The sequence below is a fragment of the Dactylosporangium sp. CS-033363 genome, from assembly GCF_050942475.1.
GTDB lineage: Bacteria > Actinomycetota > Actinomycetes > Mycobacteriales > Micromonosporaceae > Dactylosporangium.
Window position 1 is genome coordinate 6038424 of record NZ_CP192032.1, and the last position, 54666, is coordinate 6093089.

The window sequence follows — 54666 nt, forward strand, 5'->3', positions numbered from 1 at the left end:
CGTGCAGAACACGTTCCACCACGCCTGGAACGTGCTGGCGAACCGGAACGCCGACGGGTCGTACGTGCTGCTGGCCGGCCGGCTGCCGCTCGTCCACGCCGCGGTGCTGTCCGCGTGTGACCACCTCGACGGCCTCACCGACGGCGTCATCGACGATCCGCGCGTGTGCCGCTTCGACCCGGACAGCATCGTCTGCGCGACCGGGCAGGACCCGTCGGCCTGCCTGTCGCCGGCCGAGGCCGCAGTGGTGCGCAAGCTGCACGACGGCGCGACCGACGCGCAGGGCAACCGCCTCGAACCTGCCATCGCGCACGAGTGGGGCTCGGAACTGGACTGGACGCTGTTCGTCCCGGCCGCCCAGGGCCAGCACGTGGCGAGCGAGAACTTCGCGCTGTCCTACCTGCGCTACCTCGCCGACCCGAACCACCCGAACCCGGGCTACCAGCTGACCGACCTGCAGCTGACGGTGGCGTCGTTCTGGAGGACGGTGCTGCCGTCCTCGACGTACATGGCCGCGCTCGACCCCGACCTGTCGCGCTTCCAGCGTGGCGGCGGCAAGCTCATCCTCTGGCACGGCTGGAACGACCAGCACATCTCCCCGCAGAACACGCTCGTGTACTGGGACGCCGTGCGCGCCGAGATGGGCGGGCGCGACGTGGACCGCTTCGCCCGCCTGTACCTGTTCCCCGGCATGGCGCACTGCGGCGGCGGCGAGGGCCCGAACACGTTCGACGTCATGACGCCGCTCATGTCGTGGGTCGAGCACGGCACGGCCCCCTCGGCGATCGTCGCGTCGAACGCGGCGCGGACCCGGCCCGTCTACCCGTACCCGGCCGTGGCCCGCTACGACGGCACCGGCAGCACCGACGACGCCGCGAACTTCGTGCCCTTCACCCCCCGCAACCAGGTGCGCAACGACGCCGCCTGGGTCGGGCAGCGGCTGTTCTCCGGCGGCTACCAGACCTGGCCCCGCGCGGTGGACGGACGGCTCGTGCTCTGAGCCGGCACGTCGAAGTAGGTGGCGGTCTCGTCGTCGGCCGGGTAGTACGACTCGATCGCCACCTCCTCGAGGGTGATGTCCGTCGGCGTGCCGAACGTCGTGATGGTGGAGAACAGGCGCAGCTCCCGGCCGTCGACGCGCAGCACCATCGGCAGCACCACGTCGGCCGCGGGACCCGCCACGCCCTCGGGGGCGGCGGCGAGCAGCTCCTCGAAGAGCGCGGCGAGGTCCGGATCGGGCGCGGTGGCGAGCTGGCGGCCGACCCGCGCGCGGAACATGGCCCGCACGTCGGCCAGGTTGACGACCATCCCGGCGAAGCCGCGCGGGTCCAGGCCGAGGCGCAGCAGGTTCACCGGCGGGCGCAGCAGGTCGGGGTCGACGCGGTCGAGGAACCGGCCGAAGGCACGGTTGGCCAGCACGAGGTTCCAGCTGCGGTCGAAGGCCAGGGCCGGGAACGGCTCGTGGGCGCCGAGGACCCGGCCGATCGCCTGCTTGAGCACGTCGTCGTCGAGGGGGCGCTCGCCGTAGCGGGGCGCGTGGCCGGCCGCGAGCAGCAGGCGGTTGCGGTCGCGCAGCGGCACCCCGAGCTGTTCGGCCAGGCGCAGCACCATCTCGGCGCTCGGCCGCGACTTGCCGGTCTCGACGAGGCTCACGTGCCGGGCCGACACGTCCGCGGCGATGGCCAGGTCCAGCGGGCTGATCCCGCGGCGGTGCCGCCACTGCCGCAGCAACTCGCCCACTGTGAACACGCGACCGAGCGTACCGACGAGGTCCATGAAGTCGCATTTCATCGACAACCGCGCGGCGTCCCGGCAACACTGCCCCACATGACGAACGAGCACACCGCGACCGTGCAGCGAGCCATGTCCGGCTTCCTGGAGACCGGCGACGTCGACACCCTCGGCACGTTCCTGCACCCGGACTTCGTCCACCGCCGGCCGGGCGGGCACGACGCGTCGAAGGCCGAATGGCTGGACTCCGTGCGCGCGGCCCAGACCCGGCTCACCGCGATGGAGGTCGAGATCCGCCACCTCCTGCCGGCGGGCGACCACGTCGTCGTCCACACCGTGCGCCGCCTGCCCGGCGGCCCGGCGATCGCGGTCATCGAACTGTGGCGCTTCGCGGACGGCCTGATCGTCGAGGGCAACGAGATCATCGAGCCGCTGGCCCAGGTCGAGGCCAACCTCAGGTGGTGGGAACCCGCGCGCTGACCAGCCAGGCCCGGGCCCCGAGCCAGACCCCGCGCCCGGTTTCGTGGGCCGCGAGTGCTTCCCGCAGCCGTTGCATCGCCCGCTCGTCGCCGAGGAACGGGGCGGTGCAGGCGAACCGGCGCACCCAGTCGAGCGCGGCGTCGGCATCGGCGCCGTAGTACACGGGTTCGGCGACCTCCTCGACGGCGATGTCGCCGAACCCCGTTGTCCGCAGCAGTTCCTCGACCGCCGCCGGGTCGCCGAGCGAGAACGGGTCCGGCCCGCCGTCCGCCGTTGCGCCGAGCGCGGCGCGGATGACGCGGTCCCACTCGTTGCGCCCGGCGGCCTGCCAGACCACCATCACCAGCCGCCCGCCCGGGCGCAGCGCCCGCCGGAGGTTGGCGAACGCGGCGCCCGGGTCGGCGAAGAACATCGTGCCGAACCGGCTGATCACCAGGTCGAACCCGCCGCCGGGAAACGCGTGGGTCTGCGCGTCGGCGCGCAGGAACGCGGCGCTGCCGGTGGTCTCGGCCCGCTGGATGGCCGCCGCGGACACGTCGACGCCGAGCGCGCTGCCGTCCGGGCCGGCGAGCCGAGCGGCCTCGCGGGTGGTCCGGCCGCCGCCGCAGCCGACGTCGAGGACGCGGTCGCCGGGCCGCACGCCCCAGGCCGCCCGCAGCAGCGCGTCGTACCGGCCGAGCTCGGCGTCGTAGTCCATCGGTGCACGGTACTGGGTCAGGGGCGCTCGGGGCGGTACCGGACACTGACCGCCGCGCGCGGGGCGCCGTCGCGGGCCGGGTGCAGCCGGATCGGGGCGATGCCGGGGGCGTCGAGCAGCCGGCGGCCGTGGCCGAGCAGCACCGGCACGATGTGCAGGTCGATCTCGTCGATCAGGCCGCGTTCGAGCAGCTGCGCGCCGATGGTCGGGGACAGCACCTCGACGTTCTTGCCGTCGGCGGCCTTGAGCGCGATCCGCACCGCCTCGGCCACGTCGCAGCTGAGGAACGTGACGTCCGCGGCCGGGGTGGCGTCCTCGGGGTGGTGGGTGAGCACGAAGATGGGCCCCTGCCAGGCGCCGCCGTACGGCCGGGCCTCGCCCACCATCGCGTCCCAGCCCGCGCGCCCGCCCAGCACGGCGCCCGTGGTCCGCACGTACTCGCCGACCAGGCCGGGCCGGGTCGCGATGCCGGTGTCCAGCCAGTCCATCTCGTGGTTGGGCCCGGCCACGTACCCGTCCAGCGACATGGAGAAGTGCCAGAGGACCTTGCCCGCCGCCGTCTGCGGCTCGATGTCGTGGTTCATGCCCATGTGACGAGCGGGCGCCCGCGGATTCATCGGATTTCGGGGAGGGTTTTGTTCAGGTGCCGGACGGTTGCGCCGATGGTCTCAGCGTCACACGGAAGCGACGCACACACTGGGGGCAGGGATGACCACGAACACCACCATCAAGCGCACGCTGGTTCTCGCCGGGCTGACCGCCGCCGCCGGGATCGCCGCCCTCGCCGGGGGCACCGCCGCGCAGGCCGCCGCCACCCCGAGCGTCTACGCCAGCCACGGCGCCGTCTACGTCAAGCAGGCCGGCCACACCACCCGCCTCACCAGCGACGACGTCAACAAGCAGCCGGCCCTGTCCCCGGACGCCACCCAGATCGCCTACGTCCACAACGACACCGTCTGGGTCATGAACCTCGACGGCAGCGGCCAGCACCAGGTCAGCGACCGCACCGGCAGCGCCCCGGCCTGGGACGCCAGCGGCGTGCGCCTGACCTACACCGCCACCTCCTGCACCGGCGCCCCCGGCACCTTCCGCACCGGCACCAACGGCGGCGACACCTCCGAGGTCCTCGCCCCCACCGCCTGCGTGAGCCAGGACGCGCCCCAGGTCGGCTACATCATGGGCTGATCGACCAACCGGCGGTACCGTAACGAAATGCACCTGATGTCCGGTCCTGTGGGCCGCCTCGCGCGACGGACCGTCGGCCCGATCGCCGGGCACCGGATGGACGTCCTCGCGATGCAGAGCCTGGCCCCGCTGTCCGCCGACTACGTGCCGTGGTCGCCGATGGCGATGCGGCCGAGCGGGATCGCCGGCGTGCTCGCCGAGGTCTACATCCACGACGTCCGCCACGTCGTCGAACTCGGCGGCGGCGTCTCCACCTTCTACCTCGCCCGCCTCCTGCACCGCCGCGGCGGTCGCATGTGGACAGTCGAGCACGACCCGCGGTGGGCGAACCTCCTCCGCGCGGCGCTCGACCGCGAAGGACTCGCCGGCACCGCCACCGTCGTGCACGCACCCCTCGCCCACGACGGCTGGTACGACCGCCGCGCGATCGACCTCCTGCTGCGCGAACCGATCGGCCTGCTGCTCGTCGACGGCCCGCCCGCCTACGAGCACCCCGGCGCCCGCTACCCGGCGCTCCCCCACTTCGCCGAGGCCCTCGCCCCGGACGCGATCGTCATCCTCGACGACATCGCCCGGCGCGGCGAGGAGCGCACCGTACGCCAGTGGGAACGCGAGACCCCGTACCGCTTCGAACGCCGCCTGGTCCGCGGCGGCATCGCCGTCGGCCGGCGCCCGGCGGCGGGCGTCAGTTCGTGACGGTGGCCCGGCTCACGGACAGCATCGCGTCGGCGACGGTGCCGTTGCGGCGCTGACGCTCCGCGCCGGTGCCGTGTTCGCGCAGGCGGCCCAGGCCCAGCACGACGCGGACCCGGTCGCCGTGGCGGTCCAGGGCGTCGTGCACCAGCTCGATCAGGTCCTCCACCAGGTCCCAGGCCGGCCGCGCCTCGTGCGTGCGCAGGTCGATCAGGGTGCCGCTCATGCCCGAGTGGGCCGCGTTCCAATGCGCCGCGCGCAGCAGGTGCTCCGGTGGCTGCAAAGCCTCCCGGCCCGCCGCGATGTCGGCGATCGCCGTGGCCACCAGGGCGCGCACGAGGCCCGCCATGACGACGGTCTCGGCCGCCGTCGGGCAGACGTCGGCCACCCGGACCTCGACCGTCGGGTAGCGCGACGACGGCCGGGCCCACCACAGCACCATCGTCGCGTCCAGCATCACGCCCGTCGCGACCAGCTCGGCCACCACCCGCTCGTACTCCGCCGAGGAGCGCAGGTACGGCGACGGGCCCAGGCTCGGCCAGCGCTCCAGGGCGATCCCGCGCCAGCTCGCGTGGCCGGAGTCGGTGCCGGCGTGCCACGGTGAGTTGGCGGTCAGCGCCTGCACCACCGGCAGCCAGGGGCGGATCGCGGTGCAGACCTGGATCGCCAGCTCGCGGTCCGGGACGCCGACGTGGACGTGGAAGCCGCACAGGGCCGGATCGTGGGCGATCGGGCCGTAGTGGCGGGCGATCGCGTGGTACCGCGGGGTGTCGACGACCTCCAGGTCCGGCTCGCCGATCGGGGTCGCGCCCACCGCGACCAGGCGGGCGCCCACGGACTCGGCGGCCGCACCGGCGGCGGCGCGGTTCTCGCGCAGCGCGTCGTGCAACTGGGGCAGGTCCGTGCAGACCGGGCTGACCATCTCCATCATGCTGCGCCGGAACTCGACCTGGCTGCGCTCGCGCATGGCGGCGGGGAGCTGCTCGCGGGCGGCGTCCGCGCGCGGCGCGTTCTGCCACGTCCGCGGGTCGAGCAGCAGGAACTCCTCCTCGACGCCGACCGTCAGGTGCAGGCGGGACACCGAGCGCGCGATCTCGGCCGGATGCAGGGCGGTGGACGTCATGCGCTGCGTCTTCCCCGAAATCTCATGCTTAACCGAAGTTTGGCCGGGCAGAGGTCACCCTATGGAGCTTCCCCAGCCACGCGGGCCGATGTCGGCCACCCTCGTCGACGCGCTCGCCGGTCCCCCGTGCCACCTGATGCTGCAACCGGCCGTCACCGCCGCGGGTGACCCCCTCGCCGACGAGGACCTCCAGCTGACCCTGCACATCGGGTACGAGCTGCACTACCGCGGCTTCGACGGGGTCGACGACGGCTGGGAGTGGCAGCCGTCGCGGCTGGCGCTGCACCAGACGGCCGAGCGCCGCTTCGAGGCCGCCCTGCGCGACCTCGTCCCGATGCCGGACGCGGTGCCCGCCGCCGAGGTGCCGCACGCGCTCTCCGCGGTCATGGCGGCCGGCGACGGGCCGCCGCTGTCGAAGTACCTCACCGGGCGGGCCACCCTCGCGCAGTTCCGGGAGTTCGTCATGCACCGCTCCGTGTACCACCAGCGCGAGGCCGACCCGCACACGTGGGCGATCCCGCGGCTGGGCGGGCGCGCGAAGGCGGCCCTGGTCGAGATCCAGGCCGACGAGTACGGCGGCGGCCGCACCGAGCGGATGCACGCCGAGCTGTTCCGGGCCACGATGCGCGAGCTGGAGCTCGACGACTCCTACGGCGCCTACGTGCCGGACGCACCGGCCGTCACGCTGGCCGTCAACAACCTCATGTCGCTGTTCGGCCTCAACCGCCGCCTGCTGGGCGCGATCCTGGGGCATCTCGCCATCTACGAGATGACCTCGTCTTTGCCCAACCGCCGCTACGGCAACGGGCTGCGCCGGCTCGGGTTCGGCCCGGACGCGACGCGGTTCTACGACGAGCACGTCGAGGCGGACGCGGTGCACGAGCAGGTGGCCGCGCACGACCTCTGCGGCGCGTACTGCGCGGAAGCCCCTCCGGAACAGTCCGCACTCGTCCTGTGGGGCGCCGCGTGCGGGCTCGCGCTCGACGCGCGCTTCGCCGCCCACCTGCTCGACCGGTGGGCGGCGGGCAGGAGCTCCCTGCGCGATCAGGCGGAGTCGAGCGGGCGCGCGCTCGCCGGTGCGCTGGGGGCCTGAAAACCGACGGCCTTGTGGGTACCGTCGCAGAACGGCTTGATCGCCGAGCGCCCGCAGCGGCACAGCGCGACCGTCCGCCGCCCCGGGTCGATGACCTCCCCGTCCTGGGTCATGAGGGTGAAGTCGCCGCGCAGCAGCAGCGGGCCGTCCTCGCAGGGGGTGACGGAGGCAGCGTGATCCATGCCGACCGGATGCCCGCGTGACCCGCGGCCAAACGGTGTCGATGGCCGCGTCACCCGCGGTCAAACGGTTGCGCGCAGGGCGCCCGGGTAGCCGCGGCGCGTGTCGTTGCGCTACCAGCCGTCGCTGGACGGTCTCCGCGCGGTCGCGCTGGGCGGGGTGCTGGTCGCGCACGGGATGCCGGCGTGGCTGCCGGGCGGCTTCCTCGGCGTCGACCTGTTCTTCGTCCTCTCCGGCTACCTCATCACCGCGCTGCTGCTGCACGAGCGCGAGTCGACCGGCCGCATCCGCCTCGGCGCGTTCTGGGGCCGCCGCGCCCGCCGCCTGCTGCCGGCGCTCGTGCTCGTCGTCGCGTTCGTCGCGCTCGCCGGCCCGCGGCTGCTGCCGGAGCAGGACCCGGGCCCGCTGCGCCTGGACGCCGTCTCGGCCCTGACGTACTGGGCCAACTGGCGCATGACCTGGCGCGGCGGCGACTACTTCACCCAGACCGCCGCCGCCTCCCCGCTGCAGCACACCTGGTCGCTGGGCATCGAGGAGCAGTTCTACCTCCTGTGGCCGCTCGCGCTGCTGCTGCCGAACCCGCGCCGGTGGCTCCCCGCGGTCTGCCTGCTCGGCGCGGCGGCCTCGACGGCGGCGTGCTGGCTGCTCTACGACCCCGCCGCGCCCGACCGCGCGTACTTCGGCAGCGACACCCGCGCCGCCGCGCTGCTGGTCGGCTGCGCCCTCGCCACCGCACCGCGCATGCCGCGCGGCGTCGGACTCGCGGGAGCCGCCGTCCTCGCCGCCGCCATGGTGCTCGTCAAGGGCCAGACGCCGCTGTTGTACCGCGGAGGCTTCCTCGTCGTCGCGTGCGCCGCGGCCGCCGTGGTCGCCGCACCGCCGGCATTCCTCGCCGTCGCGCCGCTGCGCCGGCTCGGCCGCATCTCGTACGGCGGGTACCTCTGGCACTGGCCCCTGTTCGCCATCCTCGACGCCGACCGCACCGGCCTGTCGGGCGGGCAGCTGTTCGCGGTCCGGGTCGCCGCCACCCTGACGATCGCGGCCGTGAGCTTCCACGTCCTGGAGCAACCGGCCCGCCGCCTGCGCCCCGCCCCGATCACCGTCACCGCCGCGATCCTCGCTCTGGCCCTGACCGCCACTCCCCAGGCCCCGCCGCAACGGGTCGCGTGGGTCTCACCCGAACAAGTAGCGCCGCCCGCGCCGTCGCCGTCACACCACCGCGACCGGCGACCGGGCCCGCCGAGGGTGACCGTGGTCGGCGACTCGGTGGCGTGGACCCTCGGCGCGTACTGGCCCGGCGCCGGCGGCTTCGCGCTCAGCAACCAGGCGGTGCAGGGCTGCGGCATCGCCACCCTGCCCGACATTCGCTACGGAGGGGCATTGCACACCAACTATCCGTACTGTGCAACGTGGCAATCCCGCTGGGCCGGCTCGGTCGCCGCCGACGACCCGGACGTGGTGGTGATCCTGCTCGACCGCTGGGAGCTCATGGACCGCGAACTCGACGGCCGCTGGACCCACGTCGGCGAGCCGGACTACGACGCCTACCTCGCCGGCCAGCTCCGCACCGCCCTGGACCTCGCGGCCCGGCACGGCGCGCGGACCGTCCTGCTGACCGCCCCGTACACCCGGCGCGACGAACGCCCCGACGGCGGCCTGTGGCCGGAGGACGACCCCGCCCGGGTCGACGCCTGGAACCGATTGCTGGCCAAGGCGGCCGCGACCCACCCGAGCAGGCCGGCGGTCCTCGACCTGAACCGCGTGCTGTGCCCGTCCGGCACCTTCGCCTGGACGGTCGCCGGCGTCCGCGTCCGCAGCGACGGCCTGCACCTCACCCCCGACGGCGTCCGCGCGGTGGTCGCACCCTGGCTGGCCCCGAAGCTCACCGAACTGGCGGCCGGATGACACGCGAACCCGTCAGCCGAACCGGCGACCCCGCACGGGCGACGATCAGATTCGAGGCCTCCTGGGTACCACAAGAGCGCTGGACCACGGAGGGAGAGCGGGGCTTGCTCGACGAGTTCGCGGTGCGCATCGACCACCGCGCCGAGGAGGCGGCGGTCGCCGTCTCGGGCCTCGTCGACCTCGACTCGGGCAACCGCCTCTTCGACGCCCTCGCCGACGTCCTCGGCCGCCCCGGCACGCGCCGCGTGACCGTCGACCTCGCCGAGGTGACCCTGCTCGACGCGTACGGCGTCGGCGTGTTGCTGGCCGGGCGCAACCGGGCCCGCACGGCCGGCGTCCGCTTCCGGGTGACCAACGCCGAGGGCATCGTGCGGGAGGTCCTGCAGATCGTCGGGCTGCTCGACGTGCTCACGAACCGCCCGGCTCCGTAGCGCTGCCCCTGAGGAGGTTCCAGGACGCGCCGGCCAGCTCGACGGTGGTGCGGCCGGCGTTGTCGAGGCGGCGGGGCGGCCCGTCGAGGGTGTGGTGTTCCAGGGCGGTGTGCTGCGGGAAGGCGCGCAGGTCGAACTCGACGGCCAGGGGGTCCTCGCCGCGGTTCACGGCGAACACGGCGAGCGCGCCGGTCTCCTCGTCGTGCACGGCGACGGTCGACAGCGTCGGGACGCGGCCGTACTTCGCGGTCTCGTGCGACGGCGTCACCGGCTCGGTGCGCAGCACGGTGCCGCGGGCGTGGCGGGCGGTGAGGGCGAACGGGTGGAAGATGCTCTGCCGCCAGGCCCGCCCGCCGGTCTCGGTGCGGATCGGGGCGATGACGTTGACCAGCTGGGCCTGGCAGGCGACCCCGACCCGGTCGGCGTGGCGCAGCAGGGTGATGAGCAGGTCGCCGACGACCACGGCGTCCGTGCCGGTGTAGTCGTCCTCGATGAGCGCCGGCGCCTCGACCCAGCCGCGGCGGTCCAGGTCGTGCTGCAGCCGCGACTGGTACCACACGTTCCACTCGTCGAAGGAGACCTTGAGCTTCTTGCGGTTGTGCAGCTTGGCGCCCACGTGGTCGGCGGTGGCCACGACCTCGTCGATGAACGCGTCCATGTCGGCGGCGGAGGCGAGGATGCTGGCCCGATCGCCGTCGGACGGATCGTAGTAGGTGTGCGCGGAGATGAAGTCGACGTGCTCGTAGGCGTGCTCGAGGACGGTGGCCTCCCAGGACCCGAACGTCGGCATGGCGCGGTTCGAGCTGCCGCAGGCGACGAGGCTGATCCCGGGGTCGATCATCTTCATGGCGCGGGCGGTCTCGGCGGCGAGCCGGCCGTACTCGTCGGCGGTCTTGTGCCCGACCTGCCACGGCCCGTCGAGCTCGTTGCCCAGGCACCACAGCTTCACCCCGTAGGGCTGCTCGGCGCCGTGCCTGCGGCGCAGGTCGGACAGGTGGGTGCCGCCGGGGTGGTTGGCGTACTCCAGCAGGTCCAGGGCCTCCTGCACGCCCCGGGTGCCGAGGTTGACGGCCAGCATCGGCTCGACGCCGGCCGCCCGGGTCCAGACCATGAACTCGTCCAGGCCGAACCGGTTGGTCTCGATCGTCTTCCAGGCCAGGTCCAGCCGGCGCGGCCGATCCCCGACGGGCCCGGTGCCGTCCTCCCACCGATACCCGGAGACGAAATTCCCGCCCGGGTACCGCACGACGCTCACCCCCAGCTCGCGCGTCAGCTCCAGGACGTCGCCCCGCAGCCCCAGCGCGTCGGCGGAGGGGTGCCCGGGCTCGAAGACGCCGCCGTACACGCAGCGGCCCATGTGCTCGACGAACGAGCCGAACAGCCGCCGGTCGGCCTCGCCGATGCGGAACGCGGGATCGATCACGACGCGTGCAGAGTTCATGGTGCCCGTTCTACAACGTCGCCGGCCCGGCGCGAAAGCGCTCAGGCCGCGCCCATCACCAGGCCCTCGATGGTGTGTTTCTGGGTGATCGGGACCAGGTGGTCGACGACGGCGCAGGCCAGGTGGTCGCGCACGGCCGGCGGGAGGGCGGCGTGGTAGTCGCGGGTCACCGCCATGTCGTGCCGCTCGTCGTTGCCGGCCCCGGGCCCGTCGACGCCGAGCACCAGGACGGGGCGGGACAGGTCGGAGTGGTTGGTGGTACCCCGGTGGATGGTCAGCGCCGAGCGGGCCGAGATGTCGCCGCGCTTCGGGTACTTGCGCACCGCCCGCTCCAGGTAGCGCGGGTAGAGCTCCCTGGGCGGGAACATGCCGTGCTCGAAGGACGGCTCGTCGTCGAACTGGGTGCCGGGCGCGATCTCGAACGGGCCCATGTCCTCGGTGGTGTCCACGCCCGTGAGGTTGAAGGCGAGCGAGTTGAGCCTGCCGGTCTCCCGGGTCACCGGGGGCATCGGGAAGTCGCGGTGCCAGGGCTGGTCGACCGCGCCCGGGCCGGGCACGTCGAAGCCCAGTTCCACGATTCGGTACCGGCTGCCGAGCACGGCCTCGCACACCGCCACGACCCAGGGGTGGGAGGCCAGGTCGACGAAGCCGCGCAGCTGCTCCGGGTGGATCTCCACGTAGTAGCGGTCCGGCCCGCGCCCGACCGCGCCGCCGGGCCGCGCGAGGGCGTCGGCCAGGGCGGTCTCCATGTCCTCGCGCATCTCGTCCGCCCACGCGACCGTGAACGCGCCCTTGCACGCCGTGATGCCGTCTCGATAGATCTCGTCGTATGCCTGCATGCCGCCCAGTTTGCAACGTGGCATGCAACGTTGCAAGCGATGCTCTAGGATTCGTCCGTGGGTGCGAGCCTCAAGGACGTGGCGGCCCGGGCCGGGGTGTCGATCCGGACCGTGTCGAACGTCGTCAACGACTTCCCGCTCGTCGCGCCGGAGACCCGCGAGCGCGTGCGGCGGGCCATCGACGAGCTGCAGTACCGGCCGAACGCCGCCGCGCGCAGCCTGCGCGGCGGGCGCTCCGGGCTGATCGGCCTCGTGCTGCCGGAGCTCGCCTCGCCGTACTTCGGCGAGCTCGCCGCGCTGATCACCCGGGCCGCCGAGGAGCGCTCCTGGACGGTGCTGGTCGAGCAGACCGACGGCGACCCCGAACGCGAGCGGCGCCTGCTCGACGGCGGGCGGGCCCCCGGCGGCCAGGTCGTCGACGGGCTGCTGATCAGCCCGTGGGCGCTCAGCCCGGCCGAGCTGCAGCGCCGCCCCGGCGGGGCGCCGGTGGTGCTGCTCGGCGAGCAGGACGCGGCGGGCCTGTTCGACCGCGTGGCCATCGACAACGTCGCCGCGGCCGCCGACGCGGCCCGGCACCTGCTGGCCACCGGCCGGCGCCGGATCGCCGTCATCGGCCTGCAGCCGCACCTGGCCAACGGCACCGCCGAGCAGCGGTACCGCGGCTTCCGCTCCGTCGTCACCCACCCCGTGCTCGAGGAGCCGGTCGAGGCCCTGCACCGCGCCGACGGGGCCCTGGCGATGGAGCGGCTGCTCAACACCGGCGTCCCGTTCGACGCCGTGTTCTGCTTCAGCGACCAGCTGGCCCTCGGCGCGCTGCGGGCGGCGGCCTCGCGCGGCCTGCGCATCCCGAAGGACATGGCCCTGGCCGGCTTCGACGACATCGAGGACGGCCGGTTCAGCGTGCCGTCGCTGACCACGATCGCCCCCGACAAGGCCGCGATCGCCGCGGCCGCCCTGCAGTGCCTGGCCGCCCGGCTGGCCGCGGGCGAGGCGGCGGGACCGGCGCGCTCGGTGGTCGTACCGCATCGGCTGATCGTGCGGGAAAGCACGAATTAGTTGTCGTACGGAATCGTTTGGAGGGGTTACCCGTCGTGTGCCCGGCTGTTTTGATCAAGGCCGCCCATGCATCGACGGACAGGAGTTCCTGCATGCGAGTCTTCCGGCTGACTGTCGCCGCCCTGCTGGCCAGCGTGGTGGCCGTTCTCGCGCTGGCCCCGGCGGCCAACGCGGCGGACAGCAACGCCCGCCTCAAGAGCCGCAGCGACGGCCGCTGCGCCGCGGTGAGCTACCTCAACCAGGCGCTCATCCGGCCCGACTGCTCCTACACCCAGACCAAGTGGCTGTACCAGCCGCGGTCCAAGACGCCGAACAACCACGACCTGGTGAAGTTCCAGAGCAACTACAACAAGGGCTGCATCGACACCAACGGCGGCGGCAACGGCGCCCTGGTGGTCTCGATCGCCTGCAACACCGGCGCGAACCAGCTGTGGGAGGTCTTCCCGGTCGGCTCGTACTACGTCTACAAGAGCTGGGGCGCGTGGACGCTGCGCGGCGAGCACCTGTGCCTGTGGGCGAAGTCGAACTACGAGGAGCACCTGACCACGTGCGACACGACGGCCTACAACCAGCAGTGGACGAAGTCCGCCTGGTGAGCTGACCGGCCCGGCAACGCCTCCCGTCCGCGGGGGGCGTTGCCGTCTTCTCAGGCGGGTCCCCGCTTCGGGGTCAGACGGTGTTGTCCAGGTCGGCCGGGGTGCCGGTCACCTTCGCGGCGGCCCGCTTGCGCGGCTTCGGCGCGGTGGCGGCCGCCGTCTCGGTGACGGCCGGCACGGGAGCCGGCGCCGGCGAGCTGAACAGCTCCTGCACCGTCTGGACCGCCTGGCCGGCGGTCGGGTTGGCGCGCAGGCGGCCGGTGCTGGCCACGATCTGGTCGTACTTCTCCCGCCCGGCCCGGGTGCCGAGCACATAGCCGACGGCCACTCCCGCGGCCACAGTCAGCAGACGCATGCAGCTCTCCTCCTCGTTGAGTCGTTCATCCCCGCTTGCGGCGAACCGCGTACAGAATCGCGGCGAAGGCGGCCAGCCCCGCGGCGATCGCCGCCCAGGGCAGCGGCTTGCGCGCCTCGGCGGCGAAGTCGGTGTCGCGAACGGTCCGGCGCACCGAGGACACCGCGCTGCCGGCCTTGTCGGCCACGGTGCCGGCCGCGGCGCTGACGCGCTCCTTGGCGGTGTCGACCGCGTCGGCGGCGGCCTGCTTCGCGTCGCCCGCCGCCTCCTTGGCGCGGGCCTTGGCGTCGCCGGCCGCCTCCTTGGCGCGGGCCTTGACGTCGGTCTTGGCCGCGAGCCGCTCGGCCGTGTCGGCCAGCTCGGACCGGGTCTGCGCGATCTCGGCGCGCAGCTCGCCGGGGTCCTGCGGTGCCTTGGGGGTGCTGTCGCCGCTCATGCCCGTCGTCCCTCCTGGACCGCGGTCTTCACCGCGTCGACATCGGCCTTCACGCCGTCGACCGCCTGCTGCGGTACCGGCGGGGTGGCCTGCTGGAACTCCTTCTTGCCCAGCAGCGCCGCGATCCCGGCCGCGGCGAACACCACGACCAGCACGACGAGGACCGCGAGCCACAGCGGCCAGACCAGGTCGAGCAGGACCACCAGCAGCGTCAGCAGCAGCCCGACGCCGAACCAGGCCAGGACCGCGGCCGCGCCGAACAGCCCGCCGCCGACCCCGGCCCGCTTGCCCTTCTCCACCAGCTCGACCTTGGCCAGCGCCAGCTCGTCGCGCACGAGCGTCGAGATCTGCTCGGCCGCCCGCCGCACCAGCTCGGCCGTCGACCCCGGATCGTGTGTCTCGGTCACGGCGACCACCTCCTCGAATCGCCGTCACCATTCCCTTGTCATTCGGCAATCAAACTTCCGAATGCGCAAGATCTACCGATCGAGGGCCAGCTCGAGCCACACGTCCTTGCCGTCGCCGGGGTGCTCGGTCACGCCCCACCGCGCGGCGAGGGCCTCGACGAGCAGCAGGCCGCGGCCGCTGTCCATGTCCGGCGGCGGCGACTGGCGGGCGAGGGCCGGCGCGGCCCGCTGGTCGTGCACGGAGATGCCGAGCATGCGCTCGTCGCAGTACAGGTCGATGTGCTCGACCCCGCCCGCGTGCTGCAGCGCGTTGGCGGTCAGCTCGGAGATCAGCAGCTCGACGTTGTCGCACAGGCGCGGCGGGGGCGGCCGGGTCAGCACGCGGGGCAGCGCGGCGAGCACCCAGGCGCGCGCGGCCGCGGCGACCGAGACGTCGCGGCCGTTGCGGGGCCGCCAACGCACGGACCGCCCGGCGCGATGCTCACCGTCGATGTCGTGCATCAGGTTCCCCCGGCAGGTCGTTCGTTCCACGCACTGAGGGGATACCCGAATATCGAAGCCGCACACACGGGTGGCCCCCGGCCCGCGGCGCGACGGACCGGGACGAGGACCGCTCAGCGCGCGGCCGAGGGCAGCATGGCGCGGACCGCGTCGGACGACCACTCGACGAGCATCAGGGTGGCGTCGTCGGTCGGCGGGCCGTCGTACCGGGCCAGCGCCGCATGGCACAGCCGGCGCAGCGTCTCCGGCGCGGGCAGCCGTTCCGCGTCGCGCTCGGCCAGCTCGGCCAGGCGGTCGGCGCCGAAATGGGCCCCGTCGCGTCCACGGGCCTCGGTGATGCCGTCGGTGTACAGCAGGATGCGATCGCCCCGCTCCAGCACCGCCTCGCCGGCGGGCTGGTTCCAGTCGTCCAGGCCCAGCGGCATCCGGCGGCCGGCGTCGAGGGCGCCGATGACCTTGCCGTCGCGCAGCAGGAGCGGGAAGGGGTGGCCGGCGTTGACGTACCGCAGCCGCCCGTCCTCGAGATCCAGCTCGGCCAGCACCGCCGTGGTGAAGCGCAGCTCCGGCAGGTAGGCCGCCAGGGCCTCGTCGGCCGCACGGGCCATCGCCTCGAGGCCGTCGCCGGCGCGCCGGGCGGCCCGGATCGCCGACATGACGACCGCCGTCCCGAGCCCGGCCCGCAGCTCGTGCCCGGCCGTGTCGAAAATCGCGAAGAACAGCGTGGACTCGTCGGAGGCGTAGTCGAACCCGTCCCCGCCGACCTCGTAGCAGGGCTCCAGCACCGCCGAGACGACCGCCCGGTGCGACACGAACGTCAGCGGCGGCACCAGGCGCCACAGCAGCTCCGACGCCTCCGACATGCGCCGGGTCCGGCGCACCTTGAGCAGCGCGTCGCCGTAGGGCACCTTGGTCGCGATCAGGTGCCCGACGAGATGCGCGAACAGCTCGCACCCGGCCACGAAGTCCGCGTCCTCGAGCCGCTCGGCGGCGCCGGCCACGACCGTGAGGACGCCGAGGCGCTCGCTGCCGTCCAGCAGCGGCAGCCACAGCCGGTTGCCGTCCACCGCCTGCTCCACCGCCATGAACACCCGCCCGGCGACGGTGTCCTGCACGGCGAGCGGCTCGGGCCCGGCCGCACCGGCCCGCGGTACCGGTCGCAGGGTCCGCTGCTCCTGGTCGACGAGGTAGATCGTGGCGTCCAGGCCCAGCGGCGCGGCGGCCGCGGCCACCTCGTCGGCCAGCTCGTCGGCCTGCGCGAGCCGGTTGCGCCGCAGCAGCTCGGCCAGCGCGGCCCGCCACGGCCACGGATCGTCGGCTGCGCTCACGCGGTTTCCCCCCACCGTCGGTACGACACCCTCCACCCTCTCGCACATCCGGCCCGTCCGCGCGGGGTCCGGCCCGGATAAGCTCACAGCTGTGCGCTCCTCCTTCATCGGCAACCCTGCCGGCAGCAACCCCGCCGACCTGGTCACGGTGCAACTCCTCGACGGCGACCCGCTCGTCGTCCGCGTCGCCGGCCGGCTGCTGTTCGACACGCTGCCCCCGCTGACCGAGGCCCTGTCCGGCCTGGACCCGGCCGAGCATCCGCGCGTCGTCCTGGACCTCGCCGAGGTCCCGATGTGCGACTCGAGCGCCCTGAACCTGCTGGTCCGCACCCGGGCGTCGCGGCTGGACGCGGGCGGCTGGCTGCGCCTGGCCGCGGTCCAGCCGATGGTCGACAACGTCCTGAAGCTCACCAACCTCAGCTGGATCCTGCCGGTCTTCCGCACCGCCGAGGCGGCGGCAACGCATACCTGACCCCGGTCACGGGTACCCGAGTGGCATGACTACTCCGGCCCAGCCCCCCATGGTTCCGATCGTCCCGGTCGTGCTCGACCAGGAAGCAGACGAAGACCGCGACGCCGAGGACGGCACCCCCGTCGGCAAGGACGACCAGCGCGCCGACGTCGAGCGTTCCGGCGGCGACCCCGACGACGTCTAGTCCGGCCGGGCGAGGCGCCGCGCCGCGAGCTCCGCGAGCAGCGCGGCGCCGTCCAGCAGCACCCCGTCGTCGAACCGGGCCCGCGGCGAGTGGTTGCCCGGCAGGCCCCGGTGCTCGCCGGCCGCGGCGGCGCCCAGGAAGCAGTACGCGCCCGGCACCCGCTCCAGCACCCGGCTGAAGTCCTCGGACGCGGAAACGGGATGCTCCAGGACGCGGAACCGTTCGGCCCCGAACAGGTCCCGGGCCGTCGCGGCGACGAGGTCGAACTCGCGCGGGTCGTTGACCGTCACCGGGTACTCCGGAATGAACCGCACCTCCGCCGCCAGCCCGTGCGCGGCCGCAATCGCCTCGCACAGCCGCACCGACTCGCGCGCGATGCGCTCCCCCGCCGCGGCGCTGAACGTGCGCACCGTCGCCTCGAAGACCGCCTCGTCCGGAATGATGTTGCGCAGCGTGCCCGCGTGGAACGCCCCGACGGTCACCACGACCGGCTCGAACGGGCTGAACCGCCGCCCGACCATCGTCTGCAGCGCGGTCACCATCTCGCACGCCGCCGGAATCGGATCGGCGGCCTCGTGCGGGGCCGAACCGTGCCCGCCCGCCCCGATGACGCGCACGAACAGCCCGGCCGCGGCGGACATCAACGGCCCGGGCCGCGCCGCGACCACCCCGCGGGGCACATCGGCGGCCATCACGTGCAGCCCGTAGGCGGCGTCGACGGGCCGGCCGGCCGCCTCCAGCACCCCCTCCTCGATCATCAGGCCCGCGCCGTCGTACCCCTCTTCGCCCGGCTGGAACATGAACACCACGTCCCCGGCGAGCCCGCCGCGGCGCTCGGCGAGCAGCCGCGCGGCCCCGACCAGGCCGGCCGTGTGCAGGTCGTGCCCGCAGGCGTGCATGGCTCCCGGGATTTCCGAGGTGTACGGCACGTCGGCGAGCTCCGTCACCGGCAGCGCGTCCATGTCGCCGCGGAGCAGCACGACCGGCCCGGGCCGCGCACCGCGCAGCACCGCGGTCACCGACGACAGGCCGCGCCCGGTCGCGACCTCGAGCGGCAGCCCGTCGAGCGCGGCGAGGACCCGCGCCTGCGTCTGCGGCAGATCCAGCCCGATCTCCGGCCGGCGGTGCAAGGCCCGCCGCAGCTCGATGAGCTCGGCACCCAGTCGCGTCGATGTCGTCACGGGCACCAGTGTGGGCCAGGGCTATCGGGCCGGGTGCGGGTCCTTCTTGAACTTGCGCAGTTTGCGGTCGTCGCGCAGGTCCACGTACGGCTCGTCCGCCTCCTCGTGCCCGGCCTGGATCGCCCGGCTGCGCTGCAGTTCCGCGTCGAACTCGGCGCCGAGCAGGATCGCGATGTTGCTGATCCACAGCCAGATGAGGAACACGATGATCGCGGCCAGGCTGCCGTAGGTCTTGTTGTACGAGCCGAAGTTGGCCACGTAGAAGCCGAAGCCGGCCGAGGCGACGAGCCAGATCACGACCGCGAGCAGGCTGCCGGGGCTGACCCAGCGGAAGCCGCCGTGCTTGGCGTTCGGCGAGGCCCAGTACAGGATCGCGAACAGCAGCGCGACGATCGCCACGAGGACCGGCCACTTCACGATGTTCCACGTCGTCACGGCGGCCCCGCCGGCCCCGATCCAGCGGCCCGCGGTCTCGGCGACCGGGCCGGTGAAGACCACCAGCAGCGCGGCGACGGTGAGCAGGACGCCGGTGACGACGGTGACGCCGAGGCGGATCGGCAGCGTCTTCCACACCGGGCGGCCCTCGGGCACGTCGTAGATGGCGTTGGAGGCCTGCATGAACGCGCCGACGTAGCCCGAGGCCGACCACAGCGCGCCGGCGATGCTGACCACGGCGAGCAGCCCGGCCGTGGCCTGCTGGCCCTCCTGGAGGTTCCGCGCGGCGTCGCCGAGGATCGCGCCGGTCGAGCCGGGGGCGACGTCGCCGATGTTGTCGATGACGCGCTGGACCGTGTCCCGCCCGAACAGCCGCAGCACGGTGACGAGCAACAGGACGCCGGGGAAGATGGACAGCACGCCGTAGTACGTCAGCGCCGCCGCCCACACCGTGATGCTGTCGTCGCCGAACTCCTTCACGGTGCGCTTGAGCACCTGCAGGTATGAGTGCCTGGGCAGGTCGCCGAGCCGGTCCGGCCCCTCGTCCGCGGTCGGCTTCTTCGGCTCCTGCGGCGGATCGTCGGCGGCCGTGCGCCCCATTTCCCGCGCTTCGGTGTTGTCGGACATGCCGAACCCATGCCCACAGCTGGAGCGGCCAATCACCCCGCAGGGCGGACAACCGCGATGTCGTCGACGTAGCCCCGGAACAGGCCGGTGTTCGCGGGCTGGTCGTAGCCGATGCGGATCTGGTCGACGGTGCCGCCCGCCAGCGGGGTCAGGTCGACCCGGACCTGGTTCCACTGGTTGGCGACCAGGTGCCCACCCTGCCCCTGGTACTGCGGATGCGCCCGCACCCCGTACTGGTCCACGGCCCCGGAGTCGCGCAGGCTGCGCCCGTCGGTGAGGAACAGGTCCAGCGCGACGTAGCCGCCGTTCGCGTACTGCGGGTAGATCCAGTACGTGAGCGTGGTGCCCGCGGTGAGCACGAGGTGCACGTTGTAGAGCCGGTTGTAGGAGTACGAGCCGGCCGCGCTCAGGTCGTTGCCCGAGTACATGAGCGCGTACGTCCCGCCGTGCGCGACCTCCGCGCGCCGGCCGGACTCCATGCCGGTTTTGCCGCAGCAGAAGCCGCCGACGTTGAGCGAACCCTGGACGGTGTCGGTCCACGTGAGCTGCTGCACGGTGGCGCCGAAGTCGGTGCGGAACAGCGGCCAGGTGCGGCCGGCGCCGAGGACGGGCTGCAGCGCGGAGTACCACAGGTTGGCCAGCTTCGAGTAGCCGTCGTCGGTCGGGTGGATGCCGTCGCCGCCGATGTCGGCGAGGCTCAGCTGCGCATAGAAGTCGACCAGCCGTACCCGCGCGCCCTTGCTCTGCGCGATCGCCGGCAGCTTGGCGTTGAACGCCACGGCACGCGCGTTCACGGCCGCGTCCCGGTTCGGCACGAGCGTCGACATGAGCACGGTGGCGGCGGGCGCGTCGCGCAGGATCTGGTCGACGAGCGCGCTCAGCCGCGCCGGCGCGTTCGCCACGTCGTAGTTCTGGATCATGTCGTTGGTGCCCACGTTCAGCAGCACCACATCGGGCTTCGCGGCCGCGACCCACGCGTCGGTACCGGCGGCCACCTGGTCGATCCGATACCCCGGATGCCCCTCGTTGTCCCGGTCGGGCCCGTTGCCGGACTGCTGTGACCCGACGAAGTCCACCGCGATGCCGGCGTCGTCGGCGAGGTGGCGGCGCAGCTCCTCGCGGTAGCCGTTGCCGTCGGTGGACGCCGTGCCCCACGTGATCGACGCCCCGAGCGGCAGCACCCGCACCGGCGTCGCCGCCGCGGCGGCCTGCGGCACGGCGCACAACCCGGCCGCCACGAGAACCAGGACAACCAACGCCCGTCGATGCATGCCGATCAGCAAAGACGACGGTCGATGATTTGTCAATCGTTGACAGAACGCCGCAGGGCGAGGAGGGCAACGTCGTCCGGGGCCGGCCGGTCGTCGAGCATCGTGGACATCACCGTCGCGCACAGCACGTCCGGGTGGCTCGCCGTCACCGCGGCGGCCAGCCGGTCCAGGCCCTCGCCGATCGAGCGGGCCCGCCGCTCGACCAGCCCGTCGGTGTAGAACAGCAGCGTCCCGCCCGGCGGCAGCGCGACCTCGGTGTTGGTCCGCGGCAGGCTCATGTGCGTGCCCAGCGGCAGGTTCGCGCGCACCGTGAGCAACCGGCCCGACGTTCCGCGGGTCGCGAACATCGGCGGCGGATGCCCGGCGGTCGACATGGTGATCTTGTCCAGCGACGGGGCGATGACCGCGTAGATCGCCGTGGCCATCGCGCCCGGCTCGAACCGCTGGATCTTGTAGTCCAGGCGGGTCAGGACGTCGGCCGGGTCGTCGGTCTCGAGGGCGTACGCGCGCAGGGCCGAGCGGATCCGCCCCATCACCACGGCCGCCCGCAGCCCGTTGCCGGCCACGTCGCCGACCGCGACGCCGATCATGCCGGAGGGCAGCTCGAACACGTCGTACCAGTCGCCGCCGACGCCGACCTGGGCGCCGGGCACGTACCGCACGGCGAGCTCCAGGCCCGCGATGTCCGGCGGGCGCGTCGGCAGCAGGCTGCGCTGCAGGGCGTACGCCGTGGCGCGGTCGAGGCTGTGCAGGCGCGCCTGGGTGGCCGGCGCGATCCGGTCGGCGACGAGCTGCAGCAGCTCGACATCGCCGGGCGTGAACCGGCGCGGGGTCCGGGCGCCGACGTACAGCACCCCGATGAGCTGCCCCGCGGTGATCATCGGCACGCCGAGCATGGAGGCGATGTGCTCGTCGATGAGGACCGGGCTGACCACGGTGGTCGCGTCGACGTGGTCGATGGACACGGGCTGCCCGCGCGCGGCGACGGCGCCGGCGAAGCCGCGCCCGACCGGGACCCGGATGCCCAGGTTGACCTCCCGCTCCAGGCCGCTGGCGGCGGTGGCGATGAGCTCGGTGCCGGTCGGGTCGAGCAGCATGACGGTCGCGGAGTCGGCGTGCAGCAGCTCGCGGGCGCGCACCAGCAGCTCCTGCAGCAGGTCCTCGACGCCGAGCTTGGACAGCGCGGCGTCGGTGACCTGCTGCAGCCGCCGAAGCTGCTCGCGGCTGTCGCGCCGGTCGCTCACCGGTCGGCGTCCTCCCCGACGACCTCGACCGCGGCCACCTGGTCCAGGCCGCTGAAGGTCAGCAGGGCCTGGTTGAGCGGGCTGATGCGGATGTCGAGCTTGTCGGCGTGCAGGAACAGGGTGGCCAGCCCGGCGCTGTCGAGGTAGTCGACCCCGGTCAGGTCGACGACGACCCGGTTCGTGCCGTCGCCGACGACCTCCAGCAGGCGGGCCGCGAACTCCGGCGCGTTGGTGAGGTCGATCTCCCCGACGGCGCTGAGCTGCCCGGCGCCCTCGGCGCTGTGTCCGGTGGTGATGTGCAGCGGCGTGGTCATGATGTGATCCTCGTGGACATCTCGACGGTGGTACCGGTGGCACCGGTCTGCAGATCGACGTGCTGCATGAGGGCCCGCATGAGCTTCAGGCCGTGGCCGCGGTTCGGGTCGGGCACCGGCCGCTCCGGCCGCCATTGGCCATTGTCGGTGACGGTGAGGTACAACGTGGAGCCCATCGCCCGGACGAGCATCCGCACCCAGCCGCGGCTGTCGTGGTGGCCGTGCTCGATCGCGTTGGCGCAGGCCTCCCCGGCCGCGACGAGCACCTGCTGGGCCATCTGGGTGCCGACTCCGGCCCGGCCCAGCCAGCCCCGCAGCGCCGCCCGGGTCGGGGCGAGCTCACTGCTCTTGGCCTCGAACGACAGCTCCAGCGGCGCCGGGTGCCGGTACAGCAGCAGCGCCACGTCGTCGCTCGCCTCCTCGCCCACGAGCTGCTGCATGACCAGGTCGGCCAGCTGCTCGACCGGCAGCGTCTGGTGCGACTGCACGGCGTCGGCGGCGTGCTCGATGCCCACGGTGAGCGGGCGGCGGCGGCGTTCGATCAGCCCGTCGGTGTACACGAGCAGAATCGCGCGCGGCGGAACACTCGTCGTGGACTCCTCGCGCTGCTCGCCGCGCGGCACGCCGATCGGCAGTCCGCGCCCGCCCTCCAGCAGCGTGCTGCTGCCGTCCGGCAGGGTGAGGATCGCGGGCGGATGGCCGGCGCTCGCGTACACCAGGCCGCCGTCCTCGGGGTCGAGGATCGCGCAGAACGCGGTCGTGCACACCGCGCCCGGCAGCAGCGCGGCGAAGCGGTCCAGCGCGGTGAGCACCTGTCCCGGCCCGGTCGCCTGCAGCAGCAGCGCGCGGGCGGCACTGCGCAGCTGGCCCATGATGGTCGCCGCGGTCAGGCCCCGCCCGACGCAGTCGCCGACCATGATGCCGATCCGGCCGTCGGGCAGGTCCACGGCGTCGTACCAGTCGCCGCCGACCTCCAGCGGACGCGTGGCGGGCTGGTAGCGCACCGCGAACCCGGCCGGCAGCACGACCGGGCCGAGAATCGAGCGCTGCAGCGTGACCGCGACCTCGCGCTCCTGGTCGAACGCATAGGCCCGGTGCACCGCCTGCGCCACCGAACCGCACAGGAGCAAGAGCAAGGTCTGGTCCTCGGTACCGAACCCGCGCGCCGGATCCAGCGCCAGCCGGATGGCGACCGGGCCCAGCGGCGAGTCGATGCTCGTCCCGGCGCCCGTCGGCCGCCCGCCCGCGCCCATCTCGATCAGGATCCGCGAGGCGCCGAGGTCGAGCAGGTCGTTGAGGACCACCGGCGGTTCCGCGCCCTCGGCGGCGTCGGTGGCGCTGACGGTGCCGGCGCGGGCCGTGACCCCGGCCGCGTGCCACTGCCGGCGCAGCTGCTCGGCCGCCACCTGCAGCACCTCGGGCACGGTGCGCGCGTCGGCGAGGCGCTCGTTCATCGCGTTGAGCGCCGTGTCGCGCTGCGCGGCCGAGCGCTCGGTGGTGATGTCGCGCAGCGTGCCGACGAGCATCTGGGTCCCGGCGTCGTCGTGCACGGCGTTGATGGTCACCGCCGCCCACAGCCGGTGCCCGTCGCGGTGCTGCAGCGGCAGCACCATGGTGCCGTGGCGGCCCGCGACGACCTGCCGGTACTGGGCCATGACCTCCTCGAACGCGACCGGGTCGGCCTGCGCGTCGGGCCACCACGGGTGCGGCGCGGCGAACGGCACCCCGTCGGCCGGGTAGCCCAGCAGGTCGGCGAAGGCGGCGTTGACCTCGACGATCGTGCCCTGCGCGTCGGCGACGAAGAAGCCCTCCTGCAGCGAGTCGATCAGCGCCGCGCGCCACCGGGCGTGGTGGTTGCGCAGCCGGGCCAGGTCGACGTTGGCCCGCACCCGGGCCAGCAGCTCCTGCGCCTCGAACGGCTTGACCAGGTAGTCGTCGGCGCCGGCGGAGAGGCCCTCGACGGCCGCCTCCTGCCCGGCGCGGGCCGAGAGCAGCATGACCGGCACGCCGGTGGTGCGCGGGTCGGCCCGCAGCGCCGCCACCAGGGCCAGGCCGTCCACGCCGGGCATCATCACGTCGCTGACGATGAGGTCCGGCGGCTGGGCCCGGGCGGCGGCCAGCGCGGCGGTGCCGTCGGCGACCGTGGTCACCTCGTACCGCCCGGCCAGCAGCCGGCGCAGGTAGTCGCGCATGTCGGTGTTGTCGTCGGCGACCAGCACCCGGGCCCGGGGGCCGTCCGCGGCCGCGGCGGGCACGACGGGCGGGGAGTCGGTGCCGTCCTCCTCGGCGCCGGGCAGCCAGCGGAACGCCTCGCGGACGTAGGGCTCGGCGGTCTCGGTCGCGGTGTCGCTGCCGGTGGCCTCGGCGAGCTGGTCGGCCGGCAGGTGCCCGGCGCCGAACGGCAGCCGGATGGTGAACGTGGTGCCCTCGCCCGGTGCGCTGCGCGCCGAGATGGTCCCGCCGTGCAGGCCGACCAGCTCCTGGACCAGGGCCAGGCCGATCCCGCTGCCCTCGTTGGAGCGGGCCCGGGCGTTGGTGATGCGGTGGAAGCGCTCGAACAGCCGGGGCATCTCCTCGCCCGGCACCCCGATCCCGCTGTCGGCGACGGTCACGACCGCGTGGTCGCCGGCGGCCGCCACCTCGACGCGGATGCCACCGTCGAACGTGAACTTCAGCGCGTTGGACAGCAGGTTCAGGACGATCTTCTCCCACATGCCGCGGTCGAGGTACACGGGATGCTCCAGCGGCGGGCAGACCACGTCGAAGGCCAGCCCGGCCCGCTCGATCGCGGCCCGGAAGACGCTGGCCAGCTCGGCGGTGAACACCGGCAGGTCGACCGGCTCGTAGCGGGCCTGCATCCGGCCCGCCTCGATCCGGGAGAAGTCCAGCAGGGTGTTGACGAGCTTGCCCAGCCGCAGCCCGTTGCGGTGGATGACCTCGACCTCGTCGCGGGCGTCGCGGTCCTCGGCCGGCAGCCGGTCGCGCAGCTCCTGCAGCGGGCCCATGATCAGGCTCAGCGGGGTGCGGAACTCGTGGCTGATGTTGGAGAAGAACGCGGTCTTGGCCCGGTCCAGCTCGGCGAGCTCCTCGGCCCGGCGCTGTTGGGCCTGGTAGCTGCGGGCGCTGCCGATGCCGGTGGCGACGTGGCCGGCGGCGAGCTCCAGGAAGCCGCGGTAGGCCTCGTCGAGCAGCCGGTACCGGTTGAGGCCCGCGACCAGGAAGCCGTAGGGGGACGCGCCCTGTCGCAGCAGCGGCAGCAGCAGGGCGTGGGTCGGCGGCTCGCCCCAGCCGCCGGTCGGCAGCCCGGGGACCGAAGCGATGTCGACCAGCGCGGGGCCGCCGGAGGTCGGCCACGGGGCCGGCGCGGCGCCGAGGCGGATCGTCTCGGGCGCGGCCGGGTGCCCGGCGGGCAGGCCCGTGGCGGCGGCCAGGCGGGCGCCGCCGTCCTCGAACAGGTACGTGAGCGTGAAGGGCAGGTCGCGCCCGTTGCGCACCAGCTGCTCGGCCGCGAAGTTGAGCATCTCCTGCTCGGTGCGCACGACGCTGGGGTCGGAGCCGAGGTCGCGCAGGGTGGCCATGCGCCGCTCGCCGATGACCCGCTCGGTGTCCTCGCTGACCACGCACAGGAAGCCGCTGACCGCGCCGCCGTCGTCGTAGAGCGGGCTGTAGGAGAACGTGTGGTACGTCTCCTCGCGGTACCCGGACCGCTCCAGGAACAGCAGCAGCGCCTCGTCCCAGGTCGCGGTGCCGGTGGTCAGCACCGACTCGATCCGGGGCCCGATGTCGCCCCAGATCTCGGCCCAGACCTCGCTGGCCGAGCGGCCCAGCGCCCAGGGGTATTTGCGGCCGAGGGTGTCGCGGCGGTACGCGGCGTTGCAGAAGAACGTCAGCTCCGGGCCCCACGCCATCCACATCGGGAACCGGGACGCCAGCAGGATGCTCACCGCGGTGCGCAGGCTCTGCGGCCACCCGCCCGGCGGGCCCAGCGGCGTCGCCGCCCAGTCCACCGCGGCCAGGTCCCGGCCGACCTCGGCATCCGCGGCGAAGACGTCGACCCCGTCCGGATGCCTCCCGTCCTGCATGTGCCGCCCCTCTCGCGCTCGCACCGTTGATCGATCGGCTCCCCCCTTTCCCATTCGCGGCGCGATTCAATCAAGGGACTCCGGCGCACAGGATCGTCGCGAGCTTGGCCGCGTACCCGGGCTCGAGCGGCAGCTGGCGCAGCACGACCCGCACCCACACCGCCCCGGCGAGGGCGTCCATGATGAGCATCGGGTCGGCCCCGGGCGGCAGTTCGCCGCGCTGCGCCGCCCGCTCGAAGATCGGCCGCTCGACCGCGAGCCGGTCGGCGAAGAAGGCCCGCGCGTGCTCGGCCAGCTCCGGGTTCTGGGTGGCGGCCCCCAGCGCGGCGACGGCCACGGCGGCCGACGGCGGCTCGGTGAGCAGCGCGACCAGGGTCTCCACCACCGCGGTCAGGTCGCCGTGCAGCGTCCCGGTGTCCGGCGCCGCCATCCGCATCACCGGCGCGTCGAGCAGCGCCGCGCCGAGCAGGGCGGCCTTCGAGGGGTACCAGCGATAGATCGTGGTCTTGTTCACGCCGGACCGCTCGGCGACGCCCTCGACGGTGAGCCCCGCATAGCCCCGCTCGGCGAGCAGCCGCAGCGTGGCATCGAAGATCTCGGCCGACCGCCGCGGCGCGCTCCCCTCGCTCACGGTCGCGAGTCTACACGCAACACAACGCACCGGTGCGTTGCGTTTCAAGAGCCAAGAAGCCGCGCCGGTACTGTCTGTGCCCGCCCCGACACCCGCAGAAGCGCAGCGCCGCTGGGCCGGGCGGGCCCTTTCGTCAGACGCGGGGTCTCACAGGGTCGGGATCATGCCGCCGTCGCAGCGCAGGACCGAGCCGCTGACGTAGGAGGCCCGGCCGCTGCAGACGAAGGCGATCAGGTCGGCCATCTCCTCCGGCAGCCCGTAGCGGCCGGCCGGGATGCGCGCCCGCGAGGCCGCCCGGACCTGCTCGACGTCCACCTGCTCGCGCCCGGCCTGGGCCTCGTCCAGGGCCGCGACCCGGTCCGTGGCGACCCGGCCGGGCACCACCACGTTCGCGGTGACGCCGGCGCCGGACAGCTCGCCGGCCAGGGTCTTGATGTAGGCCGCGGCCGCCGCCCGGGCCACGTTCGAGGTGGCCAGGCGCGGGATCGGGGTGACGACGCCGCTCGAGCCGATGAGCACGATGCGCCCCCAGCCGCGGGCCACCATGCCGGGCGCGGCCAGGTTGGCCAGCGCGATCGGGAACTCGACCAGGGTGCGCAGGGCGGCCTGCAGACCGGGGCCCGCGATGTCGCGGGCCTGCACGGGCGCCGGGCCGGGGCCGTTGAGCACGACGATGTCGGCCCGGCCGAAGGCCTCGACGGTGGACGAGTAGAGGACCTCGGCCGCGTGCTCCTCGGCGTAGTCGATGGGGATGCCGATCGCCGAGGGCAGCTCCGCCACGATGGCGTCGAGGTGGTCCTTGCGCCGCCCGGAGACGACGACGTGGGCGCCCTCGGCGGCGAGCCGGCGGGCCGCGGCGAGGCCGAGCCCGCCCGTCGACCCGCAAACGATCGCGACGCGATCCTGAAGCTCCAGATCCATGGTGTTCAGCCGCTCCGTTTACTCTTGGCCGTCGCCGGTCGGGTATACGAGGACCCGGTCTTCCGGGATGGAGACGTAGACGACGCGCTCGTCGCCGGCCCACGGGTCGGCGGCCCGGCACGTCAGCCGCACGCCGTGCACCGTCACGAAGACGGTGGTGTGGTCGCCGTGGAACGACTGCAGCGCGAACTCGCCCTTCCAGTCGTTCGCCGCGCCGGCCGGCTCCTGGGCGCTGAGCCGCAGGTCGCCGGCGCGCAGGAAGGCCACGACCTTGCTCTGCGCGGCGAGGTCCCGGCGCGCCCTGAACGTGATCGACAGGCCGGTCTCGGAGACCAGCGTGCCGATCTCGCCCGCCCGGACGCCGCCGGCGCCGACCAGCACGCCCTCGATCGAAGTGCTGGAGCCGACGAAGCCGGCCACGAACGCCGACGCCGGGTCGTTCCAGATCTCCTGCGGGGTGCCGATCTGCTCGATCAGGCCCTGGCGCATCACGACGATCCGGGTCGACAGCGCGAAGGCCTCGTCCTGGTCGTGGGTCACGTAGATCGAGGTGAGCCCCATCCGGCGGTGCAGGTCCATGATCTCGATCCGCATGCTCTCCCGGAGCTTGACGTCGAGGTTGGACAGCGGCTCGTCGAAGAGCACCACGGCCGGCTCGTCCACGATCGCCCGGGCCAGCGCGACCCGCTGCTGCTGCCCGCCGCTGAGCTGGCCGATCTGCCGGTCGCGCTGCTCCCACAGCTGCACGCTCTTCAGCGCGGTCTCCACCCGCGGGGCGATCTGTGCCCGCGGCCGTTTGCGCGAGCGCAGCGGGAAGGCGACGTTCTCGAAGACCGACAGGTGCGGCCACAGCGCGTACTGCTGGAACACCATCGAGATGTCGCGCCGCTCCGGCGGCAGGTCGACCCGCCGGCCCGCGCCCGCCTCGAACACCACGGTGTCGCCGATGCGGATCATGCCGGTGTCGGGGCTCTCCAGCCCGGCGATGCACCGCAGGGTGGTGGTCTTGCCGCATCCGCTCGGGCCGAGGAAGGTGATGAACTCGCCGGGGGCCACGCTCAGGGTGAAGTCGCCGACCGCGCGGACACCCCCGGCGAACTGCTTCTGCAGCCCGTGAAGCTCAACTGTCATGACGGAGTCCTCAGCATCATGTCGATCGGATGTACTTGCGGGTGACGAGGTTGCCGGCGCCGACGATCAGGAAGATCACCGCGACGTTGATGACCGCGAGCGCGAACAGCTCGCCGAAGATGCCGTTGCCGAACAGGTCCCAGATGGCCACCGGCATCACCTGGTTGCCCGGCGAGTAGAGCAGCAGTGACGCGGACACCTCGCGCATCGCGTGGTACATCACGATCGTGGCCGCGGCCGCCATCGCGGGCACGAGCAGCGGGACGACGATCTTGCGCACGGTCCGCGCGCCGCCGGCCCCGTTGACCCGGGCCGCCTCCTCCAGTGAGATGTCGATCTGCTGGAACGCCGCCACCGAGGCCCGCACGACGAAGGGCAGGAACATCCCGATGTACGCCAGCAGGATGATCCAGCGCGTGCCGTAGATCGGCAGGGCCAGCCCGACCCAGATCCAGACCAGCGAGAGCCCGAAGACGATGTGCGGCATCGCGATCGGCATCGAGGCGATGGAGTCCACGGCCCGCCCGGCCCAGCCGCCCTTGCGCACGATGATCCAGCCCAGCGCCACGGCGATCACGCAGCAGGCCAGTGCGGACAGGATCGACAGCAGGATGCTGTTGGTGATGGCGCCGGCCGCGCCGGGATAGTCGGCCACGTCGCGGTAGTTGGACAGCGTCCACCCCGACTGCAGGGTCGGCGACAGGTACGGCTGCAGCGAGCCGATGACGAGCACGAGCAGCGGCAGGACGAGCCCGACGAGGACGTACAACAGGCTGAAGCCGAACAGCAGCCAGCGCGCGGGTCCGCGGCCGCGGGACGGGGCGCTGCTCATCCGGCCGCTGACGGTGACGTAGGTCCGCCCGCGGGTCAGCCGGTTGGACAGGATCACCAGCGCGGCGCTGACCACACCCAGGAACAGGCCCAGCACCGCGGCCGCGCCCGGCTGCGACGGGATCGACACCGTGGTCAGCACCAGCACCTGGGTCGAGATGACGCTGATCCCGGCGTTGGTGCCGAGGATGCCCGGCACCGCGAACTCGCCGAAGCCGGTGATGAACAGGATGACGAACGCGCTGAGCAGGGCCGGCTTGATGACCGGCAGCACCACCCGGGCCAGCGCCCGCCAGGACGTCGCCCCGAAGACCCGCGCGGACTCCTCCAGGGCCGCGTCGAAGGCCAGCAGCGCGGGGCGGATGTACAGGTACGCCACCGGCGCCCCGTAGAGCCCGCTGACCAGGATGATGCCCTTCATGGAGTACACGTTGAAGGCTGGCAGCCCGATCGCCCGCAGCAGCGTGTTGAGGGCGCCGATGTCCGGCGAGAGCAGAAAGGTCCAGGCGATCGCGCCCAGGAACGCCGGCACGTAGGCGGGCATGACGATCAGCGGGTCGAGGATCCGGGCGCCCGGCACGCGGTACCGCGTCGTGGCCAGCGCCAGGACCGTGCCGATGACGAAGGCCACCACGGCCGAGCCGGCGCCGATCTGGAAGCTGTTGAACAGCAGCCGCGGGAAGTCCCCGGAGAACGCCAGCCGGAAGTTCTCCAGCGTCCAGCTGCCGGCCTGGCCGGGCGGGGCGGAGCGCAGGCTGCCGAAGAGCAGGAACACCAGCGGCAGCACGATGAGCGGCAGCAGTACCACGGAGGGCAGGTAGGGCAGGGACTTCGCCATCGGCGGGCGGTCCCGCCGGCCCGGCCGGGCCGCCGTCAGCTTCGGCGGCCCGGGATCAATCGTCGTCGTCATGAGTCCGTCCGTCTATGCCTTGGTGGCCAGTTTGAGCTCGACGAGCTTGGCCAGGAACTCCTTCTGCCCGGCCGCCGCCGCCTCGAGCTGCGGGTCGAGCAGCTTGAGCGACGCGAGCGCCGGACGGCCCTCGGGGACCGGCTTGACGTCGGGCTGCACGACGTACGTGCCGGACTTGCCGATCAGTGCCTGGCCCTCGGAGGAGGCCAGGAACGCCGCGAACTGCTCGGCGCCCGCCTTGTTCGGCGCGTTCTGCAGGACCGAGTTGAAGTCGTGGAAGTTCACGGCGCCCTCGGTCGGGTAGGCGATGGCGATCGGCGCCCCCTTGGCCTGCTCGGCCCAGGCCGCGTCGTCCGGGACGATCGCGATCTTCTTGGCACCGGAGACGACGGCGCTGACCTGGGTGCCCGAGTGGGCGTCCAGGAACGGCGCGGTGGCCGCGAACTTGGTCAGGAACGACTCGTCCAGCGGGGGCGCGCCGTGGGAGAGCTGCCAGTCCGAGAGGTAGCCGCCCGTGGAGACGGTGGCGTCGGACTGGGTGATGCCGTCCTTGAAGTAGGGCTTGAACAGGTCGGTCCACGACTTCGGCACGTTGTCGCCGGTGGTGGTCTTGGTGTTGTACGCGAGCCCGACGACCGTCACGCGCATGGCGAACCACTTGCCGGCGGTGTCGGCGAAGCCCGCCGGGTAGCCGGTGGTGACGGAGGCCGGCAGGGTCGCGAGGTACCCCTTCTGCGTCGCCTCGGCGGTGATCGAGGCCGAGGTGATCGACAGGACGTCGGCGATGTGCCGGTTGCTGGACTCCTCGGCCTGCAGGCGCTGCCAGACCGTCGGGGTGGCGGCGGTGTAGAGGCTGACCTTGATGCCGGTCTTCTTCTGGAAGGCGTCCATCACCGGCTGCGCGTCGGAGGCCTGGATGGTCGTGTACCAGGTGATCGCCTTGTCCGCCGACGCCGCGCCGGGTCCGGTGCCGCTGCGCGACGCGCAGCCCGAGACGGCCAGGGCGGCGGCGAGCGTGGTGACGCCGGCCAGAAGTTTGAGGTTCGGTAACTGGGCCATGGGGGTGTGCTCCAGATCTGTATGAATGGGCGGGGTTTGGAGCGGGCTATGCCTTGCAGGCGGCGGTGAAGTCCTTGAGGAACTGGCCGATCACCCGGGGCGTCTGGATGGAGACCAGGCGGGCGCCGGCGGCGAAGGCCTTCTGGGCGGCCTCGGCCGTGGTGCAGGTGGCGGTGAAGATCTGCCCGGCGGCGCGCAGCGTGGCGACCGCGCGCTCGTACACCTCGGCGACGGCGGGGTGCTCCGGCTCGCCGGTGTGGCCCAGCGAGGCGGACAGGTCGGAGCGGCCGATGCTGTAGATCTCGATGGCCCCGGTCTCGATGATCTGCGGCAGCTGCTCGACGGTGCCGGCGTCCTCGATCATCGCGGAGATCACGATCGTCTGCTGCCGGTCGAGCAGGTACTCCTTGCTCGGGGCGCCCAGTCCGTAGTTGTTGGCCCGGGTCATGCCCGAGATGCCGCGGGTGCCGTGCGGCGGGAAGCGCAGCGCGTCGCGCAGGTCGAGGGCGTCCTGGACCGAGCGCAGGTGCGGCACCTTCAGCGCGTGCACGCCGGTGTCCATGTAGGCCGAGAACTGCTCGACGTCGCGCGAGGGCAGCCGGACGAACGAGGCCATCCCGACCGCGTCGGCCGCGCGGACGAGCTCGTAGCACTTGGTCACCGAGACGCCGCCGTGTTCCGCGTCGATGAACACCCAGTCGAACCCGGCCAGGCCGAGGAACTCGACGTAGGTGGCGTCCGGGATGAAGGCGTGGCCGCCGAGCAGCGGGCGGTTCTCCGCCAGCAGCTCGCGCATCCGGTTGGTTCTGAGCACGACCGACCTCCGATTTTCGAGATTCGGTATCTCGTATATGGGCAGAAGGTAAGAGGGATCACACGGCCCTGTCAAGACCCCCCGCGGGGACCGTTCGGGCCGCTCACCACGTTCTGCCAGAACAAAAACGCAGGTCCGGCCGGTGTACGGTCAGAGGGGTACCGCCGATATATGGGATACCTGCTACACTCCGCTCCAAGACCGAGCGCACACGAGGGGCAGCGGTGATCGAAGAGCTGGAACCGGTAGCCGCGCGACCGGCGAACCTGACCGAGATCGTGTTCCGGCGCATCCGCGATGGCATCGTCAACCAGTCCATCGCACCCGGCAGCCGGGTCAGTGAGTCGAGCCTGGCCGCGGCCCTGCAGGTGAGCAAGACGCCGGTGCGCGAGTCGCTGCTGCGCCTGCTGCACGTCGGCCTGGTCGAGAACACCGAGCGCGGGCTGCGGGTCGTCATGCCCAACGTCGAGATCACGCAGGCCGCCTTCGAGCTGCGGGCCGGCCTCGAGGCGACCTCGGCCCGGCTGGCCGCGGCGCGGGTCCTGCCGGCCGAGCAGCTGCACATCGAGCGCGAGGCCAACGCCTCGCTGCTGGCCGCGAAGGGCGGCGACAGCGAGCGCTTCCGCCGCCACGACGAGGCCTTCCACACGCTGGTGGCGCACGCCTCCAAGAACGAGCTGGTGCGCCGCGCGGTCGGCGACGCGCTCGTGCTGACCAGCGTCCTGCGGGCCCGCGACTTCCGCGTCGTCGGGCACAACTCGGTGTCCTGCGCCCAGGACCACGTGCGGATCGCGGAGGCCATCGCGTCCAACGAGGAGGCGAGCGCGGCCATGCTCATGGACACCCACGTCCAGCGGGTCATGGGCATCGTGCTCAACTCCATGGCGAAGGCCTCCTGACCCGTCCGCTCTCAGCGGCTCAGCCGCACGCCGGAGTCGGCGCGCGCCAGCCGGTCGAGCAGGTAGTCGACCTCCTGGCGGGCGGTGGCCGACAGGGCGCCGGCGGGGGTGCGCTGGGCGTCGGAGTCGAGCAGGCCTCGGCGCATGAGGATGTACTTGCGCACCGCCAGGCCGACGCCCTGCTGCTGCTCGTAGCGGATCAGCGGCAGGTGGGCGTCGAAGAGGTCGTGGGCCTCGTCGCGCCTGCCCTCGGCAGACAGCCGCACGACGCCGGTGAGCAGTTCCGGGAAGCTGTAGCCGGTCATCGCGCCGTCGGCGCCGCGCTCCATTTCGAAGTCCAGGAACAGGGCGCCGTTGCCGGTCAGGATCCGCAGCGGGCCGCGGGCCGAGGCCTCGAGCGCGCGTAGGGCACTGATCTTCTCCAGGCCCGGCCAGTCCTCGTGCTTGAGCATGTAGACGCCCTCGACCTCGTCGGCGATGCGGCGGATGACCCGGGGCGTCATCTGCACCGTGAAGGTCAGCGGGTAGTCCTGCACGACGATCGGCACCTCGGTCCCGATCGCGTCGGACGCCTGCCGGTAGTACGTGACGATCTGGTCGTCGGTGCGCAGGTTCGTGGGCGGGGCGATCATGACGCCGGCCGCGCCCGCGTCCGTCGCCTCCCGGGTCAGCGCGCGCATGGCGGCGAAGCCGGGCGCCGTCACGCCCACCACCACCGGCACGTCGACCCGGGAGCACAGCCGCCGCAGGATCGCCACGCTCTCCGCGTGCTCCAGCTTGGGCGCCTCGCCCATCTGCCCGAGCACCGTGAGGCCGGTCGCGCCCGCCTGCACGCAGTGCTCGACGAGCCGGTCGAAGGAGGCGTAGTCGATGCCGCCGTCGGGGTAGAACGGCGTGGAGAGAATGACGTAGACCTCGGTACCCATGGTCACCCTTCGTTGAGTTCGGGAAGTTGTGCCGTGGACCCCCACGGCAGGGCGAGCAGAGCGGCGCCGGCGGCGGCGACCCCGGCGAGGACGAACGGCCAGCGCGGCCCCCAGGCCTGGGCCACGAACCCGACGATCGGCGCGCCGACGAGCGTGGTGCCCTGCCAGGCGATCACCCACAGCGCCATGACCCGGCCGCGCATGTCGGGGGTCGAGTCGCGCTGCAGGATCGTCTTGGACTGCGCGCTGAACACGACGGCGCCCGCGCCCGCGAAGACGACGGCGAGCAGGGCGGTGCGGTAGCCGGGTGCGAGTGCGACGCCGACCAGCGTCGCGGCCCAGAAGACGGTCGCCGCGACCAGGCCGCGGGCGGTGGCCGAGCCGCGCCAGGCGCTGTACACCCCGCCGCAGACGGCCCCCGCGCCGAGCGCGGTGAGCATGAACGCGTAGGCCTGCGCCTCCCCGCCGCCGAAGTGCGCGGCCAGCAGCGGCAGCGTCACCTGGAACTCCCACGCGAACATGCCGAGCAGGCCCACCATCACCAGCGGCACCCGAAGGTCGCGGGTGTTCCAGACGTACCGCACGCCGGCCCGCACCGTGGCCCTGGGCGCGCCGGCGTGCCGGGCGGCCTCCGTCAGCGGCCGCATCAGTACCAGACAGAGCATGACGACGCCGAAGCTCACCGCGTTGAGCCAGAACAGCAGCGCGACGCCGCCGACGCCGAGCAGCAGCCCGCCGATCGCCGGCCCGATGATCCGGGCCACGTTGACGATGACGGAGTTGAGCGAGATCGCGTTGTTGAGCTGGGCCGGCGGCACCAGGTCGCCCAGCAGCGCCTGCCGCCCGGGCAGGTCCAGGGCACCGATGACGCCGGAGACGACGACCAGGACGTTGACGGCGGTCAGGTTCGCCGAGCCCGCCTGGCACAGGACGGCGAAGCACACGGCGGCGAGCCCGAGCGCGCCCTGGGTCACGCAGAGGTACCGGCGGCGCTCGAACCGGTCGGCGAGCGAGCCGCCGAACGGGCCGAGCAGCAGCAGCGGGCCGTACTGCAGCGCGATCGCCCCGCCCAGCGCGACCCCGTCCCCGCCGGCCCGCAGCACCAGCCAGGCGACCCCGACCACCTGCATGTTGTTCCCGCACTGGGAGATCAGCTGGCTCAGGAAGTACAACCGGAAGTTGCGGTTGCCCAGGGCACCGAACGTCCTCATGCGCTCAGTGCCGGTCGATGCCCACGGCCCGGCGGCGGGTGCACTCGAGCTGGTTGTCGAGCATGAGACGGTACTGCTGCCCGCGCAGTTCGTAGCGCGCCTCGCGCTCGCCCCGGTCCCAGTAGTCCAGGCCGGTCGGCCGCTCGTACTCCTCGAGCGTCTCCAGGATCTGCGGGATCTCGTCGGCCGGGACGACCACGACGCCCTCGGCCGTGCCCATGACGAGGTCGCCGGGCTGCACGACGACGCCGCCGCAGCTGACCGGGACGTTGATCTCGCCGACGCGGCTCTTGGCCGGGGAGGCCGGGTTGACGCCGCGGGCGTAGAGCGGCACGCCGATCGTGCGCATCTCGTCGACGTCGCGGTAGGCGCCGTCCACGACGATGCCGGCCAGCCCGCGCCGCTTCGGCATGACCACCGAGCCGGCCCCGCACGCGCCGGCGCCGGCGAACCCGCGCCAGTCGATGACCAGCACGTCGCCGGGCTGCACCATGGTCAGCGCGCCGTGCACGGCGAGGTTGTCCCCCGGCACCGCCTTGACGGTCAGGGCCTGCCCGACCATGACGGACTCGGGCTCGTACAGCGGCCGGATGCCCTGGTCCATCGAGTAGAACGGGCCGACGGCGTCGGCGACCGAGCACAGGTAGGCCCGCCGGAACGCCTCCAGCACGTCCGCGGCCAGCCGCGGCGGGGAGTCGTTCACCTTGGGCCCGACGACGGGTTCGTGGGTCCGCATGGGTTCGACCATGGTCACGCAACTCCTCACGATGGGGAACGCCGGATACCGTATCTCAGGTACCCGCGCCCACAACAGAGGTCTTGACTACTCCTAAGCGGGGCAACCATAGTCTGAGATGAGATACGAGATATGGAGCGCTGATGAGGGTCGATTGCCATGCCCACGCCTCCCCGGACTGGTTCGAGCCGGTCGAGGCCCTGCGGTTCCAGATGGCGGCCAACGCCGTCGACAAGGCCGTCCTCGTGCAGTTCACCGGCCACTACGACAACGCCTACGCGCTCGCCGCGGCCCGGGCCGACCCGGACGCGCTCGCCTGCGTGGTGTGCGTCGACGCCGAGTCCCCCGGCGCCCGGGCGGCGGTCCGCGCGGCCGCCGAGGCCGGTGCGGCGGGCCTGCGGCTGCGGGCCGAGACCCGCCCGCGGGCGATCTGGGAGCACGCCGCCGAGGCGGGCCTGGTGATCGACGTGCTGGGGCGCTCGGCCACCTTCGCCGGCCGCGAGTTCCACGACCTGTGCGCCGCCCTGCCCGGGACGACCATCATCGTCGAGCACCTCGGCGAGCTGCGCCGCGAGAACGCCAACTACACCGAGGAACAGGCCGTCGAGGTGTACCGCAACATCGCACCACTGCCGAACGTCCTGCTGAAGATCCACGGCTTCGGCGAGGGCGGGACGCGCGCCGCCGACCTGTCCCACGGGATCTTCGCGGTGACCGGCGAGGAGAAGCTCTACGCCGCCCTGGAGGTGCTCGGCCCGGACCGGCTCATGTGGGGCAGCGACTTCCCGGCCTGCAGCGCGCGCGAGGGGTACGCGAACACGCTCAGGTACCCCCTGGCCGCCCTGCGCGAGCGCGGCATCTCCGCCGCGGACGAGGCGTCCATCTTCGGCGGCCTGGCCGACAAGGTCTTCTTCGGCGGCGACCGTGCCTGACGCGATCGTCGACTCCTACGCCCACGTCGGCAACCAGTGGTACGAGCCGGTCGAGACGCTGCTGTACGTCATGGACGCCAACGACGTCGAGCGGGCGGTGCTGCTGCAGTACACCGGCCAGTTCGACAACGCGTATCTGCTCGGCTGCGCCCGGAAATGGCCGGACCGCCTCGCCGCCGTCCCCGCCATCGACCCGGCAAGCCCCGGCTGGCGCCCGGTCCTCGACGCGCTCGTCGAGCAGGGCGCCCGCGGCATCCGCCTGCACCCCGCCTCGCGCTGCGCGACCGGCGACCCGCTGGACATCTGGCGGGCGGCGGGCGAGCGGGGCCTGGTGATCAGCTGCCTCGGTACCGGCGAGGAGTTCGCCTCCGCCGAGTTCCAGCAGGTCCTCGCGGCCACCGGCGGCGCGCCCGTGATCGTCGAGCACATGGGCAGCAAGCGCAAGCTCAGCCAGTCCTACACGGTCGAGGACGCCCAAACCGTCTTCGCCGCCCTGCTCCCCCACGACAACGTGCTGCTGCAGGTCCACGGCCTCGGCGAGAACCTGCCCCGGCGCATCCCCAGCGCGGACTTCCCGTTCACGGGCACCCCCGACGTCCTGCTCGCGGCCGCCGCCGCGTTCCCGGCCGGCCGCCTCCTGTGGGGCAGCGACTTCCCGTCGGTGCTCGGCCGGGAGGGGTACCGCAACAGCTTCGACCAGGTCCGCCGCGTCCTGCACGGCGCCGACCTGGACCGCATCTTCGCCGCCAACGCCCGCCGCCTCTACTTCGAAGGACCGCGATGACCATCACGACCGACACCGTCCGCGCCGCCATCCCCGCGATCGGCGACCTCGCCGCCGACCTCGCCGAAGCGGTCGCCGAGACCTGGCGCCGGGCGTGGGCGTCCTCGCCGTACGAGAGCCTGGACGACGCCCCGTTCTCCGGCTTCCTGCCGCAGCGCTCGCTGCTCGAACACGTGAACAACGTCAACGTCCAGGCCGCCCGCCTGATTGAGGTGGCGGCGGCGCAGTACGGCCTGCCGGTCGACCACGACCGCGCCCTGGCCGCCGCGATCCTGCACGACGTCGACAAGCTGCAGATCTTCCGCTGGGACGGCCGCGACTTCAGCATCGCCGAGGGCACCAGCCGCGCCGAACACGGCCCGATGGGCGCGGCGCTGGCCCTGGAGTGCGGCGTCCCGGAGGACATCGCGGTGCTGGTGCGCGACCACAGCCAGGCGAACTCGCCGAACCTGCTGCCGGCGTCGGCGGAGGCCGCCATCATGCTGTACGCCGACATGACGGACGCCGACCTGGCCAGCGTCCGGTACGGCACCGAGCCCAGCTTCCGCCGCAGCCGCCCGGTCCGCCGCTCGTAGCCCCGGCTCAGCTGGGCGGCGGGCCCGCGTCCCCGGTGACCACGGCGATGGCGATGAGCGCGACCAGGAGCACGATCGGCAGGATGAAGCCGATGACCGCCTTCGGCCGGGCGTAGAGCGGCTTGCCGGCGTCCATCGGGCGGCGCGACCCGCCGTCCGGGGCCGGCCCGGGCGCGGGCAGGGCGTGCACCTTGTCGGAGCGCAGGAGGTTGAGCAGCAGGGCGAGCGCGGCGAACGGGGCGAGGATGCCGTACCAGCCCAGCATCAGCGTCTGCTGCTGCATGTGCCGGAACACCGCCGTCCCGCAGTCCCGGCAGAACGGCCCCTGCACGGTCCTGACCCGGATCCACACGGTGATGTTCTGGACGGCCTGGAAGCCGCCGTCGACGGCCGGCACCGACGCGCAGAAGCGGCACCGCAGCACCGGCGGCGCCAGCTGCGGCGCGTACATCGGCTCTCCCGTGTACTTCACGGCCGGGAGCATACGACAGCGGTCAGGCGTCGATCCTGTCGGGCGCGTCGCCGAAATGCGGGTGGGCGCAGGCGGCCGCGGCGACGAGCGCCACCAGCAGTGCGGTGGCGGTACGCCCGGCCAGGGGCAGCTGCGACACGACGGCCGATCCAGACGCGCCAGACCTCGTCCGCCACGATTTCCCCCGATAGGCGTCCGCGATGTTGGATGTCAGGGTAGTTGCGGACCGTCCACCGCGCTGACCCGCCACTGGAAGCGCACCTTCAGCGTCGGGTCGTCCTCGAGGAAGCACACGAAGCCCTTGATCACGCCTTCGAGGTTGGTGACCTCGGCGCGGAAGTGGCGGTCGGGCGCGCCGTCGCGGCGTTCCAGCACGTACCAGCCGGGACGGGTGCCGGCCCGCTCGCCCATCGCGACCTGGATGTAGCGCTCCTCGTCGTCGGCGCGGCCCAGCACGGCGTAGGAGTCGCGGGAGACGTGGGCCAGCACGCGGCGGACGGTGTCCGGGTCGGGGTCGCGGACCGGGTGGTGGTGGCCCGACGTCAGCTCGAACCGCCACGTCCGCGCCGGCCCGGTGCGCAGGCGGCGCTGCTGCGGGTCGTAGCAGTGCAGGCCGCGCGCCTCGGCCAGGTCGGCCGCCACCGCCGAGACCTCGTCGGCGCGGCTGTGGACCATGCAGAGGTACACCACCGGGCCCCGGGCGTCCTCCAGCAGCCCGCCGACCGACCACGGGCTGTCGTCGCCGCCCTCCGGATAGCGCTCCAGCAGCGCCGTCACGAACGAGGCGATGGGGAGCGTCGCCGCCATCGGCGCGCCGCCGTCCAGGAACCGGTCGTGGAGCCGCTCGAACTCCACCGCCGCGGCGGCGTCGTTCGCGGGCCGGTCGCCCTCCCAGACCGCAAGGTCATACGACATGCAGGGGATTCTTGCGTACCGCCCGTTCCAGCGCCGCCCCGAGCCCGTCCCGCCCGCCGGCCGCTGCTCACGCTGCCGCGGGACACCGCCCGTGACGTGCTCGACTTTTATGACACCGGGTGCCGTCAAGCTATGCTGGGAGGGATGTCGCGCTGGAAACCGGATGCCGCGGGCCGCCTCATGCAGGCGGCCATCGAACTGTTCGACGAGCAGGGCTACGACGCCACGACCGTGGCCGAGATCGCCGAGCGCGCCGGGCTGACCAAGCGCACCTTCTTCCGGCACTTCACCGACAAGCGCGAGGCCCTGTTCAAGGGCTCCGAGGAGCTCGAGCACCTGTGGCTGGAGGGCATCGCCGCCGCCCCCGCCGACGCCGCGCCGCTCGCCGCCGTCACGGCCGGCTTCGGCCCGGTGGCCGAGATGTTCGCGGAACGCCACCACTTCGCGCGCATGCGGGCGGGGGTGATCGCGGCCAACCCGGAACTGCAGGAGCGCGAGCTGATCAAGCTGCAGCGCCTCGCGGGTGCGATCAAGGCCGCGCTGATGCGCCGCGGGGTCTCGGAGAACGCCGCGATCCTGGCCGCACAGGCCGGGCTGACCGTCTTCCACGTGACGTTCGCGCGCTGGGTCCAGCAGGACGACCCCCGCGCCATGCGCCCGCTGTTCGACGCGTCGCTGGACGAACTGCGGGCCATCACCGCGCCCTGACGGTTTCGTCCGGTACCTTGTCACCGTGACGGGCGCCGATATCCGGCTCGGGATCGACTTCGGCACGTCGAGCACCGTGGCGGTGCTCGCCCTGCCCGGCCGGGAGGCGCGGCCGCTGCTGTTCGACGGCTCGCCGCTGCTGCCCTCCGCCGTCGGGCTGGACCCCACCGGACGGCTCGTCGTGGGCCGCGACGCCCTGCACGCGGCGGTCGGCGCGCCCGGCTCGGTCGAGCGCTATCCGAAGCGGTGCGTCGACGACGGTACCGTCCTGCTGGGTTCGCAGGAGCTCCCGGTGCCCGACCTGTTCGGCGCCGTCCTGCGCCGGGTGCTCGACGAGGCCACCCGGGCCGCGGGCGACCCGCCGGCCGAGGTCGTCATCACCCACCCGGCCGCGTGGGGCGGCGAGCGCCGCTCGGTCCTGCGGGCGGCCGTGGCGCCGGTCCCGGTCCGCCTGGTCAGCGAACCGGTCGCGGCCGCGCATCACCTGATGGCCGTCGCGGCCGAGCGCCTGCCGGAGGCGAGCACCGCCCTCGTGTACGACTTCGGCGCCGGCACCTTCGACGCGACCGTCGTGCGCCGCGAGGGCGACGGCTTCGCGGTCCTCGCCACCCAGGGCCGCCCCGACTCCGGCGGCCTCGACATCGACGCCGCCATCGTCGCCCACGTGGCGCAGGCGGTGCCGGACCCGCCCGCGTGGACCCGCCTGAACGACCCGCAGACCGCAACCGACCGCCGCGCGCGGCAGCAGCTGTGGGAGAACGTCCGCACCGGCAAGGAGTCCCTGACCCGCGCCGGCCAGACGCTGCTCCACGTGCCGCTGCTGGACGTGGAGGTCCCGCTGGGCCGGGAGGAACTCGACCGCCTGGCCGCACCGGTACTGGCCCGCTGCATCGAAACGACCCGCGCGGTCCTGACCCGGGCCGGGGTCTCGGCGTCCACGATCCTGCTCGTGGGCGGAGCCAGCCGCATGCCGGCCGTGGCCGCGACCCTGCACCGCGAGTTCGGCGTCGAACCGCTGACCCTGGACCAGCCGGAACTGGCGGTCGCGGAGGGCAGCCTGCGCGCGGGCTTCGGCCCGGACGCCAGCGGCGACTGGCCCGTCGCCACTCCCCTGCCGGTCGCCGCCCCCGTCCGTCCGCGCCGCACCCGCGTGGTGCTGGCCGCCGGGGCGGGGGTCGCGATCGCGGCTGCCGTCACCGCGGTCGCGCTCGCCGATCGGCCCTCCGGTCCGGGCGGTGCGGTGCCGTCTCCGTCCGCGAGCGTCTCGCCGTCGGCCTCGCCGTCGCGCACGTACAACCCGGGGATCGACCCGTGCCTGCTCGGCACCTGGCGCACGACGTCGCACCGCAACTACGGCCTGATCTACGGCCAGAAGGTCCAGTACGTCGGCACCGGCGGCGGCATCACCACCTTCCGCGACGACAACACCGTGACCATCGACTACGACCCCTCAGCCCCGGACGTGGCGGTCTACAAGGGCGCAACCTGGGCCTCGAAACACCGCGGCCAGGTCACCATGCGCTACGACGCCGACGGCCACGAACTGATCGCCACCGTCATCACCTCGAACGCCCGCGCGACCCTGACCCGCGACGGCAAGATCGACAACGAGGCCGCGACGACGTTCAATCTTGAGCCGGAGCGGTACACGTGCACCGCCACCCGGCTGACCGAGGTGAGCGAACAGGGCGAATGGTCCGCGGAGTCGGAGCGCATCGGCTGACGCTTCGTGCCTGCTTGCTGGCGTCTTCGGCGCGGGGCAGGGTGCGGCCCTCGCGGTGGCCGCCGCACGAACACTGCGCCGCGACGACGCGCAGGCGTGCCGTGGCACCCGGTCGGCGGCGGGCACGGTAGCCCGGCCGGGGGACGCCGAACGGGCACCGCGGGCGCGACGGTCCGCCGATTCACTTGCTGTGAGACAACAGTATGGTCGGTCGGGTGAGTGACCGGCTCATTCTGGTCCTCGCCGAGCGCGACTACCTGTACGGCACAGGGGCCCTGACCCTGCGGGTGCAGCACGTCAACCGGGAGGACCCTGTCCCATACGACGACGAACCGTGGTACTTCGTGCACGGCACCCAGCTCGGCCACGAGGGCCGTGAACTGCGCCGCCTGGTGGTGGTCGTGCGCGGGAGACGGCTGGCCAGTGCCGGACTGCAGCTGTGAAACAGGCAGAATCGGGAGCGTGATAACCGAGCAGGCAACAGGCATCGACGTCGTGCTGGCCGCGGCGCGGCAGGGCGTGCGCCGGTACGGCCCGCACGAGACCGCGGCCGCCGGCGCGCGGGGCGCGCTGATCGTCGACACGCGCACCGAGACGCAGCGGGCCGAGACCGGGGAGCTGCCCGGGGCGATCGTCATCGACCGCACGGTCCTCGAGTGGCGGCTCGACCCGGCGAGCGAGGCTCGGATCGACGAGGCCACCTCGTACGACGCCGAGATCGTCGTGGTCTGCCGGCAGGGTTACAGCTCCAGCCTGGCCGCGGAGAGCCTGCGCCGGGTGGGGCTGCACCGGGCCACCGACCTGGAGGGCGGCGTCGAGGCGTGGCTGCGCGCCGGGCTCCCGCTGCATCGCGGCCCGGCCGACGTCCGGCGGTGAGCACCCGCGTGTCCGATACGAGCGTGAAGCTGTCCGACCGGCGGCGGCGCGTACCGGGCGGGACGGGCGACGATCGACGCATGTTCATCGCGATTCTCGATTTTCAGACCAGCCCCGCCGACCGGCCGGCGGCCCTCGCACAGCTCGAAGCCGAGCGGGACGAGGTCCGCGCCATGCCCGGCAACGTCGCCTTCCGGGTGTACGCCTCGCGTGAGGACGACACCACCGTCACCGTCGTGCACGAGTGGCAGGACCGGGCGTCGTTTGCGCCGTACCTCGACAGCGACTGCTTCGCCCGCTCCGGCCAGGTGCTGCGGCCGCTCATGACCGCGGCGCCGGTCAGCCGGCGGTTCTCCGCCGAACTGCTGGAGACCGTGGCCTGATGACCGCCCAGGCGTACAGCTTCGTGCGCACGTTCGAGCCCGAGCCCGAGCGCGAGCTGTGCGTCGACCGGCACTATCTGCTCTGTGCCTCCGCCGGGGCCCTCCGGCTGGAGGCGCAGGGTCAGGCCTGGCTGCTGCCCCCGGCCCGGGCCGCGCTCATCGAGGCCGGCCGGGCGATCACGGTCAGCCTGCCACAGCCGGTGACGACCGCATCGGTACTGTTCCACACCGCGTTCACCCCGCCCCCGGCCGCGCCGCTGGCGGTGTTCGACCTGACGCCGCTCGCCCGGTCCCTGGTCGCGGAGTGCGGCGCGTACGGGGCCGCCGACGAGCCCCTCGACCCGTACGGCGAGGCGCTGTTCACCGCCCTCGCCGCCGTCGCGTGGCGGCTCGCCGAGACCCCCAGCCCGGTGGTGGTGCCGGCGGGACGGTCGGCGGAGCTGCGCCGGGCCCTGCGGATGACCGAGGACCGGCTCGGCGAGGAGGTCCGCTTCGAGGACATCGCGGACGCGATCGGCCTCGCCCCGCGCTCGCTGGCCCGCCGCTTCGCCGACGAGACCGGGCTGACCTGGCAGGCGGTCCTGCGCCGGATGCGCATCATGCGCGCCATCGAGGAGCTCGCGGCCGGCGACACCCCGGTCACGAAGATCGCGTTCGCGGTCGGGTACACGTCGCTGTCCGCGTTCAACGCGGCGTTCCGGGACCTGACCGGCCGCTCGCCGACCCAGTACCGGGAGAGCTTCCACTGACGGCGCGCCGGATCGCCTCGTACCCGGTGCAGCGGCACAGGTTCGACGTGAGCAGCTCGCGCAGCCGCTCGGGATCGTCCACGATCGACGGGTCGGCCTCGAGCGCGCCGACGGCGAGCATGAGGAAGCCCGGCGTGCAGAATCCGCACTGCAGCGCGTGCTCCTGCGAGAACGCCTCCTGCAGCGGGTGATCGAGCCCCTCGACCGTGCGCACTTGCGCACCCTCGCACTGCACGGCGAACATCAGGCACGACCGTACGGCCTCCCCGTCGACCAGCACCGTGCACGCCCCGCACACGCCGTGCTCACAGCCGAGGTGCGTCCCGGTCAGACCGCAGTCCTCGCGCAGCGCATCGGCGAGCGTCCGCCGCGCGGGGACGTCCACCTCGTGCGTACGACCGTTGACGTGCAACGCGAACCGCACGGTCAGCCTCCGTCCCGGGCCTGGTGCAAGGCGCGCCGCACGAGCACACCCACCGCGTGCCGCTGATAGGCATCGGCATCGAGGTCGGCCGCGGCCGCGGCGGCATCGGCGACGGTGGCGTCGTCCAGCGGGCGATCGGTCAGGACCTCCTCGGCCGTCCCGGCGCGCACCGGCCGGTCGGCGGCGTTGACGAGCCCGACGTGCGCCGCGCGCACCCGGCCGCCGGTGACGGTCACCGCGACCATCGCCGCCAGCCCGGCGAAGCTCGCATGCGTGCGCCGGTGCTCGACGAACCCGACGAGTGTTCCGGGCGGCATTTTCGGCAGGTGTACCGCGAGCAGCAGTTCCTCCGGCCGCCGCACCGTCGTGAACGGACCGGTGAAGAAGTCGGCGGCCGCAACGGTCCGGATCCCGGCGGCGGACAGCAGGTCGAACCGCGCGCCGAGCGTCACGGCGACGGCCGGCCACTCGGCGGCCGGGTGCGCATACGCGCAACTGCCGAGCATCGTTCCTCGCGCGCGAATCGGCGGATGCGCGATGTTGCGCACGACCCGCCGCAGCAGCACGCCCAGCGGCCCCGGCACGGCGTCCGTCTCGAACACCCGATGGCGCACCAGCGGGCCGACCCGCACCGCATCGCCGTCCACATCGAGCGAGGCGAACGCCGGCACCCGGTTGATGTCGACGAGCCGCTCGGGCCGGGCGATCCGATAGTTCATCTCCAGCACCAGGCTCTGTCCACCGGCGAGCACCCGCGCCCGCCCGTCGGCCAAAGCGGCCACCACATCGCCGGCACTGCGCGCCACGACGTACTCGAACGGCGCCGGCTTCATCGCGCCGCGCTCCAGCACGTGCGCGGCGTCAGCGGCATCCGCAGCGCCGTCGGATCGACCAGCTGCAGCGCGTCGGCCACCGCGTTGAGGATGGCCGGCGGCGCCCCGATGCACCCCGCCTCGCCGGCGCCCTTCGCGCCCAGCGGCGTGTTCGGGTTCGGGGTGCACGTCTCGGCCAGGCGCAGCGGCGGCAGCTCGGCCACCGTCGGCAGCAGGTAGTCCAGCAGGCTCAGCGTCTCCGGCACTCCGTCCGCGCCGTAGCGGACGCCCTCGTACAGCGCCTGCCCGATGCCCTGCACGATCGACCCGTACCCCTGCCCGTCCACGATGAGCGGATTGACCACCACGCCGTAGTCGTCGACCGCCACCAGCCGCAGGATCGACACGTCGCCCAGCTCCGGGTCGACCTCGACCACCGCCGCGTACGCGCCGAACGGGAACGCCTCCGGCGGGCCGAACGTGTCCTCCGCGCGCAACGGCGCCAGGTCGGCCAGCGTCAGCGAGCACCCGGCCCCGACGAGCGAACCCGCGCGGTACTCCACCTCGTCGACCGGCACCGACCACAGCTCCGCCGAGCGCTGCCGCGCCGCCGACACGAGCTTCGCCGCCGCCCGGAACAGCGCCGCCCCGCCGATCTGCATCGAGCGGCTGGCGTAGGAGCCGACGCCTTGCGGTACCGCCGCGGTGTCCTTCTCGACCAGCCGGACCAGCCCCGGGTCGACGTCCAGCACGCCGGCCACCACCTGCGGGAACGACGTCTCGTGGCCCTGGCCCGTGCTGCAGCATCCGGAGACCGCGACGAACGTCCCGTCCGGGCACGCCTCGACCGCGCCGAACTCCTCGCCCGTCCCGGAGCGCTCGACGTAGGTGGACAGCCCGATCCCGATCGGCCGCAGTCCCGCGGCCCGGCGGCGGGACTGTTCGCTGCGCCAGTGCTCGATGTCCACTTCGCGCAGCGCCACGTCCAGCGTCGCCGCGTAGTCGCCGCTGTCGTAGGTGAAGCCCGTCTGGGTGCGGTACGGGAAGTCGGCCGGGGCGATGAAGTTCCGCCGCCGCACCTCCGCCGGATCGAGGCCGAGGCGGCGGGCCAGCAGCTCCACCGTCCGCTCGATCGCCGCGGCCGCCTCGGGACGGCCGGCCCCGCGGTACGGCGCGGTCGGCGCGCTGTTCGTGACGATCGCGCGGGTGCGCACATGGACGCTCGGGATCGCGTACGCGCCGGTCGCCATCATCGAGGTGGCCATCGGCATGAACGAGCCGGTGTGCGGATAGCCGCCGATGTCCGCGTCGATCTCCAGGTCGTAGGCGAGGATCCGCCCGGTGGCGTCGGCGGCCAGCCGCACCCGCTGGTTCTGCCCGCGCCCGTGCGGCGGACCCGCGAGGGCCTCCGCGCGGTCCTCGAGCCAGCGCACCGGCCGGTCGAGGCGGCGGGCGGCGGCCACCACCGCCAGGTACTCCGGCCAGGTCTCGCTCTTCCCGCCGAACGCCCCGCCGACGTCGGGGACGATCACCCGGATCCGCTGCTCGTCCAGCCCGAACGCCCCGGCGAGGTCGCGGCGCAGCCGGTGCGGCGCTTGGTGCGACGCCCAGATGGTCAGCCCGCCGCCGGAGTCGGGCCGCACGAGGATCGCCTTCGGCTCGATCGAGGTGTGCACGAGCCGCTGCTGCCGGTACCGGGCCTCGATCAGCATCGCCGCGCCGTGCCACACGTCCTCGGCCGCGGCCGTGCCGAACTCGCGCTCCGCGGCGACGTTGCTCAGGCCGGGAAACAGCCGCACGTCGCTGGCGGCGGACTCGGTCGGATCGAGCAGCACCGGCAGCGGATCGATGCACACCTGGACGGCGTCGCGCCCGTCCTCGGCCACGTACCGGTCATCGGCGACGACGAGCGCGACCGGCTCGCCGTAGTACCGGACGCGCGACACGGCCAGGGACGGCCATGGGCGCCCGTCGATGGAGCGCTCGTCGCCCATCGGCGGCGCCGGCGGCAGGTACGGCAGGTCCGCGTGCGACCAGGCCGCATGCACTCCCGGCACCGCCAAGGCCGGCGACGTGTCGACATCGCGCAGCTCGCCGTGCGCGAGCGAACTGCGCACGAACGCGCCGTCGAGGCAGCCGGCGACGCGCACGTCGGCCACGTACTGCCCGGCCCCGCGCACCAGACGCGCATCCTCCCGCCGGGGCAGCCGCGCACCGATCATGCGCAACTGCGCACCCGCAGCATCTCCGCGACCGACCACGCCTGGAACGGACACCCGGTGGCCCCGTGCGGCGCGTCGCCGTCGGCCGTCTCCGACACCGACCCGAGCCCCCACTCCGCCAGGTGCAGCTCCAGCCCGTCCAGCAGCCCACCGGTGTCGAGGCCGGCGGCGGCACACGCGTCGGCGTACGGCCCGATCAGCCACGGCCACACGGTCCCCTGGTGGTAGGCGTGGTCCCGCTCGTACGGCCCGCCGCGATGCACGCCCCGATAGCCCGGCTCGCCCGGCGCGAGGGACCGCATCCCGAGCGACGTCACCAGGTCCCGGCACGCCAGCACCGGACCCGGATCCCCGGCGAGGGGCCCGTACGGCAGCGACACCGCGAGGAGCTGGTTCGGCCGGACCGCGGCATCGTCCCCGCCCGGCCCGTCCACGACGTCGAACAGACCGGCGCCGCCCGGCCGCACGAACCGCCGCCGGAACGCATCCCCGGCCCGCGAGGCCGCGGCACCCCAGTCGTGCCGCCGCTTCAGCCGGTCGAACAGCGCCCCGGTCCCGGCCAGCCCCGAGATCCACAGGGCGTTGATCTCGACCGCCTTGCCCTGCCGCTCGGTCACCGGCCGCCCGTCCACCCGCGCGTCCATCCACGTCAGCGCGAACCCGGGCTTGCCCTGCGTGAGCAGCCCGTCGGCCGGGTCGGCGGCGATCCCGTACCGGGTCCCGTCCCGGTGCCGGGTCAGGATCTCGTCCATCGCGCCGGACAGCGAAGCCACGGTGTCGAGATCCCCGGTCACCGCCGCATAGCGCGAGATCGCGTGCAGGAACCACAGCGCCGCGTCGGCCGTGTTGTACTCGAGCGTCCCGGTGTCGGCCGTGTTCGCGAGCATCCCCTCGGACACCGTGGAACCGGCCCGCAGCAGTACCTCCCGCGCCTCGTCGTGCCGGTTCGTGGCCAGGAACAGCCCCTCGAACGACGTCATGAGATCGCGTGACCATTCACCGAACCACGGGTACCCGGCCACCGCCGACGGACCGGTCGGCGTCGACACGACGAACTGGTCGGCCGCGACCGCCAGCTGCCGGCCCACCGCATCGCCCGCCCGGGCCTGCCGGGCCAGCTTCCGCGCCCGTTTGCGGGCGGCGACCACGAGCCCGGCCGCGCTGGGCAGCGTCCCGTCGAACGGGCCGGCGGCGGCGACGACCTCGGCGGTACCCCCGGACGCCACCTCGGCCACGAAGCACCCGGCGGCGAAGAGATCCTCGACGGGGTTGAGGCCGCGGGCCGCCTCCTCGCGGGCGTAGACGCCGCGGTACCACGCGCCGCCGGGCTGCCACGACGGGCCGGACACCCGGTAGGCGTCCTCGAACACGAACCCGCCGGCGACCGGGGTCACCGCGGGGTCGCCGGCCGCCGTGCGCTCGCCGTGCGCGTCCCGCCACGTGCACAACGGCGTGAGTTCGAGCGTGATCGGGCCGGGCGCCCGCAGTACCGTGAAAACGGCCCCGACGACGCAACGGCCGTGCCCCATGGCGATCTCGCGCCGCACCACCACGTCGCCGAGGTCCCACTGCCAGCGGGGCACCCCCTCGTCGAGGGTGAACGAGGCCAGGTGCACGTGCCCGGCCGGGTCGACGGTGCCGCCCGCCCACTCGTCCGTGGCCAGCCGCACCGTCCGCGGGCCGATGCGCACCACGGGTTCCAGCGCGGCGAGACCCAGGTGCCGGGCGGCGCCGCCGGGCTCGGCCACCGCGAGCAGGCCGTGGTAGCGGCGGGTGCGCAGGCCGGAGACCGTACCCGAGGCATAGCCCCCGAGCCCATCGGTCACCAGCCACTCGCGGGCACTGGCCGCGGCGAGGTCGCCGCAGAGCTGCCGGCCGAAGGTGATCATCGCCGGGCCTCCCGGAGGGTGCGGTCCGACGGGCGGGCGACGAGCTCGGCGAGCAGGCCGGTCCAGCCGGTCTGGTGCGTCGCGCCGAGGCCCGCGCCGTTGTCGGCGTGGAAGTACTCGAAGAACATCAGGTTGTCCCGCCAGTGCGGGTCGTGCTGGAGCTTGTCGACCCAGCCGTAGGCGGGACGGCGGCCGTCGTCGCCGCGCCGGTACAGCGAGAGCATCCGCTGCCGCAGGTCCTCCGCGATCTCCCGCGCGCAGCGCAGCTGGCCGGAGCCGGTCGGATACTCGATCTTGACGCCCTCGCCGAGGTTGGCGTCGTAGTCCTCCAGCGTGCGCAGGACGAGGTAGTTCAGCGGCATCCACAGCGGCCCGCGCCAGTTGGAGTTCCCGCCGAACATCCCGGTCGTCGACTCGGCCGGCTCGTAGCCGACCGACGCGGTATAGCCCGGCAGCTCGACGCTGAACGGATGCTCGGCGTGCCAGCGGGACAGGGCGCGCAGGCCGTACGGCGACAGGAAGCTGTTCTCGTCGAACAGGTGCGGCAGGATGCGCTTGACCCGCCCGGCGCCCGCGACGCCGACGCCGACGAACCGGCCGCCGGACCCGTCGTGGACGATGTGCTCCTCGGGGATGTCGGCCAGGTGCTTGGACAGCCGCCGGACCGCCTGGAAGTCCTCCTCCCGCAGCGCCTTGGTCGCGAACAGCGGGATGATCCCGACCATCGAGCGCACCCGCAGCGGGGTCGCCGCGCCGTCGGGGCCGCGCAGCTTGTCGTAGTAGAAGCCGTCCTGCTCGTCCCACAGCTCCTGGCCGCCCATCGCCTCGGTGATGAGCGCGAAGTGCTCCAGAAACTTGATGACGAGGTCGTTCAGGGCCGGTTCGTGCGCGGCGAGCTCGCGGGCCATCTCCAGGAGGTTCAGGCAGTAGAACGCCATCCAGGCGGTGGCGTCGGACTGCTCCAGGGAGTACCCCGGCGGCAGGTGCGAGCGGTCGATCGGCCCGATGTTGTCCAGGCCCAGGAACCCGCCCTCGAACAGGTTGTTGCCCTCGGCGTCCTCGCGGTTCACCCACCAGGTGAAGTTCAGCACGAGCTTGGAGAAGACGCGGTGCAGGAACTCGCGGTCGCGGCGCCCGTCGATCTCGTACACCTGCAGCGCCGCCCACGCCTGCACCGGCGGGTTCAGGTCCTCGAAGGCCCACTCGTAGGCGGGAATCGCCCCGTTCGGGTGCTGGAACCACTCGCGGCAGAGCAGCAGCAGCTGGTACTTCGCGAAGGCCGGATCGAGATGCGCCAGCGCGACGGCGTGGAAGGCGGAGTCCCAGGCCGCGAACCACGGGTACTCCCACGGGTCCGGCATCGACATCACGTCGCTGGCGTCGAGGTGCCGCCACCCCGCGTTGCGCCCCTGCCGCCGGCCCGGCGGCGGTGGCGGCTGCGCGGGGTCGCCGGCCAGCCAGCGGGCCACGTCGTAGTGGTAGTACTGCTTGCCCCAGATCATCCCGGCGAAGCCCTGCCGCATGATCATGGTGTCCTCGGCGCTGGTGCCCTCCGGGGTCAGGGAGGCGTAGAACTGGTCCGCCTCGGCCTCGCGCTGGCGGAGCGTCTGCTGGAACGACTTGCCGAAGCCGCGCTCCTCCGGCGCCAGCCGCAGCCGCAGCTCGACGATCTCGCCCGGTGCGACGGAGAGCCGATACCAGAAGGCCGCCTTGGTACCTTCTGCGGCCGGATTGACCGTCGCCGCGCCCCGCACGACGTGGTCGTTGATCCCGTCCTTCGGATAGGTGACCGTCGAGGGGACCCCGAACAGGCGTTCCGCGTTCGTGTCGTTGTCGCAGTACAATTGCGGCGGTTGTCCCTCGGCCTGCAGCACCATGTCGCCCGCGCTGATCGCGTCGCCCCGCCTGCTGAGCCGTGGCCGTGGCGCGTCCGGCTCCCAGGACCAGGTGTTGCGGAACCACAGCGTCGGCAGCACGTGCAGCGGCGCGGTCTCCGGCCCGACGTTCGTCACCCGCACCACGATGCACACGTCGTCGGGGTCCGCCTTGGCGTACTCGGCCTCGATCACGAAGTACCGGTCGTCGTCGAAGACGCCGGTGTCGAGCAGCTCGTACTCCGGCTCCTCCCGCCCGCGCCGCCGGTTCTCGGCCACCAGGTCGTCGTACGGGAACGCCGCCTGCGGATAGTGGTAGCGCCACTTGAGCCGGCTGTGGCTGGGGGTGGCGTCGAGGTACCACCAGTACTCCTTGGCGTCCTCCCCGTGGTTGCCCTCGTTGCCGGTCAGCCCGAAGATGCGCTCCTTGAGGATCGGGTCCCGCTCGTTCCAGAACGCCAGCGCGAAGCACAGCCGCTGCTCGGCGTCGCACAGCCCGGCCAGCCCGTCCTCGCTCCACCGGTACGCCCGCGAGCGCGCGTGATCGTGCGGGAACGCCTCCCACGCGGCGCCGCCGGCGCTGTAGTCCTCGCGCACGGTGCCCCAGGCGCGCTCGCTCAAGTAGGGGCCCCACCGGTACCACGGGCTGGCCTGCGCGAGCCCGTCCTCCGGTCTGCCGACGGCGTCGATCCGCTCCCGCTCGGGATTGCTCATGCTTCCAGGCGATCATGCCGCGGGCTGGGACGCCCCCACCCTCCCGGAGGGAGCCCGCCCCTTGATCGCTGCACATTGCAGAAAGTCAATGCCTCGCGGCACTTTGGTCACGCTGTGTAGAGAATTCACCGACATATTTGTTTCGATCGCCGAACCGCGGCACAGATAGGCCCGGTACGTCGCGATGAGTCCCCGCCGCCGTACTGCCCCCTTGACTGCGGCGACGGGAGATATCCGGCGGGTGGTGGTGGCTCTCCGGACCGCCACCGCGACGGAGCGCGCGGACTCAGCCCGGCGAGAGTCCGCGCGTGACCAGCGAGCCGGCCCCTCGCCGCGGGCCGGCTCGCTCCCGCGGGGGTCGCTCGGGCTAAATCGATCGACGTTTCCGGCCTGGGCTGGCAGCCTGCCCCGATGACCGACGATCTGCAGCAGCGCCTCAACCGGCCGCGGTTCCCCCGGAGCGCCGGCTACGACCCCCGGTGGATGATCGACAACTGGATGGGCCCGAGTGCGCTGTGGCTGCTTGAATGGCTGTGCTCCGGACTTGACCTCGCGCCCGGCGCCCGCGTGCTCGACCTCGGCTGCGGCCGGGCCATCACGTCGATCTTCCTGGCGAAGGAGTTCGACGTCCAGGTCGTCGCCGCCGACCTCTGGGTCAGGCCCACCGAGAACTGGCGCCGGATCGAGGCCGCGGGCCAGGCCAAGCTCGTCACCCCGCTGCACGCCGAGGCCCATGACCTGCCGTTCGCCGAGGGCTACTTCGACGCCATCGTCAGCGTCGACGCGTACCACTACTTCGGCACCGACGCGCTGTACCTGCCCTACCTGAGTCGCTTCCTGGCTCCCGGCGGCCACCTCGGCATCGCGGTGCCGGGGCTGACCGCGGAGTTCGACGACGGGCTGCCCGAGCACCTCGCGCCACACTGGGCACCGGACTTCTGGACCTTCCACTCGCCGGCCTGGTGGCAGCAGCTGTGGAGCCGCAGCGGCGTGGTCGCGGACGTGCGCGCCGATTTCCTGGAGGACGGGTGGCGCGACTGGCTGGTCTGGTGCGAGGCCGTGCTGGAGACGACCGACAACGAGGCCGCCCTGCGGCATGTTCCCGATGAGCTGGCGCTCGTCCGGGCCGACACCGGCCACCAGGTCGGCTTCACCCGCGTGATCGCCCGGCGGGCCTGACGACGAGGTCGGGTGGCTCGGGGACCGCAGATCGCCGGTCCCCGAACCACCCGATACGCCGCGGGTCAGGGCTTCTTCGGGTCCTCACCGAACCCGTTGCACTGCCGGCCGCCGTTGATGCAGTACTCCACCAGGTACTTCTGGCGAGCGGCGTCCCAGCCGTTCATGAAGTCGTAGTGGAAGGTGAAGCTGCCACCCGAGGCGTAGGCCAGGCCGCCCGTGTCGCCGCCCTTCAGCGGGTACGGGAGCTTGATCTCCAGCATCGGCAGCGGGACCGGGTGGTCGGCCGGGCACACACCCTGCACCGGCCACGCCATGTGGGACTTGTGGTCGGGCATGTCCAGGTGTACGCCGTCCCAGCACGACGGGGACGTCAGCCGGACCTGCAGCGTCGAGCCGGACGGGCAGGACGCCGGGAAGCCGACGCCCTTGTAGCCGGTGCACTGGTAGTTGCCCGTGAAGCCGGCGTTGCTGGTCGCCTTCGCGTCGCCGACGAGCAGCTTGAAGCCGGCCGGGAACGGCTTGACGGTCCGGTAGTCCTTCACGTCCGACTTGTAGTAGACGGTCGGCTTGTCCGGCTGCAGCGGCACGCCGCGCTGCAGGAGGGTGGGGAACCAGTACCCGGACGCGTCGAGGGTGTCCTCGCACGAGGTGGCCCCGCCGACCAGCGACTGCGGGGTCGAGTTCGCGTTCACCGTGGGGTTGCCGATGAACGAGTGGTTGTGGGAGGCGCCCGGCAGGCCGGGGAAGACGATCGGGTCGTCGCTGAGCGTGTGGTTCACGGTGCAGTTGGCGTGCATCTCATGGTACTGCGCACGCGGCGGATCGTCCGCCGCGAGCGCCGGTCCGGCGACGGCGGCCGCCCCGAGCAGGGCGAGCGCCGCCACGATGACGGGCAGGGTGGAGCGGATGCGCATGTCGACTCCTTGGCGGTTGAATCGAGCATCGGCGATGGATAGCTGCGGACCGTAGCAGCGTTCCGAGATCCCAGGAAAGCGTTTGCCAAACAGTTGCCATGCCTATCCAAGGTCCACATTGGACGTGCGTTGATCGATTTGGCAACTCGTGGCAAACGGTTGCCC

The 54666-nt window shown here is 73.0% G+C and carries 57 protein-coding genes (1 of these 57 cut by a window edge); 22 read left to right on the forward strand and 35 right to left on the reverse strand.

Features of this window, described 5'->3' with window-relative positions:
- Positions 1-1000: the 3' portion of a tannase/feruloyl esterase family alpha/beta hydrolase gene (locus tag ACQPZ4_RS27935; protein ID WP_433041406.1), read on the forward strand. It extends 584 nt beyond the left edge of the window; the window shows 1000 of its 1584 coding nt (coding positions 585-1584); its start codon lies beyond the left edge, outside the window; the stop codon is at positions 998-1000.
- Here ACQPZ4_RS27935 and ACQPZ4_RS27940 read toward each other — a convergent pair.
- The gene (locus tag ACQPZ4_RS27940) at positions 955-1776 is read right to left on the reverse strand and encodes a helix-turn-helix domain-containing protein (RefSeq protein ID WP_433041409.1); all 822 of its coding nucleotides are present in this window, start codon (positions 1774-1776) and stop codon (positions 955-957) included. The two genes, ACQPZ4_RS27935 and ACQPZ4_RS27940, sit on opposite strands and share 46 nt — an antisense overlap.
- 51 nt (positions 1777-1827) lie before the next feature.
- Between ACQPZ4_RS27940 and ACQPZ4_RS27945 the strand changes: the two genes are divergently transcribed.
- A complete protein-coding gene (locus ACQPZ4_RS27945) occupies positions 1828-2211 on the forward strand; it encodes a nuclear transport factor 2 family protein (RefSeq protein WP_433041412.1) in 384 nt (127 codons plus the stop codon).
- Here ACQPZ4_RS27945 and ACQPZ4_RS27950 read toward each other — a convergent pair.
- Both ACQPZ4_RS27950 and ACQPZ4_RS27955 read right to left on the reverse strand, forming a co-directional pair.
- On the reverse strand, positions 2186-2908 hold the full coding sequence (locus ACQPZ4_RS27950) for a class I SAM-dependent methyltransferase (protein ID WP_433041415.1): 723 nt from the start codon (positions 2906-2908) through the stop codon (positions 2186-2188). The two genes, ACQPZ4_RS27945 and ACQPZ4_RS27950, sit on opposite strands and share 26 nt — an antisense overlap.
- A gap of 17 nt (positions 2909-2925) precedes the next feature.
- Positions 2926-3498: a dihydrofolate reductase family protein gene (locus tag ACQPZ4_RS27955; RefSeq protein ID WP_433041418.1), complete on the reverse strand. Its 573-nt coding sequence runs from the start codon at positions 3496-3498 to the stop codon at positions 2926-2928.
- A 118-nt stretch (positions 3499-3616) separates the two neighbouring features.
- Between ACQPZ4_RS27955 and ACQPZ4_RS27960 the strand changes: the two genes are divergently transcribed.
- Together ACQPZ4_RS27960 and ACQPZ4_RS27965 are read left to right on the forward strand one after the other, a co-directional pair.
- Positions 3617-4093 carry a TolB family protein gene (locus ACQPZ4_RS27960; protein WP_433041421.1) on the forward strand — a complete coding sequence of 159 codons (477 nt, stop codon included), beginning with the start codon at positions 3617-3619 and terminating at the stop codon, positions 4091-4093.
- A gap of 27 nt (positions 4094-4120) precedes the next feature.
- Entirely contained in the window at positions 4121-4789 is a 669-nt protein-coding gene (locus ACQPZ4_RS27965; protein ID WP_433041424.1) for a class I SAM-dependent methyltransferase, read from the forward strand.
- On the opposite strand, the gene ACQPZ4_RS27970 is transcribed toward ACQPZ4_RS27965, so the two are convergent.
- Entirely contained in the window at positions 4779-5909 is a 1131-nt protein-coding gene (locus tag ACQPZ4_RS27970; protein ID WP_433041427.1) for a carboxylate-amine ligase, read from the reverse strand. The two genes, ACQPZ4_RS27965 and ACQPZ4_RS27970, sit on opposite strands and share 11 nt — an antisense overlap.
- A 61-nt stretch (positions 5910-5970) precedes the next feature.
- Between ACQPZ4_RS27970 and ACQPZ4_RS27975 the strand changes: the two genes are divergently transcribed.
- Positions 5971-7002: an iron-containing redox enzyme family protein gene (locus tag ACQPZ4_RS27975; RefSeq protein WP_433041430.1), complete on the forward strand. Its 1032-nt coding sequence runs from the start codon at positions 5971-5973 to the stop codon at positions 7000-7002.
- On the opposite strand, the gene ACQPZ4_RS27980 is transcribed toward ACQPZ4_RS27975, so the two are convergent.
- A complete protein-coding gene (locus tag ACQPZ4_RS27980; RefSeq protein WP_433041433.1) occupies positions 6954-7184 on the reverse strand; it encodes a CDGSH iron-sulfur domain-containing protein in 231 nt (76 codons plus the stop codon). The genes ACQPZ4_RS27975 and ACQPZ4_RS27980 overlap by 49 nt on opposite strands.
- A gap of 100 nt (positions 7185-7284) precedes the next feature.
- On the opposite strand from ACQPZ4_RS27980, the gene ACQPZ4_RS27985 reads away from it, so the two are divergent.
- Both ACQPZ4_RS27985 and ACQPZ4_RS27990 read left to right on the forward strand, forming a co-directional pair.
- Complete coding sequence (locus ACQPZ4_RS27985; RefSeq protein ID WP_433041436.1) at positions 7285-9087, forward strand: acyltransferase family protein; 1803 nt, start codon at positions 7285-7287, stop codon at positions 9085-9087.
- Positions 9088-9191: 104 nt separating this feature from the next.
- Positions 9192-9518 carry an STAS domain-containing protein gene (locus ACQPZ4_RS27990; protein ID WP_433041438.1) on the forward strand — a complete coding sequence of 109 codons (327 nt, stop codon included), beginning with the start codon at positions 9192-9194 and terminating at the stop codon, positions 9516-9518.
- Here ACQPZ4_RS27990 and ACQPZ4_RS27995 read toward each other — a convergent pair.
- Complete coding sequence (locus tag ACQPZ4_RS27995) at positions 9496-10959, reverse strand: alpha-N-arabinofuranosidase (RefSeq protein ID WP_433041441.1); 1464 nt, start codon at positions 10957-10959, stop codon at positions 9496-9498. The genes ACQPZ4_RS27990 and ACQPZ4_RS27995 overlap by 23 nt on opposite strands.
- A 41-nt stretch (positions 10960-11000) precedes the next feature.
- Entirely contained in the window at positions 11001-11798 is a 798-nt protein-coding gene (locus ACQPZ4_RS28000) for a phytanoyl-CoA dioxygenase family protein (RefSeq protein ID WP_433041444.1), read from the reverse strand.
- Between the two features lie 57 nt (positions 11799-11855).
- Between ACQPZ4_RS28000 and ACQPZ4_RS28005 the strand changes: the two genes are divergently transcribed.
- Both ACQPZ4_RS28005 and ACQPZ4_RS28010 read left to right on the forward strand, forming a co-directional pair.
- Positions 11856-12854, forward strand: coding sequence for a LacI family DNA-binding transcriptional regulator (locus ACQPZ4_RS28005; protein WP_433041447.1), 999 nt, complete (start codon positions 11856-11858; stop codon positions 12852-12854).
- Between the two features lie 92 nt (positions 12855-12946).
- The gene (locus tag ACQPZ4_RS28010; protein WP_433041450.1) at positions 12947-13450 is read left to right on the forward strand and encodes a hypothetical protein; all 504 of its coding nucleotides are present in this window, start codon (positions 12947-12949) and stop codon (positions 13448-13450) included.
- 73 nt (positions 13451-13523) lie between these two features.
- Here ACQPZ4_RS28010 and ACQPZ4_RS28015 read toward each other — a convergent pair whose 3' ends face one another.
- From ACQPZ4_RS28015 to ACQPZ4_RS28035, 5 genes are all read right to left on the reverse strand, one after another.
- Positions 13524-13805, reverse strand: a complete 282-nt coding sequence (locus ACQPZ4_RS28015; protein ID WP_433041453.1) for a hypothetical protein — start codon at positions 13803-13805, stop codon at positions 13524-13526.
- Positions 13806-13830: 25 nt separating this feature from the next.
- Positions 13831-14241, reverse strand: a complete 411-nt coding sequence (locus ACQPZ4_RS28020; protein WP_433041456.1) for a DUF3618 domain-containing protein — start codon at positions 14239-14241, stop codon at positions 13831-13833.
- The gene (locus ACQPZ4_RS28025; RefSeq protein ID WP_433041459.1) at positions 14238-14648 is read right to left on the reverse strand and encodes a phage holin family protein; all 411 of its coding nucleotides are present in this window, start codon (positions 14646-14648) and stop codon (positions 14238-14240) included. Before ACQPZ4_RS28025 ends, ACQPZ4_RS28020 begins: the two co-directional genes overlap by 4 nt.
- A 72-nt stretch (positions 14649-14720) precedes the next feature.
- Positions 14721-15179, reverse strand: a complete 459-nt coding sequence (locus ACQPZ4_RS28030) for an ATP-binding protein (protein WP_433041462.1) — start codon at positions 15177-15179, stop codon at positions 14721-14723.
- Positions 15180-15262: 83 nt separating this feature from the next.
- The gene (locus ACQPZ4_RS28035; protein ID WP_433041465.1) at positions 15263-16474 is read right to left on the reverse strand and encodes a PP2C family protein-serine/threonine phosphatase; all 1212 of its coding nucleotides are present in this window, start codon (positions 16472-16474) and stop codon (positions 15263-15265) included.
- A gap of 91 nt (positions 16475-16565) precedes the next feature.
- Here ACQPZ4_RS28035 and ACQPZ4_RS28040 point away from each other — a divergent pair, with 91 nt between their 5' ends.
- Positions 16566-16946 carry an STAS domain-containing protein gene (locus tag ACQPZ4_RS28040; RefSeq protein ID WP_433041468.1) on the forward strand — a complete coding sequence of 127 codons (381 nt, stop codon included), beginning with the start codon at positions 16566-16568 and terminating at the stop codon, positions 16944-16946.
- Positions 16947-16995: 49 nt separating this feature from the next.
- Complete coding sequence (locus tag ACQPZ4_RS28045; protein WP_433041471.1) at positions 16996-17130, forward strand: hypothetical protein; 135 nt, start codon at positions 16996-16998, stop codon at positions 17128-17130.
- Here the strand turns inward: ACQPZ4_RS28045 and ACQPZ4_RS28050 are convergent.
- The 12 genes from ACQPZ4_RS28050 to ACQPZ4_RS28105 all read right to left on the reverse strand — a co-directional run bounded on the left by ACQPZ4_RS28050 (position 17127) and on the right by ACQPZ4_RS28105 (position 32581).
- Positions 17127-18311, reverse strand: a complete 1185-nt coding sequence (locus ACQPZ4_RS28050) for a M20 metallopeptidase family protein (protein WP_433041474.1) — start codon at positions 18309-18311, stop codon at positions 17127-17129. The genes ACQPZ4_RS28045 and ACQPZ4_RS28050 overlap by 4 nt on opposite strands.
- 21 nt (positions 18312-18332) lie before the next feature.
- Positions 18333-19373 (reverse strand): YihY/virulence factor BrkB family protein, encoded by a 1041-nt coding sequence (locus ACQPZ4_RS28055; RefSeq protein WP_433041477.1) that lies wholly within the window; start codon positions 19371-19373, stop codon positions 18333-18335.
- Positions 19374-19405: 32 nt separating this feature from the next.
- Positions 19406-20644, reverse strand: a complete 1239-nt coding sequence (locus ACQPZ4_RS28060) for an SGNH/GDSL hydrolase family protein (protein WP_433041480.1) — start codon at positions 20642-20644, stop codon at positions 19406-19408.
- A 32-nt stretch (positions 20645-20676) separates the two neighbouring features.
- The gene (locus ACQPZ4_RS28065) at positions 20677-21888 is read right to left on the reverse strand and encodes a PP2C family protein-serine/threonine phosphatase (protein ID WP_433041483.1); all 1212 of its coding nucleotides are present in this window, start codon (positions 21886-21888) and stop codon (positions 20677-20679) included.
- Positions 21885-22202, reverse strand: coding sequence for an STAS domain-containing protein (locus tag ACQPZ4_RS28070; protein WP_433041486.1), 318 nt, complete (start codon positions 22200-22202; stop codon positions 21885-21887). The genes ACQPZ4_RS28065 and ACQPZ4_RS28070 overlap by 4 nt, the downstream gene beginning before the upstream one ends.
- Positions 22199-26284: a SpoIIE family protein phosphatase gene (locus ACQPZ4_RS28075; protein ID WP_433041489.1), complete on the reverse strand. Its 4086-nt coding sequence runs from the start codon at positions 26282-26284 to the stop codon at positions 22199-22201. Before ACQPZ4_RS28075 ends, ACQPZ4_RS28070 begins: the two co-directional genes overlap by 4 nt.
- Before the next feature lie 70 nt (positions 26285-26354).
- The gene (locus ACQPZ4_RS28080) at positions 26355-26915 is read right to left on the reverse strand and encodes a TetR/AcrR family transcriptional regulator (RefSeq protein WP_433041492.1); all 561 of its coding nucleotides are present in this window, start codon (positions 26913-26915) and stop codon (positions 26355-26357) included.
- 147 nt (positions 26916-27062) lie between these two features.
- On the reverse strand, positions 27063-27836 hold the full coding sequence (locus tag ACQPZ4_RS28085; RefSeq protein ID WP_433041495.1) for an SDR family oxidoreductase: 774 nt from the start codon (positions 27834-27836) through the stop codon (positions 27063-27065).
- An 18-nt stretch (positions 27837-27854) separates the two neighbouring features.
- Positions 27855-28967 (reverse strand): ABC transporter ATP-binding protein, encoded by a 1113-nt coding sequence (locus ACQPZ4_RS28090; protein WP_433041498.1) that lies wholly within the window; start codon positions 28965-28967, stop codon positions 27855-27857.
- A 16-nt stretch (positions 28968-28983) separates the two neighbouring features.
- The gene (locus tag ACQPZ4_RS28095) at positions 28984-30708 is read right to left on the reverse strand and encodes an ABC transporter permease (RefSeq protein WP_433041501.1); all 1725 of its coding nucleotides are present in this window, start codon (positions 30706-30708) and stop codon (positions 28984-28986) included.
- 12 nt (positions 30709-30720) lie between these two features.
- On the reverse strand, positions 30721-31767 hold the full coding sequence (locus ACQPZ4_RS28100; RefSeq protein ID WP_433041504.1) for an ABC transporter substrate-binding protein: 1047 nt from the start codon (positions 31765-31767) through the stop codon (positions 30721-30723).
- Positions 31768-31813: 46 nt separating this feature from the next.
- Complete coding sequence (locus ACQPZ4_RS28105; protein ID WP_433041507.1) at positions 31814-32581, reverse strand: HpcH/HpaI aldolase family protein; 768 nt, start codon at positions 32579-32581, stop codon at positions 31814-31816.
- 224 nt (positions 32582-32805) lie between these two features.
- On the opposite strand from ACQPZ4_RS28105, the gene ACQPZ4_RS28110 reads away from it, so the two are divergent.
- Positions 32806-33480 (forward strand): GntR family transcriptional regulator, encoded by a 675-nt coding sequence (locus ACQPZ4_RS28110; protein ID WP_433041510.1) that lies wholly within the window; start codon positions 32806-32808, stop codon positions 33478-33480.
- 11 nt (positions 33481-33491) lie between these two features.
- On the opposite strand, the gene ACQPZ4_RS28115 is transcribed toward ACQPZ4_RS28110, so the two are convergent.
- The 3 genes from ACQPZ4_RS28115 to ACQPZ4_RS28125 are packed head-to-tail and all read right to left on the reverse strand — an operon-like array spanning position 33492 to position 36353.
- Entirely contained in the window at positions 33492-34406 is a 915-nt protein-coding gene (locus ACQPZ4_RS28115) for a dihydrodipicolinate synthase family protein (protein WP_433041513.1), read from the reverse strand.
- Between the two features lie 2 nt (positions 34407-34408).
- Positions 34409-35617: an MFS transporter gene (locus ACQPZ4_RS28120; RefSeq protein WP_433041516.1), complete on the reverse strand. Its 1209-nt coding sequence runs from the start codon at positions 35615-35617 to the stop codon at positions 34409-34411.
- Positions 35618-35621: 4 nt separating this feature from the next.
- Positions 35622-36353: an RraA family protein gene (locus ACQPZ4_RS28125; protein ID WP_433041519.1), complete on the reverse strand. Its 732-nt coding sequence runs from the start codon at positions 36351-36353 to the stop codon at positions 35622-35624.
- A 143-nt stretch (positions 36354-36496) separates the two neighbouring features.
- On the opposite strand from ACQPZ4_RS28125, the gene ACQPZ4_RS28130 reads away from it, so the two are divergent.
- From ACQPZ4_RS28130 to ACQPZ4_RS28140, 3 genes are read left to right on the forward strand one after another with little or no spacing between them, the layout of a single operon-like run.
- Positions 36497-37285, forward strand: a complete 789-nt coding sequence (locus ACQPZ4_RS28130) for an amidohydrolase family protein (RefSeq protein WP_433041522.1) — start codon at positions 36497-36499, stop codon at positions 37283-37285.
- Positions 37278-38069, forward strand: coding sequence for an amidohydrolase family protein (locus ACQPZ4_RS28135; protein ID WP_433041525.1), 792 nt, complete (start codon positions 37278-37280; stop codon positions 38067-38069). Before ACQPZ4_RS28130 ends, ACQPZ4_RS28135 begins: the two co-directional genes overlap by 8 nt.
- A complete protein-coding gene (locus tag ACQPZ4_RS28140; RefSeq protein ID WP_433041528.1) occupies positions 38066-38644 on the forward strand; it encodes an HDIG domain-containing metalloprotein in 579 nt (192 codons plus the stop codon). The genes ACQPZ4_RS28135 and ACQPZ4_RS28140 overlap by 4 nt, the downstream gene beginning before the upstream one ends.
- 7 nt (positions 38645-38651) lie before the next feature.
- On the opposite strand, the gene ACQPZ4_RS28145 is transcribed toward ACQPZ4_RS28140, so the two are convergent.
- Positions 38652-39116, reverse strand: coding sequence for a hypothetical protein (locus ACQPZ4_RS28145; protein WP_433041531.1), 465 nt, complete (start codon positions 39114-39116; stop codon positions 38652-38654).
- 210 nt (positions 39117-39326) lie between these two features.
- Positions 39327-40031 carry a hypothetical protein gene (locus tag ACQPZ4_RS28150; RefSeq protein ID WP_433041534.1) on the reverse strand — a complete coding sequence of 235 codons (705 nt, stop codon included), beginning with the start codon at positions 40029-40031 and terminating at the stop codon, positions 39327-39329.
- A gap of 144 nt (positions 40032-40175) precedes the next feature.
- Between ACQPZ4_RS28150 and ACQPZ4_RS28155 the strand changes: the two genes are divergently transcribed.
- The 6 genes from ACQPZ4_RS28155 to ACQPZ4_RS28180 all read left to right on the forward strand — a co-directional run bounded on the left by ACQPZ4_RS28155 (position 40176) and on the right by ACQPZ4_RS28180 (position 44470).
- On the forward strand, positions 40176-40739 hold the full coding sequence (locus ACQPZ4_RS28155; RefSeq protein WP_433041537.1) for a TetR/AcrR family transcriptional regulator: 564 nt from the start codon (positions 40176-40178) through the stop codon (positions 40737-40739).
- A 25-nt stretch (positions 40740-40764) separates the two neighbouring features.
- The gene (locus tag ACQPZ4_RS28160; protein ID WP_433041540.1) at positions 40765-42462 is read left to right on the forward strand and encodes an Hsp70 family protein; all 1698 of its coding nucleotides are present in this window, start codon (positions 40765-40767) and stop codon (positions 42460-42462) included.
- Between the two features lie 215 nt (positions 42463-42677).
- A complete protein-coding gene (locus ACQPZ4_RS28165; RefSeq protein WP_433041542.1) occupies positions 42678-42905 on the forward strand; it encodes a hypothetical protein in 228 nt (75 codons plus the stop codon).
- A gap of 19 nt (positions 42906-42924) precedes the next feature.
- The gene (locus tag ACQPZ4_RS28170) at positions 42925-43338 is read left to right on the forward strand and encodes a rhodanese-like domain-containing protein (protein WP_433041545.1); all 414 of its coding nucleotides are present in this window, start codon (positions 42925-42927) and stop codon (positions 43336-43338) included.
- An 80-nt stretch (positions 43339-43418) separates the two neighbouring features.
- Complete coding sequence (locus tag ACQPZ4_RS28175; RefSeq protein WP_433041548.1) at positions 43419-43721, forward strand: putative quinol monooxygenase; 303 nt, start codon at positions 43419-43421, stop codon at positions 43719-43721.
- Positions 43721-44470 carry an AraC family transcriptional regulator gene (locus ACQPZ4_RS28180; protein WP_433041551.1) on the forward strand — a complete coding sequence of 250 codons (750 nt, stop codon included), beginning with the start codon at positions 43721-43723 and terminating at the stop codon, positions 44468-44470. Before ACQPZ4_RS28175 ends, ACQPZ4_RS28180 begins: the two co-directional genes overlap by 1 nt.
- On the opposite strand, the gene ACQPZ4_RS28185 is transcribed toward ACQPZ4_RS28180, so the two are convergent.
- From ACQPZ4_RS28185 to ACQPZ4_RS28205, 5 genes are read right to left on the reverse strand one after another with little or no spacing between them, the layout of a single operon-like run.
- Positions 44406-44900: a (2Fe-2S)-binding protein gene (locus ACQPZ4_RS28185; RefSeq protein WP_433066682.1), complete on the reverse strand. Its 495-nt coding sequence runs from the start codon at positions 44898-44900 to the stop codon at positions 44406-44408. The genes ACQPZ4_RS28180 and ACQPZ4_RS28185 overlap by 65 nt on opposite strands.
- On the reverse strand, positions 44897-45745 hold the full coding sequence (locus tag ACQPZ4_RS28190) for an FAD binding domain-containing protein (RefSeq protein ID WP_433041554.1): 849 nt from the start codon (positions 45743-45745) through the stop codon (positions 44897-44899). The genes ACQPZ4_RS28185 and ACQPZ4_RS28190 overlap by 4 nt, the downstream gene beginning before the upstream one ends.
- A complete protein-coding gene (locus ACQPZ4_RS28195) occupies positions 45724-47928 on the reverse strand; it encodes a xanthine dehydrogenase family protein molybdopterin-binding subunit (RefSeq protein WP_433041557.1) in 2205 nt (734 codons plus the stop codon). Before ACQPZ4_RS28195 ends, ACQPZ4_RS28190 begins: the two co-directional genes overlap by 22 nt.
- Positions 47925-49817, reverse strand: a complete 1893-nt coding sequence (locus tag ACQPZ4_RS28200) for an amylo-alpha-1,6-glucosidase (protein WP_433041560.1) — start codon at positions 49815-49817, stop codon at positions 47925-47927. Before ACQPZ4_RS28200 ends, ACQPZ4_RS28195 begins: the two co-directional genes overlap by 4 nt.
- Positions 49814-52405, reverse strand: coding sequence for an MGH1-like glycoside hydrolase domain-containing protein (locus tag ACQPZ4_RS28205; protein WP_433041563.1), 2592 nt, complete (start codon positions 52403-52405; stop codon positions 49814-49816). Before ACQPZ4_RS28205 ends, ACQPZ4_RS28200 begins: the two co-directional genes overlap by 4 nt.
- 411 nt (positions 52406-52816) lie before the next feature.
- Here ACQPZ4_RS28205 and ACQPZ4_RS28210 point away from each other — a divergent pair, with 411 nt between their 5' ends.
- Complete coding sequence (locus tag ACQPZ4_RS28210) at positions 52817-53584, forward strand: SAM-dependent methyltransferase (RefSeq protein ID WP_433041567.1); 768 nt, start codon at positions 52817-52819, stop codon at positions 53582-53584.
- A gap of 65 nt (positions 53585-53649) precedes the next feature.
- On the opposite strand, the gene ACQPZ4_RS28215 is transcribed toward ACQPZ4_RS28210, so the two are convergent.
- Entirely contained in the window at positions 53650-54501 is an 852-nt protein-coding gene (locus ACQPZ4_RS28215; RefSeq protein WP_433041570.1) for a DUF1996 domain-containing protein, read from the reverse strand.
- Between the last annotated feature and the right edge of the window lie 165 nt (positions 54502-54666).

Excerpts from the sequence above, each read along its gene's own strand:
- ACQPZ4_RS28205 (WP_433041563.1), bottom strand. The coding sequence starts at position 52,405 with ATGAGCAATCCCGAGCGGGAGCGGATCGACGCCGTCGGCAGACCGGAG.
- ACQPZ4_RS28000 (WP_433041444.1), bottom strand. The coding sequence starts at position 11,798 with ATGCAGGCATACGACGAGATCTATCGAGACGGCATCACGGCGTGCAAG.
- ACQPZ4_RS28070 (WP_433041486.1), bottom strand. The coding sequence starts at position 22,202 with ATGACCACGCCGCTGCACATCACCACCGGACACAGCGCCGAGGGCGCC.
- ACQPZ4_RS27975 (WP_433041430.1), top strand. The coding sequence starts at position 5,971 with ATGGAGCTTCCCCAGCCACGCGGGCCGATGTCGGCCACCCTCGTCGAC.
- ACQPZ4_RS28100 (WP_433041504.1), bottom strand. The coding sequence starts at position 31,767 with ATGGCCCAGTTACCGAACCTCAAACTTCTGGCCGGCGTCACCACGCTC.
- ACQPZ4_RS27995 (WP_433041441.1), bottom strand. The coding sequence starts at position 10,959 with ATGAACTCTGCACGCGTCGTGATCGATCCCGCGTTCCGCATCGGCGAG.
- ACQPZ4_RS28060 (WP_433041480.1), bottom strand. The coding sequence starts at position 20,644 with ATGCATCGACGGGCGTTGGTTGTCCTGGTTCTCGTGGCGGCCGGGTTG.
- ACQPZ4_RS28085 (WP_433041495.1), bottom strand. The coding sequence starts at position 27,836 with ATGGATCTGGAGCTTCAGGATCGCGTCGCGATCGTTTGCGGGTCGACG.
- ACQPZ4_RS28130 (WP_433041522.1), top strand. The coding sequence starts at position 36,497 with ATGAGGGTCGATTGCCATGCCCACGCCTCCCCGGACTGGTTCGAGCCG.
- ACQPZ4_RS28020 (WP_433041456.1), bottom strand. The coding sequence starts at position 14,241 with ATGAGCGGCGACAGCACCCCCAAGGCACCGCAGGACCCCGGCGAGCTG.
- ACQPZ4_RS27950 (WP_433041415.1), bottom strand. The coding sequence starts at position 2,908 with ATGGACTACGACGCCGAGCTCGGCCGGTACGACGCGCTGCTGCGGGCG.
- ACQPZ4_RS28180 (WP_433041551.1), top strand. The coding sequence starts at position 43,721 with ATGACCGCCCAGGCGTACAGCTTCGTGCGCACGTTCGAGCCCGAGCCC.
- ACQPZ4_RS28200 (WP_433041560.1), bottom strand. The coding sequence starts at position 49,817 with ATGATCACCTTCGGCCGGCAGCTCTGCGGCGACCTCGCCGCGGCCAGT.
- ACQPZ4_RS28075 (WP_433041489.1), bottom strand. The coding sequence starts at position 26,284 with ATGCAGGACGGGAGGCATCCGGACGGGGTCGACGTCTTCGCCGCGGAT.
- ACQPZ4_RS28150 (WP_433041534.1), bottom strand. The coding sequence starts at position 40,031 with ATGTCGTATGACCTTGCGGTCTGGGAGGGCGACCGGCCCGCGAACGAC.
- ACQPZ4_RS27955 (WP_433041418.1), bottom strand. The coding sequence starts at position 3,498 with ATGGGCATGAACCACGACATCGAGCCGCAGACGGCGGCGGGCAAGGTC.
- ACQPZ4_RS27980 (WP_433041433.1), bottom strand. The coding sequence starts at position 7,184 with ATGGATCACGCTGCCTCCGTCACCCCCTGCGAGGACGGCCCGCTGCTG.
- ACQPZ4_RS28195 (WP_433041557.1), bottom strand. The coding sequence starts at position 47,928 with ATGATCGGTGCGCGGCTGCCCCGGCGGGAGGATGCGCGTCTGGTGCGC.
- ACQPZ4_RS28015 (WP_433041453.1), bottom strand. The coding sequence starts at position 13,805 with ATGCGTCTGCTGACTGTGGCCGCGGGAGTGGCCGTCGGCTATGTGCTC.
- ACQPZ4_RS28210 (WP_433041567.1), top strand. The coding sequence starts at position 52,817 with ATGACCGACGATCTGCAGCAGCGCCTCAACCGGCCGCGGTTCCCCCGG.
- ACQPZ4_RS28055 (WP_433041477.1), bottom strand. The coding sequence starts at position 19,373 with ATGTCCGACAACACCGAAGCGCGGGAAATGGGGCGCACGGCCGCCGAC.
- ACQPZ4_RS28090 (WP_433041498.1), bottom strand. The coding sequence starts at position 28,967 with ATGACAGTTGAGCTTCACGGGCTGCAGAAGCAGTTCGCCGGGGGTGTC.
- ACQPZ4_RS28125 (WP_433041519.1), bottom strand. The coding sequence starts at position 36,353 with ATGCGGACCCACGAACCCGTCGTCGGGCCCAAGGTGAACGACTCCCCG.
- ACQPZ4_RS27945 (WP_433041412.1), top strand. The coding sequence starts at position 1,828 with ATGACGAACGAGCACACCGCGACCGTGCAGCGAGCCATGTCCGGCTTC.
- ACQPZ4_RS28140 (WP_433041528.1), top strand. The coding sequence starts at position 38,066 with ATGACCATCACGACCGACACCGTCCGCGCCGCCATCCCCGCGATCGGC.
- ACQPZ4_RS27960 (WP_433041421.1), top strand. The coding sequence starts at position 3,617 with ATGACCACGAACACCACCATCAAGCGCACGCTGGTTCTCGCCGGGCTG.
- ACQPZ4_RS28095 (WP_433041501.1), bottom strand. The coding sequence starts at position 30,708 with ATGACGACGACGATTGATCCCGGGCCGCCGAAGCTGACGGCGGCCCGG.
- ACQPZ4_RS28175 (WP_433041548.1), top strand. The coding sequence starts at position 43,419 with ATGTTCATCGCGATTCTCGATTTTCAGACCAGCCCCGCCGACCGGCCG.
- ACQPZ4_RS28120 (WP_433041516.1), bottom strand. The coding sequence starts at position 35,617 with ATGAGGACGTTCGGTGCCCTGGGCAACCGCAACTTCCGGTTGTACTTC.
- ACQPZ4_RS28010 (WP_433041450.1), top strand. The coding sequence starts at position 12,947 with ATGCGAGTCTTCCGGCTGACTGTCGCCGCCCTGCTGGCCAGCGTGGTG.
- ACQPZ4_RS28045 (WP_433041471.1), top strand. The coding sequence starts at position 16,996 with ATGGTTCCGATCGTCCCGGTCGTGCTCGACCAGGAAGCAGACGAAGAC.
- ACQPZ4_RS28215 (WP_433041570.1), bottom strand. The coding sequence starts at position 54,501 with ATGCGCATCCGCTCCACCCTGCCCGTCATCGTGGCGGCGCTCGCCCTG.
- ACQPZ4_RS27965 (WP_433041424.1), top strand. The coding sequence starts at position 4,121 with ATGCACCTGATGTCCGGTCCTGTGGGCCGCCTCGCGCGACGGACCGTC.
- ACQPZ4_RS27940 (WP_433041409.1), bottom strand. The coding sequence starts at position 1,776 with ATGGACCTCGTCGGTACGCTCGGTCGCGTGTTCACAGTGGGCGAGTTG.
- ACQPZ4_RS27970 (WP_433041427.1), bottom strand. The coding sequence starts at position 5,909 with ATGACGTCCACCGCCCTGCATCCGGCCGAGATCGCGCGCTCGGTGTCC.
- ACQPZ4_RS28115 (WP_433041513.1), bottom strand. The coding sequence starts at position 34,406 with ATGGGTACCGAGGTCTACGTCATTCTCTCCACGCCGTTCTACCCCGAC.
- ACQPZ4_RS28155 (WP_433041537.1), top strand. The coding sequence starts at position 40,176 with ATGTCGCGCTGGAAACCGGATGCCGCGGGCCGCCTCATGCAGGCGGCC.